The 55,482-nt window shown below is 66.7% G+C and carries 54 protein-coding genes (1 of these 54 only partly in view); 28 read left to right on the forward strand and 26 right to left on the reverse strand.

Annotated elements, in window-relative coordinates:
• Nucleotides 1–185: 185 nt before the first annotated feature.
• On the reverse strand, nucleotides 186–1,052 hold the full coding sequence (locus tag RQI43_RS17905; RefSeq protein WP_311276038.1) for a universal stress protein: 867 nt from the start codon (nucleotides 1,050–1,052) through the stop codon (nucleotides 186–188).
• 302 nt (nucleotides 1,053–1,354) lie between these two features.
• Here RQI43_RS17905 and RQI43_RS17910 point away from each other — a divergent pair, with 302 nt between their 5' ends.
• From RQI43_RS17910 to RQI43_RS17920, 3 genes are all read left to right on the forward strand, one after another.
• Nucleotides 1,355–2,905: a PAS domain S-box protein gene (locus RQI43_RS17910; RefSeq protein ID WP_311276039.1), complete on the forward strand. Its 1,551-nt coding sequence runs from the start codon at nucleotides 1,355–1,357 to the stop codon at nucleotides 2,903–2,905.
• Nucleotides 2,895–3,503: a response regulator FixJ gene (fixJ, locus tag RQI43_RS17915; protein WP_311276040.1), complete on the forward strand. Its 609-nt coding sequence runs from the start codon at nucleotides 2,895–2,897 to the stop codon at nucleotides 3,501–3,503. Before RQI43_RS17910 ends, fixJ begins: the two co-directional genes overlap by 11 nt.
• Before the next feature lie 100 nt (nucleotides 3,504–3,603).
• Complete coding sequence (locus RQI43_RS17920) at nucleotides 3,604–3,978, forward strand: response regulator (protein ID WP_311276041.1); 375 nt, start codon at nucleotides 3,604–3,606, stop codon at nucleotides 3,976–3,978.
• 643 nt (nucleotides 3,979–4,621) lie between these two features.
• On the opposite strand, the gene RQI43_RS17925 is transcribed toward RQI43_RS17920, so the two are convergent.
• Both RQI43_RS17925 and RQI43_RS17930 read right to left on the reverse strand, forming a co-directional pair.
• Nucleotides 4,622–4,927 (reverse strand): hypothetical protein, encoded by a 306-nt coding sequence (locus RQI43_RS17925; protein ID WP_311276042.1) that lies wholly within the window; start codon nucleotides 4,925–4,927, stop codon nucleotides 4,622–4,624.
• An 80-nt stretch (nucleotides 4,928–5,007) separates the two neighbouring features.
• Nucleotides 5,008–5,325 (reverse strand): phasin family protein, encoded by a 318-nt coding sequence (locus tag RQI43_RS17930; protein WP_311276043.1) that lies wholly within the window; start codon nucleotides 5,323–5,325, stop codon nucleotides 5,008–5,010.
• Between the two features lie 286 nt (nucleotides 5,326–5,611).
• Between RQI43_RS17930 and RQI43_RS17935 the strand changes: the two genes are divergently transcribed.
• The 5 genes from RQI43_RS17935 (at nucleotide 5,612) to RQI43_RS17955 (ending at nucleotide 9,065) form a co-directional block, all read left to right on the forward strand.
• Nucleotides 5,612–5,980 (forward strand): SPW repeat protein, encoded by a 369-nt coding sequence (locus RQI43_RS17935; RefSeq protein WP_311276044.1) that lies wholly within the window; start codon nucleotides 5,612–5,614, stop codon nucleotides 5,978–5,980.
• A gap of 93 nt (nucleotides 5,981–6,073) precedes the next feature.
• On the forward strand, nucleotides 6,074–6,298 hold the full coding sequence (locus RQI43_RS17940; protein WP_311276045.1) for a hypothetical protein: 225 nt from the start codon (nucleotides 6,074–6,076) through the stop codon (nucleotides 6,296–6,298).
• Between the two features lie 124 nt (nucleotides 6,299–6,422).
• Nucleotides 6,423–7,109, forward strand: a complete 687-nt coding sequence (locus RQI43_RS17945) for a helix-turn-helix domain-containing protein (RefSeq protein WP_311276046.1) — start codon at nucleotides 6,423–6,425, stop codon at nucleotides 7,107–7,109.
• A 49-nt stretch (nucleotides 7,110–7,158) separates the two neighbouring features.
• Nucleotides 7,159–7,341, forward strand: a complete 183-nt coding sequence (locus RQI43_RS17950) for a hypothetical protein (protein ID WP_311276047.1) — start codon at nucleotides 7,159–7,161, stop codon at nucleotides 7,339–7,341.
• Between the two features lie 122 nt (nucleotides 7,342–7,463).
• Nucleotides 7,464–9,065 carry an AAA family ATPase gene (locus RQI43_RS17955; protein ID WP_311276048.1) on the forward strand — a complete coding sequence of 534 codons (1,602 nt, stop codon included), beginning with the start codon at nucleotides 7,464–7,466 and terminating at the stop codon, nucleotides 9,063–9,065.
• Here RQI43_RS17955 and cysQ read toward each other — a convergent pair.
• From cysQ to RQI43_RS17970, 3 genes are all read right to left on the reverse strand, one after another.
• Nucleotides 8,967–9,815: a 3'(2'),5'-bisphosphate nucleotidase CysQ gene (gene cysQ, locus RQI43_RS17960; protein WP_311276049.1), complete on the reverse strand. Its 849-nt coding sequence runs from the start codon at nucleotides 9,813–9,815 to the stop codon at nucleotides 8,967–8,969. The two genes, RQI43_RS17955 and cysQ, sit on opposite strands and share 99 nt — an antisense overlap.
• A gap of 63 nt (nucleotides 9,816–9,878) precedes the next feature.
• Nucleotides 9,879–10,739, reverse strand: coding sequence for a universal stress protein (locus RQI43_RS17965; protein ID WP_311276050.1), 861 nt, complete (start codon nucleotides 10,737–10,739; stop codon nucleotides 9,879–9,881).
• Between the two features lie 110 nt (nucleotides 10,740–10,849).
• Nucleotides 10,850–13,462: a cation-transporting P-type ATPase gene (locus RQI43_RS17970; protein WP_311276051.1), complete on the reverse strand. Its 2,613-nt coding sequence runs from the start codon at nucleotides 13,460–13,462 to the stop codon at nucleotides 10,850–10,852.
• Nucleotides 13,463–13,915: 453 nt separating this feature from the next.
• Here RQI43_RS17970 and RQI43_RS24575 point away from each other — a divergent pair, with 453 nt between their 5' ends.
• Complete coding sequence (locus RQI43_RS24575) at nucleotides 13,916–14,167, forward strand: hypothetical protein (RefSeq protein WP_405030653.1); 252 nt, start codon at nucleotides 13,916–13,918, stop codon at nucleotides 14,165–14,167.
• Nucleotides 14,168–14,213: 46 nt separating this feature from the next.
• Nucleotides 14,214–15,316 (forward strand): IS3 family transposase gene (locus tag RQI43_RS17980; RefSeq protein WP_311276053.1). Its coding sequence is split into 2 segments (ribosomal slippage): nucleotides 14,214–14,475 and nucleotides 14,475–15,316, totalling 1,104 coding nucleotides; the frame shifts between segments, so codons are not numbered across the junction.
• 111 nt (nucleotides 15,317–15,427) lie between these two features.
• Here the strand turns inward: RQI43_RS17980 and RQI43_RS17985 are convergent.
• Both RQI43_RS17985 and RQI43_RS17990 read right to left on the reverse strand, forming a co-directional pair.
• Nucleotides 15,428–15,829: a heavy-metal resistance gene (locus RQI43_RS17985; RefSeq protein WP_311276054.1), complete on the reverse strand. Its 402-nt coding sequence runs from the start codon at nucleotides 15,827–15,829 to the stop codon at nucleotides 15,428–15,430.
• A 114-nt stretch (nucleotides 15,830–15,943) separates the two neighbouring features.
• Nucleotides 15,944–16,990, reverse strand: coding sequence for a bifunctional enoyl-CoA hydratase/phosphate acetyltransferase (locus RQI43_RS17990; RefSeq protein WP_311276055.1), 1,047 nt, complete (start codon nucleotides 16,988–16,990; stop codon nucleotides 15,944–15,946).
• 125 nt (nucleotides 16,991–17,115) lie between these two features.
• On the opposite strand from RQI43_RS17990, the gene RQI43_RS17995 reads away from it, so the two are divergent.
• The 5 genes from RQI43_RS17995 to RQI43_RS18015 are packed head-to-tail and all read left to right on the forward strand — an operon-like array spanning nucleotide 17,116 to nucleotide 20,355.
• Nucleotides 17,116–18,507, forward strand: a complete 1,392-nt coding sequence (locus tag RQI43_RS17995; RefSeq protein ID WP_405030654.1) for a S41 family peptidase — start codon at nucleotides 17,116–17,118, stop codon at nucleotides 18,505–18,507.
• A 49-nt stretch (nucleotides 18,508–18,556) separates the two neighbouring features.
• Complete coding sequence (locus tag RQI43_RS18000; protein ID WP_311276056.1) at nucleotides 18,557–18,904, forward strand: DUF1476 domain-containing protein; 348 nt, start codon at nucleotides 18,557–18,559, stop codon at nucleotides 18,902–18,904.
• Between the two features lie 49 nt (nucleotides 18,905–18,953).
• On the forward strand, nucleotides 18,954–19,604 hold the full coding sequence (locus RQI43_RS18005; RefSeq protein ID WP_311276057.1) for a BON domain-containing protein: 651 nt from the start codon (nucleotides 18,954–18,956) through the stop codon (nucleotides 19,602–19,604).
• An 11-nt stretch (nucleotides 19,605–19,615) separates the two neighbouring features.
• Nucleotides 19,616–20,092: a hypothetical protein gene (locus RQI43_RS18010; RefSeq protein ID WP_405030655.1), complete on the forward strand. Its 477-nt coding sequence runs from the start codon at nucleotides 19,616–19,618 to the stop codon at nucleotides 20,090–20,092.
• Entirely contained in the window at nucleotides 20,089–20,355 is a 267-nt protein-coding gene (locus RQI43_RS18015; RefSeq protein ID WP_311276058.1) for a hypothetical protein, read from the forward strand. Before RQI43_RS18010 ends, RQI43_RS18015 begins: the two co-directional genes overlap by 4 nt.
• Before the next feature lie 42 nt (nucleotides 20,356–20,397).
• Here RQI43_RS18015 and RQI43_RS18020 read toward each other — a convergent pair whose 3' ends face one another.
• From RQI43_RS18020 to RQI43_RS18030, 3 genes are read right to left on the reverse strand one after another with little or no spacing between them, the layout of a single operon-like run.
• Complete coding sequence (locus RQI43_RS18020) at nucleotides 20,398–20,631, reverse strand: polyhydroxyalkanoate synthesis regulator DNA-binding domain-containing protein (RefSeq protein ID WP_311276059.1); 234 nt, start codon at nucleotides 20,629–20,631, stop codon at nucleotides 20,398–20,400.
• A 23-nt stretch (nucleotides 20,632–20,654) separates the two neighbouring features.
• Nucleotides 20,655–21,824 carry an acetate/propionate family kinase gene (locus RQI43_RS18025; protein WP_311276060.1) on the reverse strand — a complete coding sequence of 390 codons (1,170 nt, stop codon included), beginning with the start codon at nucleotides 21,822–21,824 and terminating at the stop codon, nucleotides 20,655–20,657.
• Nucleotides 21,821–24,379, reverse strand: coding sequence for a phosphoketolase family protein (locus tag RQI43_RS18030; protein ID WP_311276061.1), 2,559 nt, complete (start codon nucleotides 24,377–24,379; stop codon nucleotides 21,821–21,823). Before RQI43_RS18030 ends, RQI43_RS18025 begins: the two co-directional genes overlap by 4 nt.
• A gap of 139 nt (nucleotides 24,380–24,518) precedes the next feature.
• Between RQI43_RS18030 and RQI43_RS18035 the strand changes: the two genes are divergently transcribed.
• From RQI43_RS18035 to RQI43_RS18075, 9 genes are all read left to right on the forward strand, one after another.
• Complete coding sequence (locus RQI43_RS18035) at nucleotides 24,519–24,914, forward strand: hypothetical protein (RefSeq protein WP_311276062.1); 396 nt, start codon at nucleotides 24,519–24,521, stop codon at nucleotides 24,912–24,914.
• 111 nt (nucleotides 24,915–25,025) lie between these two features.
• Nucleotides 25,026–26,021: a zinc-dependent alcohol dehydrogenase family protein gene (locus RQI43_RS18040; protein WP_311276063.1), complete on the forward strand. Its 996-nt coding sequence runs from the start codon at nucleotides 25,026–25,028 to the stop codon at nucleotides 26,019–26,021.
• A gap of 113 nt (nucleotides 26,022–26,134) precedes the next feature.
• On the forward strand, nucleotides 26,135–26,335 hold the full coding sequence (locus tag RQI43_RS18045; protein WP_311276064.1) for a hypothetical protein: 201 nt from the start codon (nucleotides 26,135–26,137) through the stop codon (nucleotides 26,333–26,335).
• A 30-nt stretch (nucleotides 26,336–26,365) separates the two neighbouring features.
• Nucleotides 26,366–27,013, forward strand: a complete 648-nt coding sequence (locus tag RQI43_RS18050; RefSeq protein WP_311276065.1) for a BON domain-containing protein — start codon at nucleotides 26,366–26,368, stop codon at nucleotides 27,011–27,013.
• Nucleotides 27,014–27,472: 459 nt separating this feature from the next.
• A complete protein-coding gene (locus tag RQI43_RS18055) occupies nucleotides 27,473–28,288 on the forward strand; it encodes a universal stress protein (protein ID WP_311276066.1) in 816 nt (271 codons plus the stop codon).
• Nucleotides 28,289–28,326: 38 nt separating this feature from the next.
• Complete coding sequence (locus RQI43_RS18060) at nucleotides 28,327–28,629, forward strand: cytochrome c (RefSeq protein WP_311276112.1); 303 nt, start codon at nucleotides 28,327–28,329, stop codon at nucleotides 28,627–28,629.
• Nucleotides 28,630–28,648: 19 nt separating this feature from the next.
• Entirely contained in the window at nucleotides 28,649–29,509 is an 861-nt protein-coding gene (locus RQI43_RS18065) for a universal stress protein (protein ID WP_311276067.1), read from the forward strand.
• Nucleotides 29,510–29,702: 193 nt separating this feature from the next.
• Nucleotides 29,703–29,957 (forward strand): hypothetical protein, encoded by a 255-nt coding sequence (locus RQI43_RS18070; RefSeq protein ID WP_311276068.1) that lies wholly within the window; start codon nucleotides 29,703–29,705, stop codon nucleotides 29,955–29,957.
• Between the two features lie 33 nt (nucleotides 29,958–29,990).
• Nucleotides 29,991–30,269, forward strand: coding sequence for a hemerythrin domain-containing protein (locus RQI43_RS18075; RefSeq protein ID WP_405030656.1), 279 nt, complete (start codon nucleotides 29,991–29,993; stop codon nucleotides 30,267–30,269).
• Here RQI43_RS18075 and RQI43_RS18080 read toward each other — a convergent pair.
• Nucleotides 30,254–31,168, reverse strand: a complete 915-nt coding sequence (locus tag RQI43_RS18080) for a LysR family transcriptional regulator (RefSeq protein ID WP_311276069.1) — start codon at nucleotides 31,166–31,168, stop codon at nucleotides 30,254–30,256. The genes RQI43_RS18075 and RQI43_RS18080 overlap by 16 nt on opposite strands.
• A 166-nt stretch (nucleotides 31,169–31,334) precedes the next feature.
• On the opposite strand from RQI43_RS18080, the gene RQI43_RS18085 reads away from it, so the two are divergent.
• Both RQI43_RS18085 and RQI43_RS18090 read left to right on the forward strand, forming a co-directional pair.
• Nucleotides 31,335–31,949, forward strand: coding sequence for an NAD(P)H-dependent oxidoreductase (locus tag RQI43_RS18085; RefSeq protein WP_311276070.1), 615 nt, complete (start codon nucleotides 31,335–31,337; stop codon nucleotides 31,947–31,949).
• A gap of 140 nt (nucleotides 31,950–32,089) precedes the next feature.
• On the forward strand, nucleotides 32,090–33,382 hold the full coding sequence (locus tag RQI43_RS18090) for an FAD-dependent oxidoreductase (RefSeq protein WP_311276071.1): 1,293 nt from the start codon (nucleotides 32,090–32,092) through the stop codon (nucleotides 33,380–33,382).
• A gap of 164 nt (nucleotides 33,383–33,546) precedes the next feature.
• Here the strand turns inward: RQI43_RS18090 and RQI43_RS18095 are convergent, their stop codons facing one another.
• The 10 genes from RQI43_RS18095 to RQI43_RS18140 form a co-directional block, all read right to left on the reverse strand.
• Complete coding sequence (locus RQI43_RS18095; protein ID WP_311276072.1) at nucleotides 33,547–34,395, reverse strand: DJ-1/PfpI family protein; 849 nt, start codon at nucleotides 34,393–34,395, stop codon at nucleotides 33,547–33,549.
• Between the two features lie 9 nt (nucleotides 34,396–34,404).
• Nucleotides 34,405–36,558: a TonB-dependent siderophore receptor gene (locus tag RQI43_RS18100; RefSeq protein WP_311276073.1), complete on the reverse strand. Its 2,154-nt coding sequence runs from the start codon at nucleotides 36,556–36,558 to the stop codon at nucleotides 34,405–34,407.
• Between the two features lie 43 nt (nucleotides 36,559–36,601).
• Nucleotides 36,602–36,967, reverse strand: coding sequence for a hypothetical protein (locus RQI43_RS18105; protein ID WP_311276074.1), 366 nt, complete (start codon nucleotides 36,965–36,967; stop codon nucleotides 36,602–36,604).
• A 216-nt stretch (nucleotides 36,968–37,183) separates the two neighbouring features.
• Nucleotides 37,184–37,855 carry an SCO family protein gene (locus RQI43_RS18110; protein WP_311276075.1) on the reverse strand — a complete coding sequence of 224 codons (672 nt, stop codon included), beginning with the start codon at nucleotides 37,853–37,855 and terminating at the stop codon, nucleotides 37,184–37,186.
• A gap of 144 nt (nucleotides 37,856–37,999) precedes the next feature.
• On the reverse strand, nucleotides 38,000–38,485 hold the full coding sequence (locus tag RQI43_RS18115; RefSeq protein ID WP_311276076.1) for a copper chaperone PCu(A)C: 486 nt from the start codon (nucleotides 38,483–38,485) through the stop codon (nucleotides 38,000–38,002).
• A 66-nt stretch (nucleotides 38,486–38,551) separates the two neighbouring features.
• Nucleotides 38,552–40,027 (reverse strand): PepSY domain-containing protein, encoded by a 1,476-nt coding sequence (locus tag RQI43_RS18120; RefSeq protein ID WP_311276077.1) that lies wholly within the window; start codon nucleotides 40,025–40,027, stop codon nucleotides 38,552–38,554.
• A 2-nt stretch (nucleotides 40,028–40,029) separates the two neighbouring features.
• Complete coding sequence (locus RQI43_RS18125; RefSeq protein WP_311276078.1) at nucleotides 40,030–42,186, reverse strand: TonB-dependent siderophore receptor; 2,157 nt, start codon at nucleotides 42,184–42,186, stop codon at nucleotides 40,030–40,032.
• Nucleotides 42,187–42,897: 711 nt separating this feature from the next.
• Nucleotides 42,898–43,236 (reverse strand): carboxymuconolactone decarboxylase family protein, encoded by a 339-nt coding sequence (locus RQI43_RS18130; RefSeq protein ID WP_056385989.1) that lies wholly within the window; start codon nucleotides 43,234–43,236, stop codon nucleotides 42,898–42,900.
• Nucleotides 43,237–43,356: 120 nt separating this feature from the next.
• The gene (locus RQI43_RS18135) at nucleotides 43,357–44,331 is read right to left on the reverse strand and encodes a GlxA family transcriptional regulator (RefSeq protein WP_311276079.1); all 975 of its coding nucleotides are present in this window, start codon (nucleotides 44,329–44,331) and stop codon (nucleotides 43,357–43,359) included.
• A gap of 29 nt (nucleotides 44,332–44,360) precedes the next feature.
• Nucleotides 44,361–45,065: a DJ-1/PfpI family protein gene (locus tag RQI43_RS18140; RefSeq protein WP_311276080.1), complete on the reverse strand. Its 705-nt coding sequence runs from the start codon at nucleotides 45,063–45,065 to the stop codon at nucleotides 44,361–44,363.
• A gap of 318 nt (nucleotides 45,066–45,383) precedes the next feature.
• On the opposite strand from RQI43_RS18140, the gene RQI43_RS18145 reads away from it, so the two are divergent.
• Together RQI43_RS18145 and RQI43_RS18150 are read left to right on the forward strand one after the other, a co-directional pair.
• Nucleotides 45,384–45,848, forward strand: a complete 465-nt coding sequence (locus RQI43_RS18145; RefSeq protein WP_311276081.1) for an Rrf2 family transcriptional regulator — start codon at nucleotides 45,384–45,386, stop codon at nucleotides 45,846–45,848.
• Nucleotides 45,838–46,743, forward strand: a complete 906-nt coding sequence (locus RQI43_RS18150) for an NAD(P)/FAD-dependent oxidoreductase (protein WP_311276082.1) — start codon at nucleotides 45,838–45,840, stop codon at nucleotides 46,741–46,743. The genes RQI43_RS18145 and RQI43_RS18150 overlap by 11 nt, the downstream gene beginning before the upstream one ends.
• Nucleotides 46,744–47,433: 690 nt before the next feature.
• Here the strand turns inward: RQI43_RS18150 and RQI43_RS18155 are convergent.
• From RQI43_RS18155 to RQI43_RS18170, 4 genes are all read right to left on the reverse strand, one after another.
• The gene (locus tag RQI43_RS18155; RefSeq protein ID WP_405030657.1) at nucleotides 47,434–50,043 is read right to left on the reverse strand and encodes a histidine kinase dimerization/phosphoacceptor domain -containing protein; all 2,610 of its coding nucleotides are present in this window, start codon (nucleotides 50,041–50,043) and stop codon (nucleotides 47,434–47,436) included.
• 247 nt (nucleotides 50,044–50,290) lie between these two features.
• Nucleotides 50,291–52,738 (reverse strand): PAS domain-containing protein, encoded by a 2,448-nt coding sequence (locus RQI43_RS18160; RefSeq protein WP_311276084.1) that lies wholly within the window; start codon nucleotides 52,736–52,738, stop codon nucleotides 50,291–50,293.
• 440 nt (nucleotides 52,739–53,178) lie between these two features.
• Complete coding sequence (locus RQI43_RS18165; protein ID WP_311276085.1) at nucleotides 53,179–53,865, reverse strand: zinc metallopeptidase; 687 nt, start codon at nucleotides 53,863–53,865, stop codon at nucleotides 53,179–53,181.
• 389 nt (nucleotides 53,866–54,254) lie between these two features.
• Nucleotides 54,255–55,482, reverse strand: partial view of a sodium:proton antiporter gene (locus RQI43_RS18170; protein ID WP_311276086.1) — the 3' portion only. The gene runs 26 nt beyond the window's last position; 1,228 of the gene's 1,254 nt are visible here — the last part of the coding sequence; its start codon lies off the right edge, out of view; the stop codon is at nucleotides 54,255–54,257.

The following is a 55,482-nucleotide window of genomic DNA, read 5'->3' on the forward strand; positions in this document are numbered from 1 at the left end:
TCGTCATCTTCCAGCGGCTTCATCCACTCGTCGTCCGAGGACGAACGCTCAGGGAGCTTGGATCGGGTCGAGTCCCGTTCCCCGTCGCGGCGCGGCCCTGGTCGAGGCCGATTGTTCACCCTCGAAACCTTTCGCACGGCATGGCAGCCGCAACGTCTCCTCGGGTTCATGGCCCTATCCCCTTCTCAATGCGCGAGGAACAAAGGAGCCGGACTGCTGCGAAGTAGGGATCGCGTCACCCCGCCGAAGAAGAACTCCCGGATGCGGGAATGGCCGTAGGCTCCCATCACGAGCATGTCGGCGTGGAACATCTTCGCTTGGTTGCGAAGCGTCTCGGCGACGTCACCCACGACCGGCACGTCGACGACCGAGACGTGCACGCCGTGACGCGCGAGATGGGGCGCGAACTCGGCGCCCGGCACCGATGTATGGAGTTCCTCGGTACCGGCAACGCAGACGATCTCCACGGCCTCCGCCGCGCGCAGGAACGGCATCGCGTCGTTGGCCGCCCGCGCCGCCTGCGCGCTGCCGTCCCAGGCCACGATGATCCTCTTACCCATGAAGGCGTCGTGTCCCGGCGGCACGGCAATGACCGGCCGGCCGCTCGCGAGGAGGGCCTTCTCGATGACTTCGCGATCCAGGTCGTAGGTTCGCGGGCCCGCATCCAGGACCGTCAGGTCGTGTAGGCTCGCATGAGCCACCAGCCGGCCAACGACGTCCGGATAGGGAAGGCTCGGCGTTTGCGTCGTACAGAGCACGCCGGCCTGCGCCGCGTCCCCGGCCGCGCGGTCCGCGACGGAACGAGCCATTGCATCGAGGCGCCGGTCGATGAGGGTAATCCCATCATCGTCCAGATCGAAATTGCCGAGCCAGGCATCGTCGCCCGAGAGGCACCAAGAGGCGGATTGGACCGTCAGGTGGGCGCAGGCTGCTTTCGCGAGCGTCAGTCCGTAACCGATGGCGCTGGAGGCTGACTCGGACTCGTTCTCGACAGTTGTGCCGACGAGGACGTCGCGGATGGCTGCGAGGGGGGATGCGGGAGGCTTTGACATGGGGCGTCTCCGGTTCGTTCCGCCCCCGTTTTCGGCCCCTCGCGACCAAGCAGCCTTGATCCACCTCAAACCGCCACCGTTTCCATCGAACGACGAAGTGTCGTGAACACTGCGCCACGGCGACCGACTATCTCGGAGGATGCAAACCAGATAACTTGCCGGTCACGGACCCGTGAGGCGAGCTGGCGAGCGCAGATGCTTGCCCATCATTCAAGAGCCGATCACACGAGGGCATCGGGTTTAACGTCTGCAACGCTCACTTCGGCTGTACCGAATCCGAGCATTCACGGGAGGCGTTATGGATGACTAGCCCCATCGACTTGATGGCTCCTGTTCAGGGCGGCGACGGCACGCTCACCGTCGATGAGCTTTGGCAGACCCTCGACGACGTGGGTGTCTGCATCTGGTCTCTGGACATCCCGACCGGCCGCGTCACGGTCTCGGCGACCTGCGCCCGGCTCTTCGGCGTTCCACCGGAGCAACTGACCACCTTCGCGGCGTCCCAGGTCCTGGTGCACCCCGATGACCGCCAAGCGCGGGCGGATACCATCCAGCGGGCGTTGAGGGAGGGTGGGAGCTACGAGGTCGACTATCGCGTCACGCGGCCGGACGGTCATGTCTGTTGGCTGCGCTCGCGCGGACGGGTGAGCCTCGACGCGGATGGCCGAGGGGCCCGACACCGTGGTGTCGTCCTCAGCATCCACGAGCAGAAGCAGGCCGAGGCGGACCTACGCGCCCGCGAGGCGCACCTGCGCTCAATTTTGGACACCGTGCCCGAGGCCATGGTCGTCATTGACGAGGCGGGCACCATCAGTTCCTTCAGCATGGCGGCTGAGCGCCTCTTCGGATACGCGGCCGCCGAGGCCATCGGGAGGAACGTCCGCATGCTGATGCCGGAGCCGATGCGAAGAGAGCACGATGGCTATCTCGATCACTACCGCCGAACCCGTGAGCGCCGCATCATCGGCATCCATCGGGTCGTGACGGGCCAGCGGGCGGACGGTACGACATTCCCAATGGAGCTCGCCATCGGCGAGATGCGCTCGGGCGAGCAGGTGTTCTTTACCGGCTTCATCAACGACCTCACCGATCACCAGATGACGCAGCAGCGGCTACAGGAACTCCAATCCGATCTCGTCCACGTCTCGCGCCTGAGTGCGATGGGCGAGATGGCATCCACCCTCGCGCACGAGCTGAACCAGCCACTCGGCGCCATCGCGAACTACACCAAGGGCTGCCGTCGCCTGCTCGCGAACCCGGATACCGTGGCCATCGCAAAGACCATCGAGGTCCTCGACAAGACCGCCGAGCAGGCCCTGCGGGCTGGCCAGATCATCCGCCGCCTGAGGGAGTTCGTCACCCGGGGCGAGACGGAACGCCGGCTTGAGCCGGTCTCGCGGCTGATCGAGGAGGCGAGCGCCCTGGCGCTGGTCGGTGCTCGCGAGCAGGGCATCGTCGCCAAGGTCCGCGTGGCCCCAGGCCTCAGAGCCGTGTTGGCCGACCGGGTGCAGGTCCAGCAGGTTCTGGTCAACCTCATGCGTAACGCGCGCGAGGCCATGCAGCACAGGGAACGGCGCGAGATGGCCGTCGACGCCCATGCACTCTCCTCGGAGTTCGTCGAGATCTCGGTGTCGGATACCGGCCCCGGCATCGCGGACGAGATCGCCGACAGGCTGTTCCAACCGTTCGTCACCACCAAGGCCAGCGGCATGGGTGTCGGGCTCTCGATCTGCCGCACCATCATCGAGGCGCATGGAGGGCGCCTCACGGTCGAGCGCAACGCGGCTGGTGGGGCCACCTTCCGGCTGACGCTGGTGACAGCCCCCGAGGGAGACGCGATCCATGCCCCCTAGCCTCGTGCATGTCGTAGACGACGATCCGGCCATGCGGGATTCGGTCGGCTTCCTGCTCGACACGGCCGGCTTCGAGGTCGCACTCTACGAGGCCGGGACGAACCTTCTCGACACGCTGGTCAAGCCGGCGCGCGGATGCGTCCTGGCCGATATCCGCATGCCCGGCGTCGATGGGCTCGAATTGCTGCGCCGCCTGCGGGAAAGCGGTCATACCCTCCCGGTGATCATGATGACGGGGCACGGGGACGTGCCGCTCGCGGTGGAGGCGATGAAGCTCGGGGCCTGCGACTTCATCGAGAAGCCCTTCGACGACGAGGCGTTGCTGCAGGCGCTGCGCTCCGCCCTTGACCGGGACGGGCTCGCGAAGGCCGTGGATCCAACCCTGCAGGAGTTCATCCGCCGGGTGGGCACCTTGAGCGAGCGCGAACGACAGGTGATGGACCAACTCGTCGTTGGCGGCTCCAGCAAGGACATCGGCCGTGCGCTCGACATCAGTCCCCGGACCGTCGAGATCTACCGGGCCAAGCTCATGGCCAAGACGCGGGCGGAAAGCCTGCAAGAGCTGGTGCGGTGGTCGGTGCTGGCGGGCCTGGCCTGACGCTGCCTTGAGGCAGGTCAAGGAAGGAACGCTTGGGGAAGCCTAAGGTCCTGGCTCACAAGGCACCCGGCATCGTGGTTGGGCGGCGAGCATTCGGTCGATGAACCCTCCCCCCATCTACGTCGTGGACGACGATCCGGCCGTCCTGCACTCGCTGTGCTTTCTCCTGGAGACCGAGGGGCACGCGGTCGAGGCCTTCGGCAGCGGCCCGGAACTCCTGGCGGCGTTCCCCGGCCCGACCCCCGCTTGCATGATCCTCGATTACGTCATGCCGGGAATGGACGGGCTTGAGGTGTTCGCGCGCCTGCAGGAGCTTGCCGTCCACGCACCCGCCGTGCTGATCACCGGGCATCCCGACGCACGCATCCGGACACGGGCGCGCGAGGTCGGCCTGCCGCTGGTGGAAAAGCCCCTCACGTTTGACGCCTTCCTGGCAACGCTGGCGCAGGACGTCGGCCTGTCGCCCCGCGCCTGACCGTGGGACTTGTCCTTGCAACAGCCCGCCATGGGACTTCGCGGGCATGGCGGCTTGCGCGGGCGGCCCAAGACACATCGGGGGCGATTGCATCATCCCCGTCCCGGCTGGACCCCGAGCCTGGCAACGTCACCCGCGCACGGCTTTGATCGATATCAACGCGGTGTCCCATCGCGATGCGATCCTTCGTGACGGTCTCGACGACACGCTGTCGCACCAAGCATGACCGTCGCCTCCATTGGGAAGCATGGTCAATCGGTCCGGATCACGAGCCTTCCAGACGGCGGTTCGAGCCAGACCACGGTTCGGGTTCGAGATCCTCCGGATCGTGTCCCCGGCCGCCGGACCCGTTCGTGCCACCCATGAAAGGTCATCCCGATGATGGTCACGAAGCCTTTCTCCGCGCATCATGTCGGTCCCTGCTCCGCCAACCTTGGGATTGCGGTCAGTTCGCACGTCCGCAGGGTGCTCAGCCAGATCGCGGTCGGAGCGGCCCCTCGGCTGCGGTCAAAAGCGAAAGGTACGATGCCGATGGATCGCGGACCCGTCCCGGTGGCACCCGACATTCACGTCGCGGACCGGGTCAGCGTCACGGACGAGGGCCAGTGACCGGTCAATGCACGGTGGTGATGCCGGCGGACGCTCACGGATTGCAAGCCGCCGGTCCAGACCCCTTGCCGCCCCACGGACGCGAGCAGCGCGGCGACAGGGTCTCGCAGGGATGATGGAACAGGTAGTAGCCGAACGCGGCACTGGCCTCTCGCGCCGGCAGGAGTTGGAAATCGAACGGCAGGCTTCCGTTCTCGCGCACCTCGGCGCCGAAGTTCCAGCCGTGGGCGGCGACGAAGGACGGGATCGACAGGCCCTCGCGAATGGCGCAACACAGCCCCGGCGCACGCCGGTGCTGGAAGATGCGGTAGATCTGGGGGCGGCGTGGTCTGCCCGGCATCGGAGCCCATCCTGCCAATGGCGCCTCAGGTTCACAGGAGGAGTCCGCCGGAGCCATTTGCCGGCCAGCGGACGCCCGTGTCACGCCGCCTTGGCGAAGGCCGTCTCCGTGACGTCGTGCGACAGGGTCGTCGCCTCCTGCCGGTAGTCGGTCAGGCCCTTGGTCACGAACGCCGTCTGGAGCCCGACGGCCTCGTTGAGCGAGCCGCAGCGTGCCAACCCGACGAGGTGGTCCGCCTGGGCCTGAAGGCGTCGGCCCGTGAAGCGCATCGCCTCCGCCGCGAGACGCAATGGCAAGTCGACCGCGAGGGTGCGCCAAGTGGCCAGGCCGGCCCCCATAGCCTCGGCCGCATCCTTGGGGGCATGGGCGTGCAGGTGCGGCGTGTGTCCGGAACGCATCGGGATCTCCTTAGTCTGGCGAAGGCGCATAGGTTGCGCCGACTCCGGGGAAGCACCTTGATCCAAATCAAACATCGATGGACGCATCGTTTATCTTAGATAAAGCTGCGCCTTTATCAGATACCAGTGCTAATATCGGGGCCGTCACGCATTTTGTTTTTGATTTGAGTCAAGGCTACTCGGCCAGCGCGCTGTGACTGTCCTCGAATGGAAGCGACAGGACGTCTGTCGCTCGGCTCCCGGTCGGCCCCGCCCTCCAAGGAGCCTCTCTCCCGAGGAGAAATCGATGCGCACCATCGAGAACCGGGCCGAGGACGCGGTCCTGAACGGCCTCAACGTCTTCCTGGGCATCGCCCTGTTCCTGGCACCCTGGTACCTGGAGCTGAGCAGCGAGACCTCCGCGGCCCGAAACGCCTTCATCTGCGGCGCCGCTATCGCCGTCATCGCCATGCTGGCGCTCAGCAAGTCCTACGACTGGGAGGAATACCTCAACCTCGCCGTCGGTCTCTGGGTTGCCGCGGCACCCTGGGCGCTCGGCTTCGCGGAGATGAAGTACGTCATGGGCGCCCATGTGGTCATCGGCATGTCAGTGGTCGCCCTGTCCGGGTTCGAGCTCTGGCGGCTGTACCGATCCCCCGAGGCGCGCTCCGTCTGAACGGAGCGCGTTCGTAAAACAGAGGCTGCGCCAAGCGATAGCTCTCGGCGCGGCCTCAACCGTCAGCGCTCCCGACTGCTGCGAACCACGGTCATGCTCCCTGATCCCATCGCAATACTCCTCGCCATGGCGTTCACGTCCGGCTGTGCCTCTATCCACACCCTGCGTCATCACGCGGACGCCCTGACGTTCGTCCTTGCCCTGATGGCCTACGCGCTCGCCACCGTGGTCGGGTCCATGCTCGCGACTCGCTTCGGCCTGCTCATGGCACCCGACCATGCCGGCGGATGGATGTACGTGGCGATTGGCGGGGGGTGACGGTCGTCCTTAGGAACTACGTAGTTGCCCTTATGCAGCGGCCCTTAAGAAACGGGCCGGAATTTCCATCCCGCGAAGGCCCGGCCAACTTCCCCCTCATCAGATCCCGACGAGGAGCGAAGCGATGGCCCCCGAGATGACGCGACCCATTCCGTCGTTCACCCCCGTGAACGTGCCGGTCCCCTGCGGACGCGAAACCGTCCTGTTCGCGGGTTGCCCCGAGATCGTCGGAACGCCATTCTCCTACGGCCGGGAGGAGGAGATCTACGGCGAAGGCGAGGACGCCGAGTTCGTCTACCGGGTGGTCGAAGGCGCGGTCCGAACCCACAAGGTCCTCAACGATGGTCGGCGTCAGATCACCGGCTTCCACCTGCCGGGTGACCTGTTCGGCTTCGAGCAGGGCGAGACCCATCGGCACTCGGCCGAGGCCCTCTCGGACACGAAGGTTCTGATCTTCCGGCGCCAGGGGATACAGCGCGCCGCCACCCGCAACGCCGAGGTCGCCTGCCACCTCTGGAACATGGCCACGAGTGGCTTGCGTCACGCCCAGGACCACATGCTGCTGCTCGGCCGCCGCTCCGCCGTAGAAAAAGTGGCAGCCTTCCTGATCGACGTCGACGAGCGGCTCGGCGGCACCGGCACCTTCACGCTGCCGATGACCCGGCGCGACATCGCCGACTACCTTGGCCTGACCATCGAGACCGTGTCGCGGACCCTGTCGCAGCTCGAAGAGGCCGGCGCCCTGCTGCGTGCCGGCGGACGTCAGGTCTCCTTACGCCGCGCACGCCTTCGCCGGGTCGTCGAAGACTGACCGGTCTCGCACCGTAAGGCATGAGCCGCACGCGAAGTTCAGGCCCGGCTTGACGCAGATCAACGAAAAAGAATCCGCCTCGGAGAAACGTCGACCCCTCACGCGGAGCGCCGATCATGCCATCGACATCAACTATCAGCCGGACAATCGTGAAGGTCGTAAAGCCGGGGATGAAGCGCAAGGACTTGATTGCGGCCGTTCGAGAGCGCTGGCCACACGTTTCCAAGAGTAAGATCCTGCGTTCGGCCTTCGAGGAACTGATCAGGGGTGCAGGGAGCAAGACGCGGAAGACCGGCCAGAACCATCGCGGCTCCGTGCAGCCGGCCCCGACGCACTAGCGGCGGAGCGTCGAAGATGTCGAACTGGAGCCAGGCCGAGGTCGTCGACTTCCTGACTCGGTCCCTGGAGGGATCGGGGCAGTCGGTCGGCATCATGCGCACGCACATCTCCGAGGTGTTCCTCGGCGACGGACGCGTCTTCAAGCTGAAGCGGGCGGTGCGCTTCCCGTATCTCGACTTCTCGACGGCCGAGCGGCGGCTCGCGATGTGCCTGGCCGAGTTCGACCTCAATTACAGGACGGCGCCATCCCTCTACATCGGCGTCCATCGGATCACGCGGGAGCCGGACGGAAGCCTTGCCTTCGATGGCCAAGGCCCCCTGATCGATGCCGTCGTGGAGATGCATCGATTCCCGCAGGAGGACCTGTTCGACGAGATGGCACGAACCGGCCGGTTGGGCCCGGAACTCGTCGCCGACCTCGCCCATCGCATCGCCGCCTTCCATGCCAGGGCCGAGGTCAGCCAGAGGCACGGCGGCTCCGCAGCCATGGGCGCGCTCATCGAGATGAACGACAAGGCTCTCCGGGCTACTTTGCTTGCAACCGATGGCGAGGCCCAAAGCCTCGCGGATTGCTTCCGTAGGACCCTGAAGCGGCACGGCGTGCTGATCGACTCCCGACGCGCCGCCGGCAAGGTGCGCCGCTGCCACGGTGACCTCACGCTCCGCAACATCTGTCTCTTCGACGGGGTGCCGACCCCGTTCGACTGCATCGAATTCGACGAGGCCATCGCGACCATCGACGTCCTGTACGACCTTGCCTTCGTACTGATGGATCTCTGGCATCGCGAGCAACGCGACCTCGCCAACCTCCTCTTCAATCGCTACCTCGACGAGGCCGACGAGACGAACGGCCTCGGCCTCTTGCCGTTCCTGATGGCCCTGCGCGCCATCATCCGCGCGCATGTCACGGCCGTGCAGGCGGAAGGGAGAGCCGACGACGAGCGGGCGGAGACGCGGACGGAGGCCAGGGCCTATCTCGATCTCGCCAAGTCCTTGCTCGATCAGGCAGAGGCAGGGCTGGTCGCGGTGGGGGGACTGAGCGGGTCGGGCAAGTCGACCGTGGCGGCCCTCGTCGCGCCTTGGCTTGGCGCCCCCCCTGGTGCCCGCATCCTCAGCAGCGACCGCATTCGCAAACGTCTACACGGGGTGACGCCTACGACGCGGCTTCCAGCCGCGGCCTACGAGGCGTCCGTCTCCGAGCGGGTCTACGCCACCCTCCGGCAGGAGGTGGGCAAGGTCCTGGAGACGGGGCATTGCGCGATAGCGGACGCGGTGTTCGACCGGCCGAGGGAGCGAACGGCGATGGAGGCGGTCGCAAGCGAAATGGGACGACCATTCCAGGGCGTATGGCTGCAGGCGCCGATGGTGACGCTCACGGCCCGGATCGAGAGACGGCGGCTCGACCCGTCCGACGCGACCGTCGATGTCCTCGCGGCCCAGGTCAAACGCGATTGCGGCCGCATCACTTGGCGAAGGGTCGACGCTAGGCTTGCGCCGGAAGCCCTTCGGGCAAAGCTGCTATCGGAGATCACCTTCGGCGACCGTTTTGAAGCGCAGGTCCCCCAAAGCGACGAAGCCGGCATGCCGGAATCCGCCGTGAGCGTCTCCGTAACGTAGCGGTCGGCCCTCCGGATCGACGATGCTTCCGCCTGCGGCCGTCAGGATGGCGCAACCCGCGGCGGTGTCCCATTCGCAGGTGACGCCGAAGCGCGGGTAGAGGTCCGCCTGACCTTCCGCGATCACGCAGAACTTGAGCGAGGAACCCATCGGTCGGCGCTCCGCCACCGTCAGACCCTGGAGGTAGGCCTCCGTCCGCGGGTCGATGTGCGAGCGGCTGATCAACGCGACGAGGTGACCGGGCGATGCGGACCGAACGTTGATACGGCGCATGGCATCGACTTCGGGCAGGTCCGCACCCGGCGCGACGGGGCAGGTGTAGGCCGCGGCTCCGCCATACCAGAGGCGCTGGAGCATCGGAGCGTAGATCGCTCCTGCCACCGGTCGACCTTGTTCGACGATTGCGACGTTGACGGTGAACTCGTTGCGCCCGGCGATGAACTCGCGGGTGCCGTCCAGGGGGTCAACGAGCGCGAAGCGGGGCCCGATCATCGGGGCGTCCCCCGCCGCTATGCGCTCCTCGGAGACGATGGGCATTCCCGGGAATCCGTCCGAAAGCCGGTCGTAGATGACGCCCTCGGCGGCGAGATCCGCATCCGTAACCGGTGAACCGTCTCCCTTCCACGTCGGTGCGCAACCGGCCGCGAAGATGACGGCGACGGGCGAGCCGGCGGTCACCGCGATGCGTGCGAGATCCCGTGCCAGATCATCCCCAGCACGACCCACTTCAGTGACCTCGTTCGAGCCCATGCCCGCTCCCTCGATCCCTGCCGCCCGATGTGGGTCCCTGCGCGACCACCGGACGTCCCTCGGTCAATGTGCCAGGAACAGGGGCAGGGGGCTGCGGTTGAGGAGGGACTGCGTCACGCCGCCGAGGAACCACTCCTGAAGGCGCGAATGCCGGTAAGCGCCCATCACCAGCATGTCGGCGCCGACCTCGGCGGCCCGGGTCCTGAGCGTCTCCGCGACGTCGCCGACGACCGGCACGTCGACTGCCGAGACCCTCACGCCATGGCGCGCGAGGTGGGGAGCGAACTCGGCGCCGGCGGCGGATGTCGACAGGTCCTTCTCCCCGATGACGGACACGATTTCCACCAGCTCCGCGGCGCGCAGGAACGGCAGGGCATCGTTTGCCGCCCGGGCCGCCTGGGCGCTGCCGTCCCAGGCAACGAGGACCCGCCGCGCGGCGTAGGCCTCGCAGCCGGGCGGGACTACGAGAAGCGGTCGCCCGCTCCGGAAAAGGACCCCGTCGATCAGGTCGCGGTCGAGATCGACCTCCCTCGTCTCGGCATCGAGGATGGTCAGATCCGCGAGCCGCGCGCGGGCGGTAAGCCGTGCGACCAGGTCCATGTAGGCAAGGTATGGCGCCTCGGTCGTACAGGTCACGCCCGCGCTGGCGGCGTCCGCGGCGGCGCTTTCGGCGACTGCCTGCGCGAGGGAGCGTAGCCGCCTGTTTTCGGTCGCGACTAGGTCTCTCACGAACCCCCACGCTCCCCCGGCAACCACGGTCAGGCGCTTTGCCGCGGATTGCACGGTGAGATGGGCTCCCGTCGCAGCGGCGAGCGAGAGCCCATAGGCCAGCGCGGTTTCGGCCTCGTCGCCGCAACCCTCCTCAGTGAGGCACACGAGGACGTCGCGGATCTCGGCGTGCGCGATTGAGGACGGAAGGGACATGCGAGGCTCCTGACGCTTTGGCGGACCAAGTTTCGCGCTTGGCGGAAGGTGCGCGTTGATCCATCGCAACGCTGGCCGGTCAGGTCGTACAAGGTTCCGACGGACGGCCATCATGTTCTGGCGGTCGGCCAGCGAGCACTGATGGCCATAGTTCCGAGCTGGACGAGTAAGAGTGGCGCGAAGCTAGCGCAGAGGATGATCGCCCACATCGTCGAGTCGGGCGGAACGAGACCGAGCACGTTCCCGACCGCAGGCATGTAGGCCGGGCCGACAAGCAGTACCGTGCAGAGGAACAAGGCAGCCCAGATCCAGGGGTTGCGCGTCACTTCGTTACGGAACGCTCCCGATCCCGATGCCCGCATGTTGAAGACTTGCCAGAGCTGCGCGAAGGCGAGCGTCAGGAAGGTCACGGTCACGATGGAGGCTGGGTCGAGGGCGAACCAGGATTCGGCGACCGCCAGCCCCCCGAAGGTCCCGATCGCCAGAACGGCGGCGTGGAGGACGATTCGCCCCCATTGCGGACGTCCGAGGATGGCCTCCCGTGGGTCGCGGGGAGGACGTGCGAGGATGTCGTCCCGTCCCTCGCACATCGCCAACGCGAAGGCGGGGAACACGTCGGTCACGACGTTCAGGTAGAGGATCTGCAACGGCAGGATGGGCAGCGGAAGGGCTGAGAGGATGGCCAACCCGACGACCAAGACCTCGCTCAGGTTGCAGGCGAGGAGATAGGCGGCGAACCGACGGATGTTATCGAAGATGACCCGCCCCTCGTGGACCGCCCCGACAATGGTCGAAAACGCGTCATCGAGGAGAACCATCGCGGCGGCCTCCCGCGCCACGTCCGTTCCGCGCCGACCCATCGCGACGCCGATATTCGCCTGCTTGAGAGCGGGGGCATCGTTGACGCCGTCGCCGGTCATGGCGACGATCTCTCCCCTGTCCTGGTAGGCTCGGACCAGCGCCAGCTTCTCGCCGGGACTCACCCGCGCGAAAACCGCGACCTCCTCAAGGCGGTCCGGGACCACCCCACTGACGCCGCCCTCCACGGCACGCTCACCCGGGCGGGCGAGCCCGACCGCGTGAGCGATGCTCAGGGCCGTGACGGCGTGGTCGCCAGTCACCATGATCACCCGGATGCCGGCCTTCCGGCAGGCCGCCAACGCGTTCGGGACGTCCTTTCGAGCCGGATCCTCCAACCCGATCAGCCCGAGAAAAGTGAGCCCCTCAAAGGGATCTGCTCCCGCATCTTCGGTCGTCTTCTCGGCACAGGCGATGACGCGCAAGCCTCGGCTGGCCAGTTCCTCGATGCGGCGTCGCCACATGCACCGGGCGTCGTCGTCAAGCGGGATGGCGCCAGTCCCGCCATCGACCTGCCACGAAGCGGCAAGCACCGCTTCAGGAGCCCCTTTGACGACGGTCAGATGCCCTAGTCCGTATGCATGGACGGTGGCCATCATGCGCGTTGCCGCGTCGAAGGCATGCTTTCTGACCAGCGGCCGCTCCCTCGCGAGCGCGATACGGTCCAGTCCGACGGACAGGCCCGCCCGCAGCAACGCCTGTTCCATCGGGTCGCCGCTGTCCCCGCCAGGGTCTTCTCCGAGCGTGGCGTCGTTGCAGAGGACCGCGACCTGAAGCAAACGTCCGGTCCCGGCGGCGGCGGAGCCTGGATCGGTCAGGTCGACGTCGCCCGATGGCAGCGACAGCCACCGTACCGTCATCCGGTTCTCGGTCAGGGTGCCTGTCTTGTTGGTCATGATCACCGTGGTGGCGCCGAGCGTCTCGACGGCCGAGAGGCGCTCGATCAAGGCGTTCTTCCGGGCCATCCGCCACATGCCGCGGGCGAGGGCCAAGGTCGCCACGATGGGCAGCCCCTCCGGAATGGCGGCGACCGCCAAGGCGATCCCGGCTTCTGTCATGAGACGGAGGTCCTTGCCGGTCGCCACGCCGATGCCGGCGAGGACGAGCGCAAGCGCCAGGATCAACCAGACCATCTGGCCGGACAGACGTGCAAGGCGCCGCTCCAAGGGGGACCTGTCAGGCTCGGCTTGCTCGACGAGGCGCGCGACGGCACCGAGCTCGGTTCCGGCTCCGGTCGCCACGGCGACACCGGTGCCGCTGCCGTTCGCGACCAGGGTTCCCCTGAACAGCATGGACGCTCGCTCTGCCAGACGCGCATCCGGAGCGACCGGATCCGGCGATTTGTCCACAGGCACGGATTCACCCGTGAGGGCGGACTCGTCCGTGCGCAGGTTGGATGCCTCGACCAGCCGGATGTCGGCCGGGACGGCATCGCCGCCTTCGACCAGCACGATGTCGCCCGGGACCAGATCCTCGGCGGGGAGCACCTGCGTGCGTCCGTCACGGCGGACGCGGGCCGAGCGCGTCCCGAGTGCCCGCAATCCTTCGACGGACCGCAGCGCTCTCAGTTCGGTGAAGAAGCCAAGTCCGGTGTTGATGGCCAAGACCGCGATGATGGCGCCCGCCTCCTGCCAGTCGCCGAAGTAGAACGAGAGGGCAGCCGCTGCCGCGAGCAGGTAGACGACGGGGCTCGCAAGCTGGTGGACGAACAGCACAAGCTTGCCGGCCCTTTCCTTCGTGGCGATCACGTTCGGACCGGAGTGTGCGCGCCGTTGCAGGGCCTCCGTTTCCGTCAGGCCCGCGCGCAGGCAGGTCCCGAAAGTCTCCGGAACGTCCTCGACGGGTGTGGCATGGACGTATGCCATCCCTGCTGTGGCCGAACCGAGCGTGGCGCGCTGGTCGCAAGCCGCGGCCCCGATGCCCTGCTGAGTGGATCTGTGTCCGGGGAAAAGGCGTCCGGGACCGTGCGGCGCCACGGCGGGATCGCAGGCCGGCCTAGGGCTGCGGTGGATTTCATCGCGTGACATCTGAGGGCCCGCCCTGGTCTGCCTCATCCCAGTCTCCCGACTGTCGGCCAGCCGGGCGCTGATCCGTCTCTAGGTCTGAGCGGATCGTCATCAGGCGCTTCGAGGACCGAAGGGCTGTCCGAGGCCTGCGTTCGGGATTGCGACTACCCAGGGATGGGTGGCGGAGACTGCCAGAGCCACCACCGGACCCTCCGTTTGGCCAAGGGTGCCCAGGGGGCGTCAATGACAGTGATAATGCCGTCGGTGCTGGTAGCAGTGACGATGCCGGTGCACGCGATAGCCGCCTGAGCCGTGGACGCGCCTGTAACGAGGCCGAATCCCGAGGGCACCGTTCACACCGCCCGCGCCGGCGCCGACCGCCCCGCCGACGATCCCGCCAATGGGGCCCGCGACCGCATTGCCGCGGGCAGCGCCCTGTTCCGCCCCGCGGAAGATGCCTTGTGCCTGCGCGGTACCGCCAAGGACGACCCAGGCCGTCGCAAGGCCGAGGATGAGGGATGCAGGTTTCATGTGACCCTGACCCAGCAAACTGGTCCGCGCTGAGCGCAAGTTTTTCGGGCATCCTGAACCCTGAAGGAGGGTGGATGCCATGCCTCGCAAACGCTTCACGAATGAACAGATCGCCTTTGCCCTGCGGCAGGCGGAGAACGGCGCCTCGGTGGACGAAGTTTGCCGGAAGATGGGCGTATCTGAGCCGACCTTCTACCGCTGGAAGAAGCAGTTCGTCGGCATGGGCGTGCCGGAGATCCGACGGCTCAAGCAGCTGGAGGACGAGAATGGTAAGCTCAAGCGGCTGGTCGCTGACCTGACGCTGGACCGCTCGATGCTGCAGGACGTGCTCAAACGAAAGTGGTGAGGCCCGCCGTTCGCCGTGAAGTCGCCGGTCACTTGCAGGTGGCCTACGACATCAGTGAGCGTCGGGCCTGCCAGGCCACCGGCTTCGGCCGTTCGTCCCAGCGTTACAGGAAGCGAGCCGACCCGCAGGTCGCTCTGCGGATGCGGTTGAAGGAGCTGGCCGCCGCACGGGTCCGCTACGGCTACCGGCGGCTGCACATCTTGCTGCGACGGGAGGGCTGGGAGGTGAACCACAAGCGCACCTACCGGATCTACCGAGACGAGGGGCTATCGATCCGGCCCAAGCTGCCTAAGCGCAAGCGGGCCTGGCGGTATCGTCAGGGTAGGCCAGGGATCGGTGGGCCCAACGATGTCTGGGCGATGGACTTCGTCTCCGACCGCATCTTCGACGGACGTCCATTCCGGATCTTGACCATCGTCGATTGCCACACGCGAGAGGCGCTCTCACTCACACCGAGAGCCAACTTCCGCGCCTTCCAGGTGACCGAGGCGCTCGACGCCTTGGTCAAGCTGAGGGGACGGCCCAAGAGCTTGCGGGTCGACAATGGGCCGGAGTTCGCCGGGCGCATGCTTGACCAGTGGGCCTACCTGAACGGGGTCGAGATCGACTTCTCCCGACCGGGCAAGCCCACTGACAACGCCTACGTCGAGTCGTTCAACGGCCGCCTACAGGCGGAATGCCTGAACGCCTCTTGGTTCCTGTCTCTGGCCGATGCCCGTGAGCGCATCGAGGAATGGAGATGCCACTACAACGAAGATCGACCCCACACGGCCCTGGGCGGCTTGACGCCCCGAGCCTTCGCCAACCAAGCTGTCACAGCCCGAGAACTTGCATAGGCCGTGGACCACAAACGGGGTCAACTCCACATGTCGCGTTCCTCGACGTAGGATATGGACCGAAGACGCGGGTGCACCTCGAATGAGGGAGAGACCCGTGAGTGGATTGGTTCAAGCGTGGTGCAGCCGGTCGAGGTGCGACACGTTCGGGCAGAATTGCCGGTAGGTTCCGGCCGCCGATCCTGTCGCCAGTTCGCGTTTGCAGCGGCTGCGTTCCGTACAGTCCAGGCAGGCCGCCTCAAGTGCATGCATGGCTTCGGGTTGTCGCTGCCGGATGGCTTCCGGGTCGAGGCTCAGGGCTCGCATCAGGTCCGCGATGTTGCGGAGCTTTGTCATGCCGTCAGGACCGAAAGGTTCCGGGCAGGGAGCCCCGTCCTCCAGCATGGTCTCCATCATCTCCTCGTCGACGTTCCGGAGCTCCTGCGCAGCCTTCAGCAGGCAGCACCACTCTTCCATCGAAGCGACGATGCCGCCTGGATCGAACGGGTTGGTCTTCTCAACGGGTGAGGACATCGGGTTCTCCGTTGGACGCTGGATTCCTCCGCACGGGTCATCAGCCTCGCACGGGCCAGGCGAGCGGGCATGTCGTTAAAGTGCAGCGCCTGTCGGGGGAGGCCATGATCTGGATCAAGGCCCGTCCGCGAAACGATGGACGGCTCCAGGCCGGGTCCGGCGGTGGTGCGCAACGAGGCGTGCCATGGCGCAAGAGGCCACCCTGGACGCCTCGCCATCGGAGCGGCTTGTTACGACGATGGGCACGGTCGCGCCCAGAACCAGGCCGGCGGCCTCGGCGCCGGCGAGGTGCACCAACTGCTTGGCCAACATGTTCCCGGACACGAGGTCCGGCACGACGAGCACGTCGGCATCGCCCGCGACCCGTGAGACGATGTGCTTGGCTGCGGCCGCTGGTCCCGACACAGCATTGTCGAGGGCGAGGGGGCCATCGACGATGCCGCCGGTGATCTGACCCCGCTCGGCCATCTTGCAGAGCGCGGCGGCATCGACGGTCGAGACGATCCGCGCATCGACGGTCTCGACGGCGGAAAGGATCGCGACCTTCGGCTGGGGTATGCCGAGGGCGTGACACAGCTCGATGGCGTTCTGGACGATGTCGCGCTTGTCATCGAGCGACGGGGCGATGTTGACCGCCGCGTCCGTGATGAAGACCGGCTTGGGGTGATGCGGCACGTCGAGCGCGTAAACGTGGCTCATGCGTCGCCCGGTCCGCAGTCCCCCCTCCCTTCGGACGGCGGCTTGCATGATCTCGTCGGTGTGGAGCGCCCCCTTCATCAGGGCTTGGACCTTTCCGGCACGCGCGAGCGCCACCGCCGTCTCGGCCGCCGCATGGCTGTGCCGCACGTCGACGACCTCAAAGGCGTCAAGCGCGAGCCCCGCCTCGGCGGCGACCGCGCGTATCCTCGCCGCTGGCCCGACTAGGACGGGCTCGATCAGGCCCTCGTCCCATGCATGGATCGCACCCATAAGCGAAGCCGTATCGCAGGGATGGACGATGGCCATCCGGATCGGGGCGAGACCGTGGGCGGCATCGAGTAATCCCCGGAGGGACATCGCGTCACCGACCGTTCTGGGAGCCATCGCCCGCAAATCCGTCCCGTCGACGGCGACGAGTGCGCCGCGGGTACCCACGGCTCCAAGGGAATGTCGCCGAGTCATGCGGTGCTCCGATGCGAACAGGCATAGACCCTGTACGCATGGTAAGCCGGGGACCTTGATCCATCGCAAGGCAATGGCGAACGTGGCCCGGGCATTCTCAGGGATGGTATCCCCGAGGCCAGACCATGCCCGGCGCGAACGAAGCTCAAGGAACGCCACGGGGTCAACCTGCCCAGGTTCGGCACGGGCCTTGGTGGCTGGCCGGTCTCGCAGGCATTGCCGGCGCCATCCTGGCGTGCACGGCATCGCCAAGCGCCAAGCTATGGACCAGGGACCCCGCAAAAAGTCCTTACGAGGCGCTCGCCGTCTTCGGAGCCGCATTCCATGTCATCCGCGCGAAGGCAGCGGATGAGCGCAGCGACGGACAGCTCGTGGACGCGGCGATATCCGGGATGGTCGCATCGTTGGACCCGTACTCGGCGTACGCGACCGCGGCCGAGCTCGACGAGTCCAACGAAGAGGATACCGGGAGTTATGCCGGGATCGGCGTCACGGTCGAAGCGGGCGGGCGCGTCCGGTCCGCCTTGCCTGGGGCCCCGGCGGCACGGGCCGGCCTTACGCCTGGGTCTACCATCGAGAGGATCGACGGTAGCTCCACGCGCAATCTTGAACGCACCGAGATCGTCGAACTCCTGCGCGGTGAGCCTGGAGCAGCCGTGCGCCTGCGGGTCCGCCTTTCAGAGGAACGGGCTGCCACCGACGTCGCCCTGACACGGGAGTGGCTGCCCCTGCACCCGGTGCGAACGCGCGCACTAGGCACCGTGGGCTATGTCGGGCTCGACCACTTCGACGACTTCACCACCGGGAGGCTTCTGAAGGCTCTTGCGGCTCTCAGGGCTCACATCGGTCCAGATGCGATCACGGGTCTCGTCCTCGACCTGAGGGGAAATCCGGGCGGTCTCGTCGTACAGGCCGTGGCGGTCGCCGGAGCGTTCCTGGGGCGGGGAGAGATCGTGCGCCTGGTCGGGCGCCGCCCCGGGGACGTCGAGCGCTTCGCCCTCGACCGCGGCGGTCCGGACCTGGTCGACGGGCTTTCACTGGTCGTGCTCGTCGACGGCGATACCGCTTCCGCCGCCGAGATCGTGGCCGGCGCATTGCAGGACCATGGACGCGCGATGCTGGTCGGCACGCGCACCTACGGAAAGGGTGCTGTCCAGACGACGTATCTCCATCGCAGCGGACGGGGCCTGCGATTGACGACGGCCTGGGTCGTCACGCCGGCGGGCCGGAGGGTGCAAGGACGTGGCATCGAGCCCGACCTCGTGGTCGAGCAGGTTGGCGATGCCAGGACGCGGAATGACGATGCGATACTGGGCGGCCATCCCGAGCAGGACGCGACGTCTTTGCAGAACGGCATCGTGGAGGATGCCCGCATCGATCCGGCCGGCGATGCCCAGATGGCGGCCGCGCTCCGGCACCTCGGAGCCGTTTTCGAGAGCCCAACGGGACGCACCGGGAGCCGCCCGCTCGGCCTTGATCTGCCTCAAGGTGCGCGCGTCCCATCGGGCCAAGAGTGAGCGAGGCGTTTCGACGTGGTCCGACATGGACCTACAGGTGAGGCACCCCATGAGCACGACGTTCGACGAGCGCGAACGGGCCTTCGAAAGCCGCTTCGCGCAAGAGGAGGAACTCCGCTTCAAGGCGCGTGCCCGCCGCAATCGCCTTCTGGCGACCTGGGCGGTCGAGCGGATGCAGCTGACCGGGGACGCTGCCTCCGGCTACGTCACGTCTTTCACCGAAGAAGCCGTCGTCGCCAGCGACGAAGCCCTGCTCGCCCGCCTTGAGGCGGACTTCCGGGCCTGCGGTATCGACGAGCCTCTCCCAAGCCTGCGCAGGGAATTGGAGCGCTGCATCGCTCTCGTTCGCGCCGAAGGGCGCGTCGGTCTTGCGCTGGATCAAGGCTCCTCCGCTTGAGGCACTCCATCCTCGTCCGGCCTTCACGAATGCAAACGGGACAGACGCCATGACCGACAAGGACCTTCGTCGCGACGTGCTCGACGAGCTCGACTTCGACCCCAGCCTTGACGCGGCCGAGATCGGCGTCGCGGTCTCGGATGGCGTCGTTACCCTGACGGGGCATGTCGGCAGTTATGCCGAGAAGGTCGAGGCCGAGCGCGCTGTGAAGCGGGTCAAGGGCGTGCGCGCCATCGCCCAGGAGATCCAGGTGCGCCTTCCCAACGCCAAGGCCATCGAGGACGACCAGATCGCGGCGCGAGCCCTGGCCATCATAGACTGGTCAGTCCATCTCCCCAAGGATGCGATCCAGGTAAAGGTCGCAAGGGGCTGGGTCACGCTCACCGGTGCGGTGCCCTGGCAGTACCAGGCGATGGACGCCGAGGCGGCGGTCCGCAAGCTGTCCGGCGTGGCCGGCGTCTCGAACCTCATCGAGGTTAGGCCGGAGGTGCGACCGACCGCCGTCAAGGAGAAGATCCTGGAGGCGTTCCGGCGGAACGCCCTGTTCGAGGCGGACGCGATCAAGGTCAGCGTCGAAGGCGACCAGGTCACGCTCGAAGGAGCCGTGACGGTCGGCGTCGAACGGGATACCGCCGAGCGGGCGGCCTGGTCCGTGCCAGGCGTTCGGACCGTCGTGGACCACATCGTCGCCCTGCGCTGAGGAGACATGACATGACCCATGGGACACAGGAACCCGCCCACTCAATGGAGCGGCGCGGCACGCCTTCTGGAAAGCATGCCCTGCCAGCCATGCTGCATCGGGTGACCCTGACGTTGGCGAGGTGCCCAGAGTACCCGGACGGCAGCGTGGGCCGCGGCTACGAGATGGTCGCGCCGCTCGGGCCTGATGGCCACCTCGATGCCGGCCTCTGGCGCGAGACCCGCGACACGTGCCGCGTGCGCCGCTTCTGGGCTGGGGAGCGCGACCGTGACGGTCGCCTCGTCCACCGAGCCGGCGGGGATGGCGGTGCGACCTGGCTGATCGACTACGAGGATTGGACGAACGATGACGACGAGCCGGGCTATCACCTCGGTACGCACGCCTTCGTTCCGGGAGAATACGTCTCGATCCGCGACGCCGACGACGGGGTCTACCGCACGTTCATGGTCACCCGTGTCGTCCCCGCAAGTGCGGGATGTCGGACATGACTCCGATGGCCTTGCCTTTCTCCCCGATGGGTCCGCGGTCCGATCTCGACCTGGCAGAGGCTGCGTGGCTGGTCGTATGGCGTACCCTGTGGCTGGACCTGCCGCTCGCCTGGGCCAGCGAGGTGGACCGGTTTCTGTTCCGATGGATCGAGCCGGCGGACACTGAGATGGACACTGCCGGTCTTGACGCGAAAGGGGGACAGCACACGGTGACGAAGGCTGTCGCCCTGAACCTCGGATGCGACCCATCGGAACCAACGTGAGCGACAACGCGGGACCAGTCCGGTCTGCGTTCCGCTCGGCTCTCACTGAAGATCAGGCGGAACGACCTCGTCGGTCACGTCCTGACCCGTGTCGACTTCGCGCACGCTGACTCTGACGCCCCGTCGGATCAGCCGATGCAAGTCCTCTGGCGCCAGGTAGGCTCGGGTCTCGGGGTCGTAGAGCCTGCATCCGCCATACCGTCTGAGGTGCCGAATGGGCGAGGACTTCTTGTTGGGCATCATCTCGAATGCGCGGCGCCTGCCGTCTCCAACCATACGTTAGATCTTATCTGTAATAATTAAATTGTAGGCTTTGAACGCGCAATAGCCGTGTCCCTGGTCGCCTCGCGGTCGCGGCACTCGTGGATCAAGCCTCCGGTTAGGCAGGCAATCTCACGCTCCTCGTCCGAGGGGACGATGAGGACCTGCACGGTGGAGGATCGGTCGCCGATAACTGCCTCATCGCGGGTGTTCGCGTCTGCGTCGACGGTGATGCCAGCGAACGCCAGTCCACGGCAGACGGCGGCGCGGATCCGGGCGGCGTGCTCGCCGATCCCCCCTGTGAACACAAGGGTGTCGAGGCCGCCGAGCGCCGCGATCAGCGAGCCCGCCTCGCGCACGATCCGGTAGGCGAACAGGTCGAGCGCCTCCCGCGCCTGCGGATTACCGCTGGCCTCCAGCACCCGCACGTCGTCGCTGATCCCCGAGACGCCGAGGAGGCCCGACCGCTCGTTGAGGATCGTTGCCACCGCATCGGGCGACAGGCCGCGCTCGCGGATTAGATGCAGGATGAGACCCGGATCGACGGACCCGCTGCGGGTCCCCATCATCAGGCCGTCGAGGGTGGTGAAGCCCATCGTCGTGGCGACGCTCGACCCATCCCGGATTGCGCACAGACTCGCCCCGTGCCCGAGATGGGCGGCGAGCACCCGGCCCCGAGGACAGACCCGGGCAACGTGTGCATAGGAGAGGCCGTGGAAGCCGAAGCGGACGAAGCCCTCGTCGATGAGGGGCCGCGGAAGGGGGTAGAGCTGGGCGAGCCGGTCCTGGGTGCGGTGGAAGGCGGTGTCGAAACAGGCGACCTGAGGCAGGTCGGGCCAGGTTTCCGTCACCGTTCGTATGCATGCCAAGGCCTGGGGCTGATGGGCCGGCGCAAGGGGGATCAAGGTCTCCAGTTCGGCAACGACCTCGGCATCGAGGCCCAGCGGCGCGGCGTAGCGCATGCCGCCATGGACAATGCGGTGGCCTGCCGCGGTCGGCGCGGCGGGCAGCCGTCCGAGCAGCCATCGGGCGACCTTTGCATGGTCCCCAACGGGTGGCGGCGTGTCATCCTGGGCAATGCCATCGACCGCGAGCATCGGCTCGTTTCCGATGTCGGCGACGTGCGCTCGCCAGTCCGGCCCGTCCGCACCTGGCTGGAACAGGGCGCAACGCAAGCTGGAGGACCCTGCATTGAGGACCAGGATCATCGCTGATGGTCCGCCTCGGGAAGCCGAACACCGGTCTCGAACGCGTCCTGGTCAATCTCGCGTGCACCTGTCGAGCCGCACTGCATGACATCCGCCTCGATGCGGCGGTCGGGGTGCGCGTGCGCATGGCTCTCGGGCCAGACCCAGTCCCGGACGGCCGGCAGATCGTCGCCGGTCCGGCAGACGTGTTCGCGATGGGTCGCCAACGCCTCCCGGAGGGCCTCCTGGGCGTGCTCCCCCCGGGCCTCCAGCCGCGGTGCGGCCCGCAGGGCGGCCTGCGCGAGATGGAAGCGGTCGAGCCTGTTCAGGACGCACATGTCGAAGGGCGTGGTCGTCGTACCTTCCTCGATGAAGCCATGGACGTGGAAGTTCGCGTGGTTCGTCCGCTTGTAGGTCAGTCGATGGATGAGCCAGGGATAGCCGTGGTAGGCAAACACCACCGGCCGGTCGCGGGTGAACAAGCCGTCGAAGGTCGGATCGTCGAGTCCGTGCGGATGCATCTCGCGCGAAGCCAGGGTCATCAGGTCGACGACGTTGACGACCCGGACACGCAGGTCGGGGACATGCCGGTGCAGCCAGTCCACGGCCGCCAGGGTCTCCAGGGTCGGCACGTCCCCGGCGCAGGCCATCACCACGTCGGGTTCGGCCTCCCCCTCGTTCGTGGCCCAGTCCCAGATGGAGGCACCGGCCGCGCAGTGCTTGGCCGCATCCTCCAGGCTAAGCCATTGCAGGGCCGGCTGCTTGCCGGCCACCACCACGTTGATGCGGTCGTAGGTGCGCAGGCAGTGGTCCATGACGCACAGGAGGCTGTTCGCGTCCGGCGGCAGGTAGATGCGCGCCGTGTCCCCGCGCTTGTTCGCCACGAAGTCGATGAAGCCGGGGTCCTGGTGGCTGAAGCCGTTGTGGTCCTGGCGCCAGACATGGGACGACAGCAGGATGTTGAGGGAGGGGACCGGCCGGCGCCAGGGCAGGTCGCGTGACGACTTCAGCCACTTGGCGTGCTGGTTCACCATCGAATCGACCACGTGCGCGAAGGCCTCGTAGGTCGCGAACAAACCGTGCCGGCCGGTGAGGACATAGCCTTCGAGCCAGCCCTCGCAGAGATGCTCGCTCAGGATTTCCATGACGCGGCCGTCGCGTCCGAGGTGGTCGTCCCCCGGCAGGATCGGCTCCTGCCAAGCCCGGCTCGTCACGTCGAACACCGCGTCGAGGCGGTTCGAGGCGGTCTCGTCGGGACCCATGATGCGAAAGTTGCGGGCCTCAGCGTTGAGGGTCAGGACCTCTCGCAGGTAGATACCAAGCGCACGGGTCGCCTCGGCCCGGGATCGGCCAGGCTCGGGCACCGCGACGGCGAGGCGGCGCAGGTCCGGAAGGCGCAGGGGAGCGGTCGCATGGGCATTGGCGTGCGGGTTTGCCGAGATGCGCCGGCGGCCCTTCGGCGGCAGCGCCGCGAGGCCGGCCGCAAGCGAGCCGTCCTGTGCGAACAGTTCCTCGGGACGATAGGACCTCATCCAGGCTTCCAGGATGGCGCGATGTTCCGCGTTGTCCCGAGTGGCTGCCACGGGGACTTGGTGCGCGCGCCAGGTGCCCTCGACGGGCTTCCCATCGACGGTCCCGGGTCCGGTCCAACCCTTCGGGCTTCGCAGCACGATCATAGGCCATCGCGGCCGCTCGACCTTACCGCGGCGGGCGGCCTTCCTGATCTCCGCGATGGCGTCGAAGGCCGCGTCGAGGGCCGTCGCCATGGCCTGATGCATCGCGGCGGGCTCGTGGCCCTCGACGAAGGCCGGCTCGTAGCCGTAGCCGACGAGAAGGCTGCGTAGCTCCTCTCGCGGCATGCGAGCGAGGATGGTCGGGTTGGCGATCTTGTAGCCGTTGAGGTGCAGGATCGGCAGGACGGTCCCGTCATGGCGCGGGTCGAGGAACTTGTTCGAATGCCAGGAGGCGGCCAGCGGCCCGGTCTCGGCCTCGCCGTCGCCGACAATGCAGGCGACCGTCAGGCCTGGGTTGTCGAGGGCCGCCCCGAAGGCGTGCGCCAGCGAATAGCCGAGTTCGCCGCCCTCTTGGATGGAGCCTGGCAGCTCCGGGGAGGCGTGGCTCGGAATCCCCCCGGGGAAGGAGAACTGGCGGAACAGGCGGGCCATCCCGTCGAGGTCCCGCGCCACGTCCGGATAGATCTCGCTGTAGGTGCCCTCCAGGTAGGCGTTGGCGACCAGGCCCGGGGCACCGTGACCCGGCCCCCACACCGCGAGCATGTCGAGGTCCCGCTGGCGAATGACGCGATTGAGATGCGCGTAGATGAAGTTGAGGCCAGGCGTGGTGCCCCAATGGCCGAGAAGCCGCGGCTTGACGTGCTCGGGCCTGAGGGGCTCGCGCAACAGCGGGTTGTCCATCAGGTAGATCTGCCCGACCGACAGGTAGTTCGCGGCGCGCCAGTAGGCGTTGATGTCCCGCAATTGGTCCGGGCCGAGAGGGCCTGGCACGAAGGGTTCACCGGGTGGGAACCGGTTGCCTTCGATGGCGGCGTCCACGCCTCCTGTGAGCGACTCATCCATGTCAGGGTCCCGGGCTGCGGTGATTTCCCGGACATGATGCGTTCCGCCGAACGTCCCGCCTTGCGCTGGATCAACGCCGCTCCAACCAGTCCGAGGCAGCCTGCGACGTCGTTCCAGGCGCAAAGGGATACCGACCTTGATGCCGGCTACCGCCCTTCTCCCCCTCATCGTCTGGCTGAGCGTCGCGCTTCAGGCACAGGCGCAGTCCCGTGCGCCCGCACTGGTCTTTCACGGCAACTACTGCGGCCTGGGCAACAACGCCCCTCTCCCTCCCATCGACGCCCTCGATGCAGCGTGCGCTCGGCACGACGCCTGCACCCCCGTCGCCGGCCTCCCACCGGCGCTCTGCAATCTGCGCCTGCAGCGAGAGGCGGATCGCGTCTCGCGTGATCCGAGGATGCCGGACGACTTACGTGCGTTGGCTGGCCTGATCGCCGCCGGTGCCACCCTGCTTCCCTTCGATCCGAGGTCTTCAGCCGTCGTGGAAACCTTGTCGCCGCCTCCGAAGCCGCGCGGCCGTCGAATTACCGGCTGACTTCCGACGGAAGCTTTTCCACCCCGGCAATCATCGGATGCGCCGTTTGATCGCCTCGCGACATCACCTTCCGGAACGTCCGCAACACGCTTGGCTGCCGGGGAGGGCGCCATGATCGCGATGGTCTTGCGGGAGGCCGGAGGATTCCTTGCCTCCGAGTGTCGCCCGGCCCCGGAACCGGGTCCTGGCGAGGTCCGCATCCGGGTCGAGGCCTGCGCTGTCTGCCGCACCGACCTCCACCTCATCGACGGAGAACTGCCTCAGGCGACGTATCCTGTCGTGCCCGGCCACGAGGTCGTCGGCATCGTCGAGGCGCTCGGCCCGGATGTCACCGAGCCGAGAGTAGGCAACCGGGTCGGCGTGCCATGGCTCGGCCATACATGCGGCCATTGCTCCTACTGCGAGACCGGACGCGAGAACCTGTGCGACGCCCCCGGCTTCACGGGGTGCACGCGCGACGGTGGCTTCGCGACCCATATCCTGGCCGAGGCGGCCTTCACCATACCACTGGGTTCCCATCTCGACCCGGTCGCGACGGCACCACTGCTTTGCGCCGGATTGATTGGGTGGCGAACCTTACGGATGGCCGGCGAGGCCGGACGCGTTGGGCTGTACGGCTTCGGAGCGGCGGCCCACATCGTCGCCCAGGTCTGCCGCTGGCAGGGGCGGCGCGTTTTTGCCTTGACCCGCCCGGGCGACCGCGAGACCCAGACCTTCGCCCGCTCGGTCGGGGCGGCATGGGCCGGTGGGACGGATGAGCCGCTACCGGAGCTACTGGACGCAGCCCTCATCTTCGCGCCGGACGGGGGCCTCGTACCGACGGCCCTGAAGGCCGTGCGCAAGGGTGGCCGGGTCGTCTGTGGCGGCATCCACATGAGCGACATCCCGGCCTTTCCATACGACCTACTTTGGGGCGAGCGCGCCGTGCTGTCGGTGGCGAACCTGACCCGCGAGGACGCCCGCAGCTTCTTCGCGCTCGTCCCGCAGGCGGGCATCGTCACTCACACGCGTACGTACCCGCTGGAGCGAGCCAACGAGGCGGTCGCGGATCATCGGTCCGGAGCCTTTCGAGGCGCGGCCGTGCTTGTGCCTGAGCCTCTCACCTGACGCCCGATGACGTGAAGCCCGCAGGCTCCGAAGGTGAAGGCCTTGATCCATCTCAAGGCCGTCCTGGATCCGACCGTCATCATGGCTCCCGTAATCCAGAACGGGAGCCGGCAATGACCCTGGTCATGAGATCCACTTACATCCGGTCGGTCCAGCATGCCCGAATGCCGGTCACGCTTCGGGCGCACAATACGGATGCGCCCTCGGTCGTTTCGGACGGCTACCGTTACCGGAGCATCGGCAGCCTGCAGGCCTTGGGCCTCGCGATCCTGGCCTCCATGGTCACGCCGGCACTGCTGTGGCTGGTGCTTTGAGGTCCCGCGTAGGACCGAACGGAGAGGGCCATGGATGACAGGACCTTGCGCCAGCACGTGCTGGAGGAATTGGACTTCGATCCGAAGGTGGACGCAGCCCATATCGGCGTGGCCGTTCGCGACCGCATCGTGACGTTGTCCGGCCACGTCGCCACCTATGCCGAGAAGATCGCCGCCGAGAGGATCGCGCAGCGGGTCCGTGGGGTCAGGGCCGTCGTCGAGGAGATCGAGGTCCGCTACCCCGCCAACGAGAAGACCGGCGACGAAGAACTTGCCGCCCGCGTCGTGAAGGTCCTGGCCTGGAACGTCCAGGTCCCGGACGAGGCCATCAAGGTCAAGGTCGAGGATGGCTGCGTCACCCTCGATGGCTGCGTGTCCTGGTACTACCAGCGGGCGGCGGCGCAATCCGCGGTGGCAAAGCTCGCGGGCGTCCGCGAGGTGCTGAACCTTCTCGCGGTCAAGCCGCCGGTGCGGTCGGCCGACGTGAAGGCGAAAGTGGTCGCGGCCTTGAAGCGGACGGCGCGGGACCCCGACGGCATCACGGTGCGCGTGGAGGGCGACACGGTGATCCTCGACGGATGCGTCGACTTGTGGCGTGAGCGGGAGCTCGCCGAGCGTGCAGCTTGGTCGACCCCGGGCGTCCATGCCGTGGAGGACCGCCTGACGCTGGCCTGGTAGGCGACCACCCCAAAGATCGACCGATGGCGGGGGACACCCTGCGCCGCCGAGGATTCCTGACGGTCATGGGGGAGACGCGGAGTGGTTGCCAAGGATCATGGATGCTGGGTCCCGAGGCGCAAGCCCGGACGCCTCGTGCCGCGCTGGATCGGTGCGAAGCTGTCGAGGCGGAGGAAGGAAGCCAACGAATGGCGACACCGGGGCACGCAGACGGCGGGGCCGATGGACATCGAGGCTCTCCGCCGGGTCGTTCAATCGGTTGTCGTGAGCGGGTTCGGCCCTGGTCCGATGTCCCTTCAGGCGCGCCTTCGCCAATAGCCTTCTTCGTCGAGGAGGCATGTCGGCAGGGCCGGCGCACGCGGCAACCGGGTCTCCCTTGAGATGGATCAAGGTCTGAGCGGCAAGCACCGGTCAGGGTGGCTCCATCAGGCCGGTACGCCCGGCCCAGCGGAGGCGGGCATGAAGATCTCGAACGTGATGGTATCCCTCGATCTCGGGGCCGCGGCTGCGGACCGGGTCCAGCTCGCCGCAGGCATTGCCGAGCGGTTCGAGGCAAATCTGACCGGCGTCGCCGCGCGTCAGGTTCCAGGCCTCCTCGCCGTCAACGACGTCCGCGAGGCCGAGCGCATCTACGAGATCGAGGACCGCCGCGCGAACGAGCAGCTCGCCGAGGCGAAGGCCTTGTTCGAGCGCGAGGCCGACCGAGGGCCCCGGACGTCCTGGCGTGCCGCATTGGCCGAACCGACGGCCTACCTGATCGAACAGGCTCGCGCCGCCGATTTGGTGGTCGTCGGGCGCCACGGACCGGCCGACGGTGACCCCGGCCTGATGGCGGTCTCGGCCGGTGCGCTCCTGATGGAGGTCGGCCGCCCCGTTCTGGTCGTGCCACCAGGCATCGAGCGCCTTTCTGCGAAGCGGGTCGTCGTGGCCTGGAAGGATACGCGTGAGGCGCGTCGTGCGGTCCACGACGCCTTGCCGTTCCTGACCAGAGCGGAAGCGGTCCATGTCGTGGTGGTGGGACCGGGCGCGCACGGGGAGGGCTCCGAGGACGTGGCCGCCTACCTGTCGAGCCACTGCGTCAGCGTGACAACCCATCTGCTGCCAAACCCGGAGGTCGCCGCCGCCGAGGAGATCCTGCGGTTCGCGCAACGCGAGCAAGCCGACCTCGTCGTCATGGGTGCCTACGGGCATACCCGGCTACGCGAATGGATCTTCGGCGGGGCAACTCGCGACATCCTGCAGACCATGTCCCTCTGCTGCCTGATGAGCCACTGATGCGCTACCTCTTCCGCCCAGGCCGGCGCGTGACGGTAATGGTCGCGCTCCTCTGGCTCTCCCCGGTGGGTCCCGCCTCCGCCTGGGACCGCAAGGTGAAGCAAGGCGAGACCATCGCCCGGTCGAACTGCGCACGCTGCCACGCCATCGGGCGCCTCGGATCGAGCCCGCTGCACGTGGCCCCGCCTTTCCGAGAGCTCCATGCCCGCTACCCTGTCGAAGACCTGGCCGAATCCCTGGCCGAGGGCATCACGACCGGCCACCCGACCATGCCCGAGTTCAGGCTCGAACCGGACGAGGCGGACGCCCTGATCGCCTACCTCAAGTCGCTTGAGCGCTGAGCCGACCCGGAGATTCCCGATGTTCCTGCGCTGCCCCCTCGTCCCGACCGCCCCCGGCATCGATCCGACGCGCCGCATGGATGCGGCGCTGCGTCTGAGCCGGCGCCTGCACGCCCACATTGGCGTGAGCTTCATGGCGCCTGGGCCGGAGCATGTGCTGGCCAACACGGCGAGCTTGGTACCCGTCGATTGCGCGACCATCACGGCTATCGAGCAGGGCGTGCGCGAGGCCGCGGACGCCGGAAAGGCCGCGATGCAGGCCTGGTGCGCGCAGCGGAAGGTGGCGTTCATGCCTTCGGGTGAGCGGCTCGACGCCACCTTCGTGACCTGGGACGAGCTCTCGGGAGAGGTCGAACCGCTTCTGACGCGCGTCGGGCGCGTCAACGACATGGTCATCGTGGACCGGCCCGATCCCGCGCGACCCTTTACGGGGCGCGCGCTCGACACCGCCCTCTTCTCCATCGGGCGACCGACACTGATGGTCACCGAACCGGTAACGTATGATCCCTTGTACCACGTGGTGATCGCCTGGAACGGCAGCCTGGAGGCGACGCGCCTGATCGGACAATCCATCACCCTTCTGCGGGAGGCCGAGCGGGTCACCGTGCTTCATGCGAGAACGGAGCGGTTCGAGGAGGCAGGAGCAACGGACCTGTGCGGTTATCTTCGCCGGCACGGGATCGTGGCGGATGCGATCGCCTTGCCGGTGAAGGAGGGCATTTCAGTCGGCGCCGCCATCCTTGCGGAGGCTGAGGCCCGGGATGCTTCCATGCTCGCGATGGGTGCCTACACCCATAGCCGCGTGCGCGAGTTCCTGCTCGGGGGCGTCACCCGCTACGTCATCGAGAACGCCAGACTGCCGGTCCTAATGGCTCACTGACGCGTGTGCTGCCACTCCGTCCTGACCGTCATCTTGCGACCCAACCACGCCATAGCGAGGTATTTGGCCTTCGCCTGAAAGCAGACGTTTGCCGCGCAGTTTGCTTAACTCCGGCGTGGTCCATCGTCGGCACAAGCCGGTCCGCTTTACGAACGTGATGTTTTGGTTTCTTCCAGCCACGGCGGTCGAAGCCATGACCGACGGTGCCCTCGACCGGATTCCGTTCCTCGACGATGCCACCCGCCCGAAGGCACCGGTCATTCCCGGAGTGACCCTGGCTCAGCGTGCGAAGGGACGGCGTCTCAGCCTCTATCACCGCCACCACCTGGAGGAACTTGCCGCCGTTCGATACGCGCTGGACCGACTCCTGGCAGGGACCGGCGCCGTCGAGGCCGTCTCTCACCGCATGGCTTCCCTGTCGATGATCGAGAACTACCGTACCTTCTGAAACCTGTGCGGGAGTCAGTGCCAGCTACTTCAGTTGCACCACGACATTGAGGAGGGCAGCCTCTACCCACGGCTGAGGCAGAACGTGGGCCTACGCCCCGTCCTCGACCGCCTCGGTGCGGAGCACCGGACCGTGCATGCCCTGCTCGAACGCATCCGGGAAACCTCGAATGTCATCGCATCGGACCCGACCCGGGAGCGCATCCTCGCGCTCGACGAGATCTACGAAGTCTTCGAGCGGATCGTCGTCTCTCACTTCGGATACGAGGAACGCGAACTCGAAGAGGCCATCGGGTTCTATGACGCTCTTTGAGTGTGCTCGAAGCGTGCCTGCAGGTCTTCTAGGAGCCATCGGCCCGCGCGACCAAGCGGCCTGTCTCGCATCTGTGCAGCATACACCGTCAGGGGACCGTTCAAGCGTGCCGGATCGTCATCGATGCTCAATTCGACGAGCCGTCCTTCACTGAGGAGCGGCCCCACGAGATGCTCGGGCATCCGGCACCAGCCCAATCCGGCCAGGAGGAAGTCGAGGCGACGCCCGAGGTCGACGAAGCGCCAGACCCTCGTGCCGATGACGCCGTGGGAAGGTCCTTCCGGTGCCGACGGGTCGGAGAGGACCATTTGAACATGTTCCTCAAGATCCCCACGCGTTGCAGCGCGTCCGAGATGCGCGAGGGGATGGTCCGGTGCCACGACCGGCAGGAGCCGCGCGCCTAACAGGGGTAAGGCCCTCACGTCGTCGGGGACCGACGGGAGCAGGATGCAGAAGGCCAGCGCTGCATCGCCACGGCGCAACCGTCTCTCGGCTCCGCCGAGGCCCTCCGTCGAGAAGCTGACCGCCAGATTCGGGAAGGCGTCCCGGAGTGCGCGCAGGCTCTCGATGAGCGGGGCGGTTGGCACCAGTGGGTCAATTGCCACGGCGAGTTCCGGTTCGACCCCCTCGCGCGTGACAGCGGCCATCGCCTCGAAGCGTCCCGCGCCCATGAGGACGAGGCGCGCCTGCCCGACGAGGACGTTGCCGATCTCCGTCAGGCGCGGACGATGCGCAGAGCGGTCGAACAGCGTCACTCCCTGAGCGGCTTCGAGAACCGCCACGGTCTGGCTGATCGCGGATTGCGCGCGCCGCAGCCGCCGACCCGCGGCGGAGAAGCTGCCGGTCTCGGCTATGGTCACGAGGACGCGAAGCTGGTCGAGCGTGAGGCTGCCGATCATCCATCACCTGAGCCGATGGAAAACATCACTGTTTGATCGCTTCCGTCTAGGAGGTCTAGCCCCCAATCTGAGGTCCGAGCACCGAGCCGACCATACAGTCCATCCGACCAGGGTCCGCACCGGCCGCCCATAACCAACCCGACAACGCCGAACCAAAGGACGTCTCATGCCTCGCCTCCTCGTCGTCGAGACCAGCCCCCGTGGCGACCACTCGATCTCGCGCGCGCTCACAGGCCGGTTTGTGGACCGATGGAGCGCGGCGCACCCAGGGGGCGAGGTCGTCGAACGCGATCTGATGCGGACCGACCTACCGTTCGTGAATGCACCCTGGCTCCAGGCCTACTTCACCCCTCCCGAGCGACACTCCGAGGAAATGCGGGAGGTGCTCCGACTATCGGATGAACTCGCAGCCGAGTTGCTGGCGGCCGACCACATCGTGATCGCCACACCGGTCTACAACTACAACGTCCCGGCGGCGCTGAAGGCCTGGGTCGACCACGTCGTTCGCAAGGGACTTACTCTCGGGCATGACGGCAAAGGGCTTGTCGTCGGCAAGAAGGCGACCGTGCTCCTCGCCTCGGGAGGCGTCTACACGCAAGGCTCGCCGATCCAGGACCGGGACATCGCGACTCAATACCTGCGCATGATCCTTGGGGTCATCGGCATCACGGACGTCAGCGTCATCGCGGCGGGTGGGGCGAAGGCCGTCGACCTGGGCGATGTCGGGCGGGATGTGTTCCTCGACAGGCTTCAGGCCGAGATCGAGGCCAAGGCCGCCTGATCCAGACGGTTCCCCGCGCACTCCGGCCCGACTGATTGTTGTATCTTTGTCTATCCAGGCGCCCAACGTATCCGACGAAGGCGGTGTCCTTCGGCCGCACGAGCCTTGGAAGCCGTATCGGCCGTCCTCAACTTAAATTCATGGGCAGCGCATTCGACGTCATCATCGTTGGTGGAGGGGCCGCCGGCGTCGGTGCTGCCCGACGGCTGGCGGCACACGGCAAGACTGCGTTGCTGCTGGAGGCGTCGTCGCGTCTCGGGGGGCGCGCATACACACAGGACCTCATAGGCTATCCGCTCGACCTCGGCTGCGAGTGGCTGCACTCGGGCGACCGCAATGCGTGGGTCGGAATCGCGGAGGCAGCGGGCTTTCGAGTGGACCGAGGCGAGCCACCATGGGCGAAGGCGCATCCCGGCATCGCCCGGGACGAGGACGGCCAAGAGGCGGCGCAGCAGGCATACGGCGAATGGGAGGAGCGACTGCGCATAGTCGCCGCGAACGGCGACCGGGCGAGCGATGCCCTCGACGCCGGTGGCCCCTGGGACGCCTACGTGCGGGCTATCGCTGGCTTCATGAGCGGCGTCGAGCCTGAGGCGATCTCCGCCACCGACTACCTGGCCTACGACGATGCCTCGACGGGCCGGAACTGGCATCTGCCGCTCGGCTACGGCACGCTGGTCGCGGCCAGCCTTCCTTCCTCGACGACGCTACGCTTGGCCACCCCCGCCGAGCGGATCGACCTGACGGCGGACGGCGTCGCCGTCACCACGCGCGCCGGCACCGTCCGCGCCGGGGCCGCCATCATAACGGTCTCGACCGCGGTGCTAGCCAGCGACACGATCCGCCTGCCTTCGGGGGTCGACCCCTGGCGCGAGGCTGCCGCCGCCCTGCCGCTGGGGCGCAACGAGAAGGTCTTCCTGGAGATCGGGCGCGACGCCGCGTTCGAGCCGGACACGCACGCCTATGGCAACCTGCACGACCCGAGATCTGCCTCCTACTCCATCCGGCCCAACGGCTGGCCTATCATTGAGGCGTTCCTCGGGGGCGATGGTGCCCGCATCTTGGAGGAGGAGGGCCCGGCCGCCGGCTTCGCCCACGTGTCGGCCGAGTTGGTCGCCTTGTTCGGCAGCGACGTGGCCTCGGTGCTCCGACCGCTGGCGGCGACGTCCTGGAGCCGGATAGCCTCTATCGGCGGCGCCTATAGTTGCGCCTTGCCCGGGCAGTCCCACGCGCGGACGCGCTTAGCTCAGCCGTTCGAGGACCGGCTCTTCTTCGCAGGCGAGGCGACGCACCCCTTCGACTTCACCACCGCCCACGGGGCCCACGACAGCGGGGTAAGGGCCGCCGACGAGGCTATGGCGACGCTCCGGGACAGGTACGGTCGCGGGTGGCAAGCCGCACTGGCTTCAGCAGGCGCGCGCGCGGCCCGGTAGCGACCTTAACCGGTTGTGCGGCGCCCTGGTCACATGCAGACGTTCCGCTTGCGACCCAACCTTGCCATATAGGCTGGTTGGCGAGGTGCTCGGAATCGGACATACATCACGACCTGCCTTGGAATCAGCTTCCAAGCAGCGACTCTTACAAAAGCTTTCATCCTTCAACGAGGTCCGCTGTTGGCCGCCAGTGCCTCGGCGGCCTGTTTGAAGCTGGCGACCATTTTCACCATCGGCTCCCTTACCTCCGGTGGTGCGGTCTTCAATGAGCCTGCCTTGAAGGGCGGATCGGGGTCGTACTCGCTCATGAGTTGGCAGCATTCGGCATAGGTCCGGCCACGCATTTCCGCGACCATGGTGAGGCCGAAGTCCAAACCGGCGGTCACGCCCGCGCCGGTGATCCGGTTGCGGTCTCGAACGACGCGGGCCTCTGTCGGGATCGCTCCGAACCCGGCCAGCGCGTCCCGGCAGGACCAGTGGGAGGTAGCCCTGTAGCCCTTGAGCAGTCCGGCCGCTCCGAGGACCAGCGAGCCGGAGCACACGCTGGTGACATACGTCGCCCGGCTGCCCCGGTCCGCCATGAAGGCGATGGTCGCAGGGTCGGTGGCGGCGTTGATCGTGCCATCCGTGCCACCGGGCGCGAATAACACGGTGAGGTCGCGCGGGCAGGTCTCGAAAGTGGCGTCCGGCGTGATGGTAACCCCGGCATCGCTGGTCACCGGATCGAGAGACTTGGCGACGAGATGGATCTTGGCTCCCATCATCGCGGCGAACATGCTCTGGGGACCGATGAGGTCCATGACCGTCATGCCGGGGTACATCAGCATCGCGATCCGCTCGTCGCCCATCCAGCGCACCTTGGGATCGTAACCGGCCATCTCGTCTTCGTGGCCGGTCTGGGGTGGAGGGACGGCCCCGTCCGGGCCATCCTCCGCATAGGCGGGGGAACGCAGGAACGGGATGCCGGCGAACGCGGCGGCGGCGAGGCGGGTGAAGTCGCGACGGTCGAACATGAAGCCCTCTCAGAACCGGACCGAAGCGGTCGCGTAGATGGATCGACGGTTGGACGGGCGCACCCGGCCATCAAGGAACAGGTACGGCTCGAAGTAGAGCGCATCGGCCAGGTTCTTGCCGACGAGGGAGTAGGTCCAGCCGTCGACCGTGTAGGACGCCTTGGCATCGAGCGTCATGAAAGCCGGGGTGGAATAGGCATTGTCGAGCGTGATCGCCTGCCGTGAGGCGGCGTAGAGACCCGCGCCGAGCGAGACCCCACGAAGCGTGCCATCCAGGAACTTGTAGTTGGCCCATAGCCGCCCGGAATCGGACGGCACCGCCATCAATCGCGAACCGATGGCATAGGTGTTGTCCTTGGTGACCGTCGCATCGATGTGGGCGTAGCTGCCGAGGATCTGCCAGTTCGGCGTAGGCTGCCAGACCAGGTCGAGCTCGACCCCGCGCGAGCGCTGCTCACCGACCTGCACCTGCCGGAACGGGTTATTCGGGTCGGCCGTCGCCACGTTCTGGCGGGCGAGCTCGAAGGCCGCGAGCGTTCCCGACAGCCCGGAGGCGAACGCGACCTTCAGGCCGCCCTCGATCTGCTGGGAGGTCTCGGGCTTGAAGGCCTCCGTCGAGAGGAACGGCACCACGCGCATGCCCTCGCTGTAGTCCGCGAACAGCGAGACGACGTTGCCGGCCCCATCCTTGTATACGTCGACGATGGCACCGGCCTTCGGCAGCGGCCGGACCTCCCGAAGGCTGGACCGGGTCCCCGTCAGCCTGTCCAGCCCGTCGAGTTCGACGTAGGCGCCGCGCACGCCGGCGAGCAGGTGGATGCGCTCCCACAGGGTCGTCTGGAGCTGCAGCGACAGCCCGGCATTGACGTAGGCGTTATCGGGCGTCAGTGCGCGGGAGGTCGGCTCGACATAGGCCGGGAAGACCGGGGCGTTGAAGTCCACTGGACCGAACAGCTCGAAGTTGCTGACGAACTCCCGGTCCTTGACCCGGTCGAAGTCGGCCGACAGCAGCAGGACGTTGCGAGTCGGTCCCAGGTCGAAGTTCGCCTTCAGGTTCGGGTTGATCGAGACCTCGGAAATGTTCCCGCGCACGAGGGCGTTGGACATGAGGAAACTCGACGGCGGCGCGTCGGGCGCGTTGCCGAGAACGAACTGATCCGGCTGGTTGACCAGTGAGCGGCTGAACCGGAAATTCGTGAAGGTCGACCACACGTCGCTGAACGCGTGTTCGAAGCGAGCCGTGATGCCGTAGAACTCGGAGGACGTATCCGGAACCGAGGTCGAGCTCGGGAACAGGGAACGGCGGATGGAGAAGGCGGATGTGTCGACTGTCCCGACCGCAGGCAGGCCCGTGTAGTCGGGTTGGGTACGGCGCGAGTAAAAGCCTTGCAGGGTCAGCGACGTGCCTGCGTTGTTGGTGAAGGTCACGGTCGGGTTGATGGCGAGGCTGCGGGTCTCAACGAAGTCGACCGAGGGTACGTCGCGCTGGAACTGGCCCGTCATGCGGAACAGCACGGTCCCGTCCGCCGTCAGCGGTCTATTGATGTCGAAGTACGGGCTGACGAAGCCACGGCTGCCGCCGGTGATGCCGATCTCGGTGAAGGTCGCGAACACCGGAAGCTTGGAGACGACATTGACGATGCCGCCGATGGGCGCCGAGCCCCCGGCGTAGAGGATGCCGGTCGGTCCTTTCAGGACCTCGATGCGCTCGACGTTGTTCAGGAGGTCGCGGGCGCCGGGCTGGAAGAAGGTCGATAGGCCGTCGATGTAGGTCTCGGCCGGGAAGCCGCGCACGAGCGTATAGAACTGATTGAACGCCAGGGCGTTCGGGCCCGTGACGCCCGATACGTTCTGGAGCGTCTCCGAGACGGTGAGGTTCTGCTGGTCCTGGATCAACTCGCGGGTGATGACCTGGACCGATTGCGGCGTCTCCTGGATAGGGGTGCCGGTCTTCGTGGCCGAGACCGAGGTCACGGCGCGATAGCCCTGGACGGGACCGGCCGTGGTTTGGCGTATGCCGGGCCCGGTCGACGACCCGCCTGCCTCCACGGTGAGTTCCGGCAGGGTGATGCCGTTGCCGGCGGGTTGGGCGAAGGCGGAGGTGGTGGCGAGCACCGTCAGGAATAGGGCAGCAAAAAGCTCGCCCCGGGGGATACGAAACATGGCATGGGCCTGCGGTCTGAAGGATCGGGAAAGCGGCGATCAATCAGGCGGCAGGAGGGGCACGGGCGCTTGCGCTGATCCCGGGCGGCGCACGGGGATAAGCCGTGACTTCGAACCGCCAGACGATGGCGTCGGCCTTCCGGACGGGCCAGGTGATTTGGGCCGAGGTAGCGGGTGGGATGGCAGGCGCGCCCAGCACGTGCGCCACCAGGCAGCAATCGAGGTGCTTATGCGGCACGGGCGACTTGGACGGCTCCCCGTCGCTCCCCATCGCTTGCGCGCAGATGATGTGGGTCGGACCACCCGAGGCGGCGAAGCTCGCGCCGCCGAGGAATGCCTGGAGCGCAAGCGCATAGAGCGCGGCCATGACGATGACCGCGCGACAGGCCGCCCACCCTGGCAGTCGCATGCGCATGGAGTTTCGTACGGTCAAGCTCGCGAACCCGTCAACGAAGTTGATGCCGCATGGCGTGGACCACAGGTCATTATGGCGAAATACCTGTCCGGCTTGAGCGCCATAAGAAGATGACGACAGATCCGCATCTCGTTCCGGGTCACCCGACCCGGGATCCTTGGCAAGCCTTGGTTGGCCGGGATGCGCTAATCATTCTAGAAACCGTAGCGATTACCGTAAGCGTTGGGTCTCGGTGACTCCGATTGAAGCCGTCGGAGGCTCTTGGCTCAGGACCCGACGAATTTCCGCCACCCCGCGGTCGAACTTATTGTCCAGGTCGAGGGGCACAACGAACCGACCCTTCGCGTCCATGAGGTAGACGGATGCAGTATGGTCGAAGGTGTAATCCCCGGAACCCGTCGGCACCTTTTGGACGAAGGCCCTGTAGGAACGCTCGACCTGCTCGATCTCGGCGACCGACCCCGTCAATCCGGTGATCCTGTCGCTGAAGGAGGTCAGGTACTCGCGCATCGACGCAACGGTATCGCGTTCCGGATCGATGGTGACGAAGTAGCCGTCGATGGACCGGCCCTCGGCCTGCAACATATCGATCAGGCTGGTCATCTCGGCGAGCGTGGTGGGGCAGGTGCTCGGGCACCGCGTGAAGCCGAAGGTCAGGAGGAAGGGCTTGCCCAGGAGAGTGGATGAATCGAGCGTCCCGCCCGCGGACGATTGCAGGCGGAACGGCCCCCCGATGCGGGATGGCGCCGCGCTCCTTGTCCCGGGGTCCGACAGGATCGACCAGACGATGCCGAGGAAACCAACAAGCCCAAGGGCCGCGACCATCCCCAGGACGATGGCCTTCCGTCTGCCGGAGAGTACGTGGTGGTCATCGTTGGCCATGCAGCGAGTTGTCCCTGTCTGGGTTCGTGACAGCCATATTGGATGGAAAATCACGAACCGGGTCGCATTGATGAACCGGCCTTTCCGGGCACGAGGTTGCCCGGAGTCTAGGAGACTGAGCCTGGTGCGGGCGGGACCCCGGGCTCAGTGGTGGTCGTGGCCGCCCTCGGGCCCCTTGGCCGCAATCGCCTCGACCTTGAACTCGACCTCGACCCTGCCAGCCTTCTCGAACTCCAGACTGCCCTTCAACATCTCGCCCTTCTTGAGCTGGCCCTTCAGGTCGAGGAACATCAGGTGGTAGCCGCCGGGCTTCAGGCTGACGGTCTCATTCGGCTTGATGACGAGTCCGCCATCGACGGGGGCCATCTTCATCACGCTGCCTTCCATCGACATCCTGTGAACCTCGACGCGCCCGGCCCCCACGAGGGTTCCACCAACAAGCTTGTCCGCTTCCGAACCGGTGTTCTCTACGGTGAGATAGCCACCGCCGACGCTTGCCCCATTCGGCGTGGCACGAGTCCAAGGATGGCCGATCTTCAGGGCACCGGCTTTGTAGTCATGTGCGAGTGCAGTGCTCGCGGCAGAGATGGCGGCGGCCGATACGCAGAGGATCGTGATGATCTTGGACATGATGGGTTCTCCGAATCGTAGGGGGGGGTGGACGAGAAAAATTCCGATCATGGTCGGGTCTCCTGATCATGTCGGCGTCGAAACGCGACGACGCAGGGTCGCCCGGAGCCGACGCCAACCGATGACGATGCCGGACAGGGCGATGGCCAGGCCGCCGGCCGAGAGGGCGAGCAGCACCAGATCCCAGGCCGGCCTGTACCGGACGAGGAACACGAAATCGAAGCTGTGCAACGCGTTGAACAGCCACCGATAGATCCGGTTCGAGCGGTCGATCCGGTTCAGGATCTCGCCGGTCGCGGGATGGATGTGAAACCATGTCGCCGCCGGGTCAGAGAACTGAATGCGTAACACCGGAAGTTTCCGCTCCTGGTGATGGCTGTACCAGTAGACATCATCGTCGGTGAGACGCTCGATCTGCGGAGGTGGGCTGGTGGGGATCAGGCGCGCCGCAGCGCGGGCTATCCGCTCCGGACTTGGGGCCGACATGGGATCGCAGCACGTCTTCTCGGTATTCCAAGGGCAAGCGAGGATGACGTGTCCCTGGCCGTCGATGCGCGTGAAGCGGGCTTCCGTCGCCCCGGAACAGACGTCGGCGAGGGCCCGCAGATCGAAGTTCGTCGGCGTCTCGGGAATGCCCTGATATCGCTCCAGTTCGGCCCGTTCCGGCTCACGCGGCGAGAACCACCGGTTCGGGTTCATTGAGATCCAGCCACTGAAAATGAACGTGAAGAGCGTGACGCCGGCGACGAGGCCTCCGAGATGATGCCAAGCCATCCACCCCCGATAGGGCGTCCTTGCCCCCTTGGCGTAGCGCCGGCGCAGGCGGACCCGCATCACGCCGACGACGAAGCCCATAAGGGCACCGACGACCGATATGCCGGAGAGCCAGAGCACGACGTCGCGCCACAGCTCGACCTGTGACCGGAGCGGCGTGAAGTAGATCCAGTGCGGCACCGCGCCGAACCAGTTCCAGAACCGTTCGTGCCGGCTCGTATCTAGGGCGATCTCGCCTGTCGCGGCCGAGACGTAGAGCTGCGTGTCGGCCGCGTCGCCGAGGGCAATGCGGTGGAAAGGCCTCAACGGGTCGAAGCGTTGCGGCACGGTCCACTGGTCGCGCGTGACGAGGCCGAGGTCCGAGACCGTGACGGCGACCGGGTGGTGCCGCGCGACCGCCAGCGCCTGCCCGGCCGACACGGTGCCGAGCACCTCCCCGGTAACGGCCGAGACCGTGCGACGGGGGCCGCTCCACGGGGTGACGCGATAGACCGGCGCGGCGTCGAACATCGTAAGATCGAGACGCCGCACAGCACTGCGATCGAGACCGGCCAGCGCCACGGCGGCATCGGGCTCCAGGGAGACACGATCCCACACAATGGGTACCTGCGCCGCGCGCCGCTCCGCATCCGTAAGACGCGGGAAGCCGACATACATCATCACGATGCCGGAGAGGAACCAGACCGCGAACAGCAGGCAGGTCACGATGCCGAGCCAGCGGTGGCCAAGATACAGCCAGCGCCGCAGGCGTTTTCCAAAGGCGACCATCCTCAGAACGCCACGTTGTAGACGAGTTCGACCGAACGGGGCCGGCCGAGCAGCACGGAGGTCGCGTTGCCGCCGCGCGCGGCAGCGTAGACCTCATCGGTCAGGTTGTAGAGCCGAAGCGAGAGGCGGGAGTTCGGTTCTGGCCTGTAGTCCAGGCTGGTGTTCAGCAGCGTGTAGTCTGGACGACGGACCGCGTTGGCGAAGTCGCTGACCATCGCGCCCACCTGTTGCACGCCGACCCGCGCCTCCCAGCGTGGGGCAAACGCCCAGGAGACCCAAAGGTTGGCGATCCGTTCGGGTACGTCGATGGGCTGGTTGCCCGCATAGGACACGACCTGCCCGGCCACCGTCTGGCGGAAGTCGTCGTACTGGGCATGCAGCAGCGCGACATTGGCATCGACGCGCCAGTTCTCCAACGGAGCGAAGGAGAGAGCGGCCTCGACGCCCTGCGAGGACTGGCTGCCGACCTGCACGCCGACACCGGGTTGGCCCGGGACGGCACTGACCAGGTTGTCCTTGACGATGCGGTAGCCAGCGAGCGTCCATTCGGCCGTGCCCTCCCAGAACAGGCCCTTGGCCCCGATCTCCACCTGCCGACCCGTCGACAACCTGAAGTCTTTCTGGGCGACCGTGAGCGAGACGAAGTTGCCCACGGGATCGACCGCGGTCGCGTACTGGGCATAGAGCGAAATGTCGGGAACAGGGTTGTAGACGAGACCCGCCCTCCAGCTCAGGGCCTCGAAATCCTTGCGGAAGGCGGTCCCGTTACGCAGGTCGTCGCGACGGATGCTCGGAACGTCGTAACGCAGGCCAGTGATCAGCGAGACCTGCTCGGTGAGCACCAGCCGATTCTCAGCGAAAAGCGCGTACTGGTCGGTGACGGTCTCATATCCCGGCGTGGTTCCGGCGGCGTTGATGAAACGTCCCGGTACAAAGGCGAAGGGGTCAACGGTATCCGTTCCGCCGTAGGGTTGGTTATTGGTGTGCCGATAGCGGATGCGATTGACCTCGGCGCCCACCACCGACTGGCTGGCTAGGCCGAACACCTCCCCGCGCAGGATTGCGTCGAGACGGTTGCCGAGTTGCTCCTGGTCATGGCGGATGTCGGCGAACAGCGAGCGCTGAACACGCCCAGTCGACGGTAGGAACGCGGAGCCCTCGGCGTTCCGATAGAGTCGGTCGCTCGTCATCCGGTAGGCGATGTTGCGGAAAGTAAGGTCGGGGCTCGGGCTCCACTCGGCCTTCAGGACGGTCCAATTGTCCCGCCAGCGGATGTCGCTGTCGGCCACGTTGAAGTTCGTGTCCCGAAGGGCGCGCGGCACGCGTCCGTTGACGAGGGGGGACCCCCAGTACCGCTCCGGTGAGTTGTCGCCGTAGTCGTTCGAGAGTGTCACCGAAAGGTCGGCGCTCGGCCTGTAGAGCAGCGAGCCCGAGATCGCGAAGTTGGAGAAGTCGCCGTTCGGCCGGAGCCAACCTTCCCCTGCGTTGCGGCTTATGTCCAGGCGGTAGGCGAGTACGTCGTTGATGGGGCCGCCTGAGCCGACGGCGATGCGCCTGGTGTAGTCCGAGCCGAAGCCGACCTGCGCCTCGTTGACCTGCGTGAAGGTGGGGCGCTTCGGGACGACGTTGATCACGCCGCCCACCGCGCCTTCGCCGTAGAGCACGGAGGCCGGCCCGCGCAGGACTTCGATACGCTCGACGTTCCAGGTGTCGAACGGGAAGGTCTGGGTGCTCGTGTAGAGACGGACCCCATCGTACAGCCGCATCACCGAGTTGGTGCCGACGAAGCCTCGCGACGAGAAGGCCGAGTTGCCGGACCCAGGCGAGGCGGTACTGGCGATGCCGACGCCGTTCTGGGTCACCGCCTCGTTGACCGTGAACTGCCCCCGGGTCCGCACCGTCTCGCCAGAGATGATGTCGACGCTGGCAGGCGTTTGCAGGGGAGTGAGACCGAGTCGGCTTGCCGAGCGGCTCGGCGTCGCAAGGTTGAGCCCCCTGGCGGCGGGCGCACCAGTCGCCGTGACCTCCAGCATATCGAGATTGACCGCGTCTTGCGCAGCCGAGAGTGCGGCCCGACCGGATTGGGCCTCCGCGACGTCGAGGGCGAGGAAAGGGGAAGTCGCGACGACCATGCTGGTCGCGACGGAACGGAAGGACATGATAGCTCCTGCGCCCGGTGCGATCCTTGATGGATCTTCACCATGAGCGGCTCTGATCGACGGGCGGGAGGCGCGCGGCCGCTTACGCGCGACCGCGACGCCGGGCTCGATGCAGGGGGGGGGGGGGAGGATCTGTCTCGGATGTGAAACAGCCGCCGGCCGACCGGTCGCCGAAAGGGCGAACGGGTCAGGCGGCGGCCGGAGGCGCGCGGGGATTAGCGGACTCGTTGGACCGGGTCGGAGGTCCGTGGAACCGTACTGTCAGCCACCGGCGCTCGCGCGCGAGCGAGGGAACGCCGACGGGGACCACGTCGTCGAGTCGGAATGCCAGGGCGTGATGTGCCATCCGACAGGCGACGGAGCAGCAGGCTTCGTGCTCGGTCGGGTCGTCGTGGTTATCCCCGGGAAGCATCTGTCCCGTGCAGATCACACCGAGGGACTGAAGGCTCATTCGCGTGACGGCGACGCCTCCCAGGACGCCTTGCAACGCGACCGCGTACATCAAGAGCACGCCAAAGGCGGCCCTCCATGTCCGTGTCCGTTGCATCCGGCGTTCCATAGCAAGGTTCCTTTCCCACCTTCGGAATGGCTGTCAATGGCCAAGGTGGTCCATGCGGGGATGGCTACACTCGGAGCACGGGTCCAGCGGCGGGCCCCACGGCGCTTGGGGCCTGCCTGCTGGAAGATCGTCCTGCCGTGGTTCTGTCTCTTCTAGCCCGCGTCGCGCGTGAAGGCGTCGAATGCCCGCGCGCTGTAGACGAGCGCCGCACCGGCATTCAAGGCCACGGCAACACCCAAGGCCTCGACCATCTCCTCCTTGCTCGCGCCGGCCTTGCGCGCAGCGTCGGTATGGAAGGCGATGCAGCCATCGCACCGGGTCGTCACAGCTACGGCCAAGGCGATCAACTCTCGCGTCTTTGCGTCCAGTTGGGGCTCCTTCGGCTTGGCCGAGGCCAGCTTATCGTGTGCGCTCAGGAGCTCGGGGCTGATCTGACCCATCTGGCCAAGGGTAGACATCAACTCTCCACGGTAGCCGTTCCAGTTTTCCATCTCGATTTTCCTCCTGACGCGGCCCTTTTTAAAGGCCGTCTTCCGTAGGCCAAAAACCCTACCTACCAACTAGTAGGTAGCTGGGCGTTTTATCTTTGGCAACTCCGTAGGGGATGACGTTCAGATCTGCCGGGTCGTGGATTTCGTCGGCGTGGCGCCCGACCGATGAAGACGCCGGACCGTTTGCGGCGGCTGGCCATAGACGTTGATGAAGGCCCGCCGCATTCGCTCGGCATCGACAAACCCGACCTTGCCCGCGATCCATTCGATGGGCTCCGAACCTTCCCGCAAACGTACGTGGGCTGCCTCGACGCGCAACCGTTCCACCGCCTTCGCAGGGGTCTCGCCCGTTTCGAGCTTGAAGGCCCTGGCAAATTGACGGCCGCTGAGCTTCGCGACATCCGCCAGGCGCGCAATCGGTAAAGGCTCGGCGAGATGGTCGCGGGCGTAGGTCAACGCGATCCGGATACGGTCGGACTCCGGCTCCATGTCCGACAGGGCGGCGAACTGAGACTGACCTCCCGGCCGCCTGTGGTAGACCACCAACTGTCTCGCGACCGCCCGTGGCAACTCGGGACCATGATCGGCCTCAATGAGAGCGAGTGCGAGGTCGATCCCCGCCGTTATGCCGGCGGATGTCCAGACATGGCCGTCGGCGACGAAGATGCAGTCGGCATCCAGTCTGACACGGGGATAGCGGCGCTGGAACTCACCAACGAATTGCCAGTGGGTTGTCGCGCGCCGTGCATCGAGAAGCCCCGCCTCCGCCAGCAGGAACGCTCCCGTGCAGACGCTGGCCAGGCGAGGCGTACGGGAAGCGGCCAGACGGACCGCCTCGACCTCCGCCCGGTCGGCCATCGGGACGATATCTCCCCCCACGATGACGAGCGTGTCGCAGGCGACGGCGTCAACCGGCGTGGTCTCGATGGAAACGCCCGCGCTACCCCTGACCGGACCACCGCGGCAGGACAGCACCTGCATCACGTAGAGGTCATGCCCAGCCGAGAATCGTGCGACGTCGAAAGCACCGAGAGGGCCGGCGAGATCCAGGATCTGATGACCGGGGCAGACATAGAAACCGACGTTGTGGGGCATGGATTGCTCCGAACTGGGCGTGTCTGCGGTCAGTCCGGCGAAGCGGACGCGTCGATGGGTGTCTTTCGATACAACGCGATGATGGACGAGAGCAGGGTCCGGCACTGCTCCACCACGCCCCGGTCGGCCCTGTCGACCGTTGCCTTTCCGTAAGGGGGATGAGGATCGTACTCGATTGCGAACTCGATGAACTCGGCCATCTCCCGCCCGAATGCGGCCTCCATGACCCGGAGTGAAACCTCGAAGCTTCCGATGCCGGGTCCGGCGGTGAAGAGGTTGCCGTCCTCCGCGACACCACCGCCCGACGGCAACACCTCGCTTGCACCGAGATCGCGCAGAAGCGCCTCGGCGGCGAAGTTGCTCGCGACCGTCTTGCCTTGGATCAGGCCGGCCGCCCCCAGCAGGGCGACGCCGTTGCAAACACCGATCACGTATCTCGACCGACCGGCCATACCTCGTATGAAGTCGATTACCTCCGGATCGTTCTGAACCTCCGGCGGATGCATCCCGACGGCAAGAACGTCCAGGTTTTCCGGGCAGTCCGAGAAGGTCGTGGACGGCATGGTCCACCAGCCCGGAAAGCCCTCGACCAGTTCCCGGCTCTTCCAGATGAAATGCAGTTCTGCCCCGGGCGCGAGACTGAAGACCGTTTGGATGCCGACCATATCCATCGGGACGAAGCCTGGCCCGGTCAGGATGCCGACCCTGAACACCGGCTTGCCGGCCTGGGCCATGTTCGCCCGGAAGGGAGCGTAGGAAGGGATATCATTCGTCTTCGATGTCGTTGTCATCGCACGGCCTTGGCGTCGGTCGCGCAAAGCTAGCGTTACCACCAGATGGCTCAAAGGACGTAGATCCCTTGAAAAGAGACGTGCGGCGGATCCTCGGGGTCTCGCAATCGTCGAATGTCGGATCTTTGGGTTCTCGGCCCGGAACCGGACAGGCGAAAGCCTTTCAATTCCCTCTCTCGGCAGGCTTTAGGCCCCCGTCATGTAGGGGAACGAACACCGGTCGGGTTGACGCGAGCAAGCTTATGTAACATCGTTTGCTACATGAGACGCGATAGCCGCCTGTCCGGCATTCTCCACGTATTGCTCCACATGGCCGAGGAGCCGGGCCCGGTGACCTCCGAGGTGCTGGCCGCCGCCATGCAGACCAATCCGGTCGTCGTGCGCCGCATCATGGCCGGACTGCGCGAGGCGGGCTTCGTCCGGTCCGAGCGTGGCCACGGTGGTGGCTGGACGATCGCGCGTGACCTGCACGAGATCACCCTTCGCGACATCTACGTCGCGCTCGGTTCGCCCGCACTCCTCGCCATCGGCAACCGCACGGAATCCCCTGGCTGCCTCGTCGAGCAGGCCGTGAACGCCGCCCTTGATACGGGCTTCCGCGAGGCCGAAGCGCTGCTGCTGGAGCAGTTCGGCCGCGTCACCCTCGCGGCCCTCAGTGCCGATTTCCACGCCCGTCTCGCCGCACGGGGCGGCACCCTCACCCTGGAGCAGGCCCATGGCATTTGACGTGATCATCGTGGGGGGCAGCTTCGCCGGCTTATCGGCGGCCACCTACATCGCCCGCGGCCGACGCTCGGTCTGCGTGATCGATGCGGGCAACCCGCGGAACCGCTTCGCGGCGGCCTCCCACGGCTTCTTCGGTCAGGACGGGAGCGACCCCCGGGCGATGATCGCGCAGGCGCGCGCACAGCTCGCGGGGTACCCTCAGGTGACGTTCGTGGCGGGAGAGGTGGTGGACGCCTGCGCGGGCCAGGACTTCACCATCGTCCTCGCGGGCGGAGAGACCCTGCACGCCGCCCGCCTCGTCCTGGCTCATGGTATCTCGGACGTTCTGCCGGACCTGCCCGGCCTCGCCGAGCACTGGGGCAAGAGCGTCCTCCACTGCCCCTATTGTCATGGCTATGAATTCGCGGAGCGGAAGCTGGGGGTGCTCGCGGTATCGCCGATGTCCGCCCACCAGGCTTTGCTGATCGCCGAATGGGGGCCGACGACGCTCTACCTCAACGGCGGTGATAGGCCCGATGAGGCAACGCATACCCGGCTCGTCCAACGGGGCATCGAGATCGAGCCGGCTCCGCTGGTCGCTCTCACGGGCGACGGCGATACGTTGTCGGGTGTGCGGCTCGTGGACGGCCGAACGGTCGCGGTCGATGCCCTCTATCTCGCACCGCGTTCACGCTTGAACAGCCCGCTCGCGGAACGTCTGGGTTGCGCGCTGGACGAGGGACCGTTCGGTCCGGTCATCCGCACGGATTCCAGCAAACTGACGACGGTGGCGGGTGTCTATGCTGCGGGCGACATCGCCCGCGCCCCCCATAGCGTGAGTTGGGCCGTGGCGGACGGCGTGACGGCGGGCGTTTCCGTGCACCAGTCCCTTGTGTTCGCAAGCCTGGCAGCCTGACAAGGCACGAGGTTTGTGATGGCTCACCGTTATTGAGATGACGCCTCGACACTACATGGGATCGCACGAGAATTCGCCCGGCATCAGCGTTAGGCGTGATATCCTGTATCAAGGGGGGCCGCCGACCAATCCCACTAGTCGAAATCTTACACTTGGTACCAGCACGGCCGAGTTGGATGGGGAGCGGACCCTGACCCTTCGTCCTGATGCAGACGTTCCACTTACGACCCAAATAGGTCATAGCAAGGCCTCTTCCGGGTTCCCAGAAGCAGTCGTTCAGTTGGACTACAGCTCTTTCCGGCTCGGCTATGCCAGGCGACCCGAGTAGCCATTGACCTCGCGTTTGAAATTTCCGGACTGAAGCAGCAAGCAACCTTCCGATGACGGGCAGGTAGCCCCTGCAGGGACCCGCTTCGGCATCGATCGCGACGTAATCGCGGAGTTGCGGCGCGGGGGCTCGAAGCGTGTTGAGGGCCACCGTGTGGGCTTAGGATGGCAAAGTTGGGTCACCGCCGGGGCTGTACAGGTCCGTGTTGCCGGTTCGAGCTCAAGGACCGCAGGCTGCGACCGTGGGTCGGTTCCCGGGCGGCTGCGGAGGCCATAGCCGAAGCAAGCCAGGGGTGGGACCCCGGCCCGTACGCGATCGTTCGAGCACGGTTACCGTCGGGATCACGGCCGACATCCCGGGCCTCACGCATGCACGGTGAAGCAGGCGCCCGGATCGTTCGCCACCTCAAGCGTCGCGTCGATCTGGTCGAGCATGGCTCGCACCAGCTTCATTCCAAGCCCCGTGCCCTTCGGCTTCCGATCGGCCCAGCCTTCTGGCAGGCCCTCGCCGTCATCGCAGACGCGCACCCTGACCCGGCCACCGCCCTGGTCGCTGACGCTGACCGAGATATGGCTGCCGCCCGCATCTCGGGAGGCGTACTTGAAGGCGTTGGTGACGAGCTCGGTGGCAATGAGCAAGAGCGCCACCGCCTTGCGGTAGGGAACCATTACCCGGGCGTCGGCGGTGATGCCGACGGTATGGCCGTCGCCCGCCATGCCGGACAGGTCGCGGCAGAGGTTCTCAATAGTCTGGCCGAGATCCACGTCCTCGATATTCTCTGCCTGGTACAAGCTGTCGTGGACACGCGCGACGCTCATCACCCGTGCCGAAGTTTCGGCGAAAGCCTGCTTTGCTTCCGGGTCCCTGGTCTGGCGCTGCTGCATCAGCAGGAAGGCCGATACGATCTGGAGAGAGTTCTTCACCCGGTGGTCGATCTCCCGGCTCAGCACGTCCTTCTGCTCCAGGGCCCGCTCTTTGTCCGCCAGCAGTCCCGTCAGCTCGACGATGGTACGGCGTTGGCGTAGCACGACGCCCTCTACGACTTGTGCGAGGGAAGTGGCAAAGGAGAGTTGCCACTCCGCCCAGGGCTTCGACAGGCCTTGGCGCTCCTCGATCCAGCGCTCGAACGATCGCCGCGGCAACACGGCGGCCGACCCGCTGCCGGGCGCCACGGGCTTGCGGGGGTCGCCGCCCCAGGAGACGGTACTCGGGACCTCGGGTCGGAACCACAGCAGCAGGTTGCGCCTCGACTCGTCGACAAAGACCGCCACGAGGCCGCTGCCGCGGTCTGCATAGGCCAAAGCTGGCGGATAGGCCGCGGGCAGGGCGTGGGTGCTGAACCCGGCCTCGGCCGTCGGTCTAGCGCCCAGGAGCCAATCCCGGAGGGTACGGATAGCCTCGGGCTCTGGTGCCCGGCCGACCACGGTGACGGCATCGTCTGCTACGACGGCGGCTCCCTCCGCCTCGAACAGGTCGAGCATGGTGGTCTCACCGGCCGTCAGCGCAGCCACGTAGTCGTCGGACCGGGTCAGCTGGCGCACGAGACGTCCCTCGGCGGCGAGATGGGCCTGCTGCGCCTCCCAGAGGCGCCGCCCCTCGATCTCCTGGACCCGCATGGCGAGGGTCTCGGCAAGCAGCGCGGCCGTGGCCCGGGCCTCCGGTGGCACGTAGTGCGGACGACGATGGTGTCCGATCAGCAGGCCCCATAGCGCCCCGTCAACGACGATGGAGGCCGACATCGAGCCGTTGACGCCGAGATTGCGCTGGTATTCCAGATGGATGGGCGACAGCGAGCGATGCTGCGCAAATGTGAGGTCGACCGGGCTATCGGCCCCCGCAGCATCGCCGAGGATCGGCACGGGCTCGGCATCACGGTCGGTAACGAACCGGCTCCGGGCGCGCAGGTAAAGGGCGCGAGCCTGGGCGGGAATGTCCGAGGCAGGAAAATGGAGGCCGAGCAGCGAGCGGGACCAGTCGCCAACTTTGTCCTCGGCGATGGCCGCGCCATTCCAATCGGCGTCGAAGCGGTAGACCAGGACGCTCTCGAACCCGGTGGCGGCACGGACTTCGCGCGCCGTCGCCTCGGCCACCTCGGCGACGCTCCGTGCGGCACGCAACCGGGACACAGCGGGGCCCGCCCCCGATCGCTGCGTGGACCGGAAATCGTCGGGTCGCTCCGGGACGACCTCCAGTTCGACAATGACGCGACCGTCATGAGCATGGGCTACGCCGAGGAACGGGACGGTGTCATCCTCGCCGAGACACATGTGCTCCAAGACGGTTTGGCCACCGGTCATGCGCCCTTCCACGAGGGCTTCGCTGATGCAGGCTACGAAGCCGTCGGGCAGGACTTCGTGCAGCGACCGACCGAGCAACGACGATCCTGCATCGGGAAACGCCTCGGCGACATTGGCGCTGTGAGCGAGGATGGTGAGGTCCGTAGGATTGGCGACGAGGAGGACGACGCCGGGCTGGACCGATCCCGGGATATGGATCGGCTCGCGTTCGCAGACCGAGACGTCTACCGGCTCAGCGCGTTCACGACGCTCGACAGCGGCGGCGCCCAGGCGTGGATCACGGGGAGCAGGCCTTTCGGTCGGGATCAGCTCGATTGACGCTCCCTCCGCACCGTCGACCGACGCCATGCGCAGGTCGAGTTGGACCGGGCCGGCGGCACGGTCGAGGGCGAAGCGCGCGGCGACGTCGAGACGCCCACGGCGCACGCCCGAGAGAAAGCGGCCGCGTCCACGGGGAACGTTGGTTCCCGGCATCAGGTCGCGGAAGAAGTCCCGGCCTACCAGGGTTGCGTTCGCCTGAACGAAGAGGATTGCGGCGGCGGGGTTGGCGGCACGCACGATGCCCCGGTCGTCAAGCCAAACGACGCCGTGCGGTATGTCGTCGATTCGATTCACCGTGGGCGAGTCATAGCCTGGACCGTCAACGGGCAGTCCCTCGCCGTCACCTCTCGTCATATCATTCCCATCAAGAGGGTTCGCATTACCTGGTCATACTATGGCACGGGACGGCTGGCCCGTGTATGAATGAGCCCGAATGGACAGGCGGAACGACGCCCCGACCATCTCGGACGGCGAGCGTCCCAGTTCGACACCGTCGCGACCATTCTGCCTGCTTCCTGCGCCTGGTCCTGACCGGCGCTTAGGCGTCTGTCGCAGCCAGGTCCGCGCCCGTAAGGTGGTGTAACGGTCACCCGTACAGCTCTTACCACCTTCGCCGGATGGCCTCGCCAAGGGCCCGGGCGACATCCTCGGCAGAGTAGGGCTTGCGGAGAAGGTCGAAACCGTGGCTATCGTCACCAGCGAGGACGCCGCTGTAGCCGGTCGTCAAGATGACCGGCATGTCCGGATGCTTCGCACGAAGGCGACGAGCGAGTTCAACTCCGCCCATCCCCGGCATCACCACATCGGAGAACACCGCGTCGAACCGACGGGGATCCCTATCCATTTCGGCCAGGGCGGCCTCGGCATTTTGCGCCCAGAAGGTCCAATGGCCAAGGTCCTGGAGGAGCTGAGTGCAGAAGCGTCCGACGTCGAGGTTGTCCTCGACCACGAGCACGTTCAGGCCGTGATCGATGGTGACTGCCCTGGCGTCCCCCGCTCTGCTTTCCTCCACCGCCACCGATGCTTCGACCTGGGGCAGGTATAGGGTGAAGGTGGTGCCGCGACCGACCTCGCTCGCCACGTCGACGTCGCCGCCGGACTGCTTGGCGAAGCCGATGACCTGGCTGAGGCCGAGCCCAGTGCCCTTGCCGACTTCCTTGGTGGTGAAAAAGGGCTCGAAGATCCGCTCCAGCAGGTCGAGGGCGATTCCCGCGCCCTCGTCGACAACCGCCAGTGCGGCGAACACCCCGGGGGCCGGCGCGTGGCCGCGGATGCCCGGCAGCCCGGAGCCGCATGCGAGGCGAAGGGTCAGCGTACCCTCGCCGTCCATGGCGTCGCGTGCGTTGACCACCAGGTTCACTAGCGCGGTCTCGAACTGGCTCAGATCGGCCCGGACGTGGCAGGGCAGCTCCGGCACCTCGGTGACGATGCGAATGCGCGCCCCTGTCACCGCGTTTAGCATCTCGGCGACGCCCCGCAGACGCTCTCCAACGTCAAACACCACGGGCTTCAGCGCCTGCCGTCTCGCGAAGGAGAGAAGCTGACTCGTCAGCTTGGCGGCCCGGTCAACCGTGTCACCAACCGCCGCCAGGTAACGAGCGCGCCGCTCCTCGGCCAAATTAGGTCGCCGCAGGAACTCGACCGACGACTTGATGACGGTGAGCAGGTTGTTGAAGTCGTGTGCTACGCCCCCGGTGAGCTGGCCAACCGCCTCCATCTTCTGCGCGTGCCGCAAGGCCTCCTCCGCCCGGCCGAGGCGCTCCTGAGCGCGCAGCCGCTCGGTAATGTCCTGCACATATTGGAACGCGCCGATCCGGCGGCCTTCGTTGTCGCGCAGCGTGGTGAACTTCAGCTCGTAGAAGGTCCGCTTACGATCAGGGTCGCCGAACTCCTCGACGATCGTGAACTCCTCGCCGGCTAGGGCCCGTCCCCAAGTCGCCCGGACGGCGGCGGCGTGATCTGGCCTACGGGCGAGAAGGCCGACGATGTCGTCGCCGATCCGGGGTCGCATTCCGAACGCGGCTTCGAACTCTTCGATCCAGGACCGATTAGCAGCCAGTAGGCGGTAATCCATGTCCAGGGCGCCCACCATGGCGTCCGTGGTCTCGAAGACGTCTGCCCAGAGCTTGCGCTGCATCAGCGCCTCTTCGACACGCTGCTCCAGGGTTACGTTCATCTGGCGCAGGCATGCCTCCGCAAGCTTGCGGTCGTGCACGTCCTCGACGACGCCGTACCACCGGATGACGGCACCGGCTTCGTCGCGGCGTGGCCAGGCGCGGGCTCGCATCCAGCGATGGCCGCCGGTGGCTCCCACCCGCAGGCGATAGTCCACGTCCACGGGCTCGCCCGATGCTAGCGAGGAAGAGAACGCTACGAGGGTCCCGGGCACATCCTCCGGATGCACCGCCGCGATCCAGCCGGAGCCGTCCGGCTCGCCCGCCGCCTGACCGGTGAGGTCGAGCCAGCGCTTCGAGTAGGACAGGATGTTGCCGTCCGGATCGCAGGTCCAAGGTACCTGCGGATTGAGCTCGACCGTCTGTCGGAAATGCTCCTCGCTCTCGCGCAGTGCCCGGTCGGACAGCACGCGCGCAGTGGTCTCGTTAGTGAAGATGAAGAGGCCTGCGATGCCACCGTCGCGGTCGAGCACGCGAGAGTACGAGAACGAAAACCAAGTATCGGCCTCGCCCCGGTCGGTGTCGAGCCTCCACGGCTGGTCGTCGAAGCGTCGGCTTCGGCCGGCGAAAGCCGCGTCGATGATTGGCTTGGCTTGCTCCCAGCCATCCGCCCAAACCACATCGAAGCGCTCGCCCATCGCCCATTCCAGGCGTGGCCCGAGAAGCGGGAAGTAGGTATCGTTGAAGAAGAAGGTGAGCTCCGGCCCCCAGGCTAGTATCATCGATTCCGGCGAGTTGAGCACGAGGCTGAGCGCCGTGCGGAGCTCCGGGGACCAGTTCGCGGGATGGCCAAGCGGATGGTCGGACCAGTCGCGCTCCCGAATCATGCGCGCGGCCTCGCCACCGCCCGCCAGGAAGGCCAAACTGTCGCTCACCACATCACGCTCCGTCGGCGAAGTGGGTCCTTACGAAGGCGGTCCACAGCACGGTGCGGATCGAAATCATGGGTGGGCTGCGGGTGGACATGCAAGCGTATGGCCCTGGGATCCCGAATGTCGACGCGGCTCCCGAACGGCTGCGGCTACGAGCTTGTTCCACATCCTGGGGGCGGTCATATCGCCGTCGTTCCTCCGCCATAGGGAGGAACGTCTACGAGGGTCCCGATCAGGCGAAGCAGAGCCTGCTGTTCGGGCTTGCCGTTGTCGTCGCAGAGGAAGGCACCGAACTCGATATAGCGGAGTCGCCCCCCAGATGAACCTTTGGGCTGGGGGATGACGAAGGCGCCACCGTTCGCGGGTACCCGGCCAAGGTGCCAGGTATCCCCGTTCGGGCTTTTGTTATCGGGGCAGAACACGGGGCGCTCGCGTTGGACGATTTAGAACGGGAGGAGCCGTCGAAAGCGGGCAATGTTTACGAGCGCTACGAGGGACGAAGCTACGTACGTAAGGGCGGCGGCGCGCAGTACGGTGTGGGCGCCGGGCATGTCGCCTTCGTCGAGGTAGCGACCCGTCTCCAGGATGGGCAGGGCCCGGCGGAAGCTCGCATCAAGCTCGACCGGCAGCGTCAGGAAGTGGAACAGGACGCGAACGCTAAGGAGCGCGATGCCGATCCCCATCTGCACGGCGAGCAGGGCAGGCGAATGGACGAAGGCGAGCACCACGGGCGCGGTCATCATCACCAGGGCCGCGGCGAACTCAAAGCCCTGCACGACCGGGGAGAACCTCACCCGCGCCGCGAAAAGCCGGTCCCCCGCCGCGTGCTGGAGTGCGTGGGCGACCTCGTGCGCCGCGACCGCGACCGCCGTGATCGAGCGGCCGTCGTGGTTCCCCAGCGACAGTCTCACGACGTTCGCGACCGGATCGTAGTGGTCGGCTGGCGCGATCTCGACGAGGACGTGCTCTAGCCGCGCCATGTCGAGCAGATGGCGGGCGAGCTCGCCACCGGTCCCGGGCAAGTCTGGCCGCTCGGTGGCGTGTTGCTGCATCACTCGGCGCACCCACCACTGGGGGCCGAACACTAGACCGAACAAGAGGGCGGCGCCAAGCGCTAGGAGGACAGGCACGAGTGATATGTAGGCACGTGGCCGTATCCGTAAAAGCGCGGCGCCTTACCCGGGGTGCCCACCGTCTGATAATAGCCTGACAAGCGTCAAAACCGGATTGGGTGGGGAGTAGGCCTAATGTCGTCGCCTTGAAGCGGACATTCCGCCTCCGACCCAACATAGCCGTAGATACCATAGGAGGCATTGCTCGGAAGCAGCCGTACAATCGGCTGCAGTTAAGCCGGACTCGCGAAGAAGAAGGCCAATCCGAACAAGACGTAGACCCCGAGAAGGAGGAGTCTTTCGAACCACGTCGTTTCGCCGTCCCGGGCAATAGTGTTGACGATGAAGGCGGTGCTCGCGATGCCGAACACCCGGCAAGCGTGGGTCGACGCTGCGGGCGGCGGGTGTCAGCCTTCCCGCAGCGTCCGTCGCGCCACCATGCCGAGGGTGGAGCCCTGGACGATGATGGTGAAGAGCACGACCGCATAGGTCGCCGCCAGGATCGCGGGTTTGGCGTCGCTCTCGGGAATCGACAGCGCCAGCGCAACCGAGATGCCCCCGCGCACCCCGGCCCAGGTTAGGAACGGCACGTTGCGCGGCGACAGGTGGCCGCCCCAGCGGAAGACGAGGAGCGGCGTCGAGACCGCCACCAAGCGGGCCAGGAGGACGATGGGAACCGCGCAGGCGGCGAGGAGCAATCCGTTCGTCTCGAAGCGCAGCACCAGCACTTCCAGCCCGATGAGCAGGAACAGAACCGAGTTCAGCACCTCGTCGATGAGCGTCCAGAGGGCGGAGACGTAGCCTTGGGTCCGCTCGCTCATCGCGTCGCGCGGGGCACGGTCGCCGACCAGCAGTCCCGCTGCGACCACCGCGAGGGGACCGCTGGCATGGATCTTCTGCGCGAGCGCGTAGGTTCCGGCCACGAGCGCCAGGGTGATCAGCACCTCGACGGGGAAGTCGTCGATGGTCCGCATGGCCCGGTAGGCGACGTAGCCGGTGACGACCCCGAGGAGGAGGCCGCCGCCCGCCTCCTGGAGCAGGAGCCAGGAAATGCTGATGGCGCTGGTTGCCTCGCCGCCCGTGCCGGCCGCGAAGGCGACGAGGACAGTGAACAGCACGATGCCGACGCCGTCGTTGAACAGGGCCTCGCCCTGCATCTCGACCTCCAGCGTCTCGGGGACTTTGACGTTCTTCAGCGTCGCCAGGACCGCGACTGGGTCGGTCGGGCTGATCAGCGCGCCGAAGACGAGCGCCCACGCGAGCGATATGGGCCGGCCGATGAGGTCGGCCGCCAGCCAGAACGCGCCGCCGACGAGGGCCGTGGAGATCAGGGTGCCGAGGAGCGCCAGCGTCGCCACGGCCCAGGCCCGATCCCGGAGCATGCGCAGATCGAGGCTCATGGCGCCGGCGAACAGCAGGAAGGCCAGCATGCCGTTCATCACCACGTCGGTGAAGTCGACCTGGCGCAAGACCTTCGTGAGGTTCTCGTAGAGGTGCTGGGACGGGAAGGCGAGGTCGAGGCCGACGAGGGCCAACGAGGCGGCAAGGCCCATGACGAGGAGGCCGATGGTGTGCGGCATCCGCAGGAACCGCCGGTTCAGCCAGCCGAACAGGGCCGAGAGGGTCAGCAGCATC

It is taken from the genome of Methylobacterium sp. WCS2018Hpa-22 (assembly GCF_031843785.1).
GTDB lineage: Bacteria > Pseudomonadota > Alphaproteobacteria > Rhizobiales > Beijerinckiaceae > Methylobacterium.

What these genes read in the sequence shown, in the direction of transcription:
- RQI43_RS17905 (WP_311276038.1), bottom strand. Translation starts at nt 1,052, where the DNA reads ATGTCAAAGCCTCCCGCATCCCCCCTCGCAGCCATCCGCGACGTCCTC.
- RQI43_RS17910 (WP_311276039.1), top strand. Translation starts at nt 1,355, where the DNA reads ATGACTAGCCCCATCGACTTGATGGCTCCTGTTCAGGGCGGCGACGGC.
- fixJ (WP_311276040.1), top strand. Translation starts at nt 2,895, where the DNA reads ATGCCCCCTAGCCTCGTGCATGTCGTAGACGACGATCCGGCCATGCGG.
- RQI43_RS17920 (WP_311276041.1), top strand. Translation starts at nt 3,604, where the DNA reads ATGAACCCTCCCCCCATCTACGTCGTGGACGACGATCCGGCCGTCCTG.
- RQI43_RS17925 (WP_311276042.1), bottom strand. Translation starts at nt 4,927, where the DNA reads ATGCCGGGCAGACCACGCCGCCCCCAGATCTACCGCATCTTCCAGCAC.
- RQI43_RS17930 (WP_311276043.1), bottom strand. Translation starts at nt 5,325, where the DNA reads ATGCGTTCCGGACACACGCCGCACCTGCACGCCCATGCCCCCAAGGAT.
- RQI43_RS17935 (WP_311276044.1), top strand. Translation starts at nt 5,612, where the DNA reads ATGCGCACCATCGAGAACCGGGCCGAGGACGCGGTCCTGAACGGCCTC.
- RQI43_RS17940 (WP_311276045.1), top strand. Translation starts at nt 6,074, where the DNA reads ATGCTCCCTGATCCCATCGCAATACTCCTCGCCATGGCGTTCACGTCC.
- RQI43_RS17945 (WP_311276046.1), top strand. Translation starts at nt 6,423, where the DNA reads ATGGCCCCCGAGATGACGCGACCCATTCCGTCGTTCACCCCCGTGAAC.
- RQI43_RS17955 (WP_311276048.1), top strand. Translation starts at nt 7,464, where the DNA reads ATGTCGAACTGGAGCCAGGCCGAGGTCGTCGACTTCCTGACTCGGTCC.
- cysQ (WP_311276049.1), bottom strand. Translation starts at nt 9,815, where the DNA reads ATGGGCTCGAACGAGGTCACTGAAGTGGGTCGTGCTGGGGATGATCTG.
- RQI43_RS17965 (WP_311276050.1), bottom strand. Translation starts at nt 10,739, where the DNA reads ATGTCCCTTCCGTCCTCAATCGCGCACGCCGAGATCCGCGACGTCCTC.
- RQI43_RS17970 (WP_311276051.1), bottom strand. Translation starts at nt 13,462, where the DNA reads ATGGCATACGTCCATGCCACACCCGTCGAGGACGTTCCGGAGACTTTC.
- RQI43_RS17985 (WP_311276054.1), bottom strand. Translation starts at nt 15,829, where the DNA reads ATGTCCTCACCCGTTGAGAAGACCAACCCGTTCGATCCAGGCGGCATC.
- RQI43_RS17990 (WP_311276055.1), bottom strand. Translation starts at nt 16,990, where the DNA reads ATGACTCGGCGACATTCCCTTGGAGCCGTGGGTACCCGCGGCGCACTC.
- RQI43_RS17995 (WP_405030654.1), top strand. Translation starts at nt 17,116, where the DNA reads ATGCCCGGCGCGAACGAAGCTCAAGGAACGCCACGGGGTCAACCTGCC.
- RQI43_RS18000 (WP_311276056.1), top strand. Translation starts at nt 18,557, where the DNA reads ATGAGCACGACGTTCGACGAGCGCGAACGGGCCTTCGAAAGCCGCTTC.
- RQI43_RS18005 (WP_311276057.1), top strand. Translation starts at nt 18,954, where the DNA reads ATGACCGACAAGGACCTTCGTCGCGACGTGCTCGACGAGCTCGACTTC.
- RQI43_RS18010 (WP_405030655.1), top strand. Translation starts at nt 19,616, where the DNA reads ATGACCCATGGGACACAGGAACCCGCCCACTCAATGGAGCGGCGCGGC.
- RQI43_RS18015 (WP_311276058.1), top strand. Translation starts at nt 20,089, where the DNA reads ATGACTCCGATGGCCTTGCCTTTCTCCCCGATGGGTCCGCGGTCCGAT.
- RQI43_RS18020 (WP_311276059.1), bottom strand. Translation starts at nt 20,631, where the DNA reads ATGGTTGGAGACGGCAGGCGCCGCGCATTCGAGATGATGCCCAACAAG.
- RQI43_RS18025 (WP_311276060.1), bottom strand. Translation starts at nt 21,824, where the DNA reads ATGATCCTGGTCCTCAATGCAGGGTCCTCCAGCTTGCGTTGCGCCCTG.
- RQI43_RS18030 (WP_311276061.1), bottom strand. Translation starts at nt 24,379, where the DNA reads ATGGATGAGTCGCTCACAGGAGGCGTGGACGCCGCCATCGAAGGCAAC.
- RQI43_RS18035 (WP_311276062.1), top strand. Translation starts at nt 24,519, where the DNA reads ATGCCGGCTACCGCCCTTCTCCCCCTCATCGTCTGGCTGAGCGTCGCG.
- RQI43_RS18040 (WP_311276063.1), top strand. Translation starts at nt 25,026, where the DNA reads ATGATCGCGATGGTCTTGCGGGAGGCCGGAGGATTCCTTGCCTCCGAG.
- RQI43_RS18045 (WP_311276064.1), top strand. Translation starts at nt 26,135, where the DNA reads ATGACCCTGGTCATGAGATCCACTTACATCCGGTCGGTCCAGCATGCC.
- RQI43_RS18050 (WP_311276065.1), top strand. Translation starts at nt 26,366, where the DNA reads ATGGATGACAGGACCTTGCGCCAGCACGTGCTGGAGGAATTGGACTTC.
- RQI43_RS18055 (WP_311276066.1), top strand. Translation starts at nt 27,473, where the DNA reads ATGAAGATCTCGAACGTGATGGTATCCCTCGATCTCGGGGCCGCGGCT.
- RQI43_RS18060 (WP_311276112.1), top strand. Translation starts at nt 28,327, where the DNA reads ATGGTCGCGCTCCTCTGGCTCTCCCCGGTGGGTCCCGCCTCCGCCTGG.
- RQI43_RS18065 (WP_311276067.1), top strand. Translation starts at nt 28,649, where the DNA reads ATGTTCCTGCGCTGCCCCCTCGTCCCGACCGCCCCCGGCATCGATCCG.
- RQI43_RS18070 (WP_311276068.1), top strand. Translation starts at nt 29,703, where the DNA reads ATGACCGACGGTGCCCTCGACCGGATTCCGTTCCTCGACGATGCCACC.
- RQI43_RS18080 (WP_311276069.1), bottom strand. Translation starts at nt 31,168, where the DNA reads ATGATCGGCAGCCTCACGCTCGACCAGCTTCGCGTCCTCGTGACCATA.
- RQI43_RS18085 (WP_311276070.1), top strand. Translation starts at nt 31,335, where the DNA reads ATGCCTCGCCTCCTCGTCGTCGAGACCAGCCCCCGTGGCGACCACTCG.
- RQI43_RS18090 (WP_311276071.1), top strand. Translation starts at nt 32,090, where the DNA reads ATGGGCAGCGCATTCGACGTCATCATCGTTGGTGGAGGGGCCGCCGGC.
- RQI43_RS18095 (WP_311276072.1), bottom strand. Translation starts at nt 34,395, where the DNA reads ATGTTCGACCGTCGCGACTTCACCCGCCTCGCCGCCGCCGCGTTCGCC.
- RQI43_RS18100 (WP_311276073.1), bottom strand. Translation starts at nt 36,558, where the DNA reads ATGTTTCGTATCCCCCGGGGCGAGCTTTTTGCTGCCCTATTCCTGACG.
- RQI43_RS18105 (WP_311276074.1), bottom strand. Translation starts at nt 36,967, where the DNA reads ATGCGACTGCCAGGGTGGGCGGCCTGTCGCGCGGTCATCGTCATGGCC.
- RQI43_RS18110 (WP_311276075.1), bottom strand. Translation starts at nt 37,855, where the DNA reads ATGGCCAACGATGACCACCACGTACTCTCCGGCAGACGGAAGGCCATC.
- RQI43_RS18115 (WP_311276076.1), bottom strand. Translation starts at nt 38,485, where the DNA reads ATGTCCAAGATCATCACGATCCTCTGCGTATCGGCCGCCGCCATCTCT.
- RQI43_RS18120 (WP_311276077.1), bottom strand. Translation starts at nt 40,027, where the DNA reads ATGGTCGCCTTTGGAAAACGCCTGCGGCGCTGGCTGTATCTTGGCCAC.
- RQI43_RS18125 (WP_311276078.1), bottom strand. Translation starts at nt 42,186, where the DNA reads ATGTCCTTCCGTTCCGTCGCGACCAGCATGGTCGTCGCGACTTCCCCT.
- RQI43_RS18130 (WP_056385989.1), bottom strand. Translation starts at nt 43,236, where the DNA reads ATGGAAAACTGGAACGGCTACCGTGGAGAGTTGATGTCTACCCTTGGC.
- RQI43_RS18135 (WP_311276079.1), bottom strand. Translation starts at nt 44,331, where the DNA reads ATGCCCCACAACGTCGGTTTCTATGTCTGCCCCGGTCATCAGATCCTG.
- RQI43_RS18140 (WP_311276080.1), bottom strand. Translation starts at nt 45,065, where the DNA reads ATGGCCCAGGCCGGCAAGCCGGTGTTCAGGGTCGGCATCCTGACCGGG.
- RQI43_RS18145 (WP_311276081.1), top strand. Translation starts at nt 45,384, where the DNA reads ATGAGACGCGATAGCCGCCTGTCCGGCATTCTCCACGTATTGCTCCAC.
- RQI43_RS18150 (WP_311276082.1), top strand. Translation starts at nt 45,838, where the DNA reads ATGGCATTTGACGTGATCATCGTGGGGGGCAGCTTCGCCGGCTTATCG.
- RQI43_RS18155 (WP_405030657.1), bottom strand. Translation starts at nt 50,043, where the DNA reads ATGACGAGAGGTGACGGCGAGGGACTGCCCGTTGACGGTCCAGGCTAT.